General features: G+C 35.5%; 42 protein-coding genes, 2 pseudogenes and 1 riboswitch (1 of these 45 running past the window's edge). Of the genes and pseudogenes, 10 read left to right on the plus strand and 34 right to left on the minus strand.

Annotated features, from left to right (window positions below; all coding sequences use genetic code 11):
- Window positions 1-41: 41 nt before the first annotated feature.
- From CWS01_RS04825 to CWS01_RS04855, 7 genes are all read right to left on the minus strand, one after another.
- On the minus strand, window positions 42-1,292 hold the full coding sequence (locus CWS01_RS04825) for a sugar efflux transporter (protein ID WP_101175921.1): 1,251 nt from the start codon (window positions 1,290-1,292) through the stop codon (window positions 42-44).
- A 104-nt stretch (window positions 1,293-1,396) separates the two neighbouring features.
- Window positions 1,397-2,389 (minus strand): L-glyceraldehyde 3-phosphate reductase, encoded by a 993-nt coding sequence (gene mgrA, locus CWS01_RS04830; RefSeq protein ID WP_101175922.1) that lies wholly within the window; start codon window positions 2,387-2,389, stop codon window positions 1,397-1,399.
- Window positions 2,390-2,413: 24 nt separating this feature from the next.
- On the minus strand, window positions 2,414-3,034 hold the full coding sequence (locus tag CWS01_RS04835) for an SGNH/GDSL hydrolase family protein (RefSeq protein ID WP_101175923.1): 621 nt from the start codon (window positions 3,032-3,034) through the stop codon (window positions 2,414-2,416).
- 211 nt (window positions 3,035-3,245) lie between these two features.
- Window positions 3,246-4,301 carry a Gfo/Idh/MocA family protein gene (locus CWS01_RS04840; RefSeq protein WP_101175924.1) on the minus strand — a complete coding sequence of 352 codons (1,056 nt, stop codon included), beginning with the start codon at window positions 4,299-4,301 and terminating at the stop codon, window positions 3,246-3,248.
- A gap of 49 nt (window positions 4,302-4,350) precedes the next feature.
- A complete protein-coding gene (locus CWS01_RS04845; protein ID WP_101175926.1) occupies window positions 4,351-5,319 on the minus strand; it encodes a sugar phosphate isomerase/epimerase family protein in 969 nt (322 codons plus the stop codon).
- A 129-nt stretch (window positions 5,320-5,448) separates the two neighbouring features.
- A complete protein-coding gene (locus tag CWS01_RS04850) occupies window positions 5,449-6,474 on the minus strand; it encodes a Gfo/Idh/MocA family protein (RefSeq protein WP_101175928.1) in 1,026 nt (341 codons plus the stop codon).
- A 53-nt stretch (window positions 6,475-6,527) separates the two neighbouring features.
- Window positions 6,528-7,256: a ThuA domain-containing protein gene (locus CWS01_RS04855; protein WP_101175930.1), complete on the minus strand. Its 729-nt coding sequence runs from the start codon at window positions 7,254-7,256 to the stop codon at window positions 6,528-6,530.
- Between the two features lie 194 nt (window positions 7,257-7,450).
- Between CWS01_RS04855 and CWS01_RS04860 the strand changes: the two genes are divergently transcribed.
- From CWS01_RS04860 to CWS01_RS04870, 3 genes are all read left to right on the plus strand, one after another.
- Window positions 7,451-8,407, plus strand: a complete 957-nt coding sequence (locus CWS01_RS04860; protein WP_407938537.1) for a helix-turn-helix domain-containing protein — start codon at window positions 7,451-7,453, stop codon at window positions 8,405-8,407.
- Window positions 8,408-8,485: 78 nt separating this feature from the next.
- On the plus strand, window positions 8,486-10,522 hold the full coding sequence (locus tag CWS01_RS04865; protein WP_101175934.1) for a metallophosphoesterase family protein: 2,037 nt from the start codon (window positions 8,486-8,488) through the stop codon (window positions 10,520-10,522).
- A 101-nt stretch (window positions 10,523-10,623) separates the two neighbouring features.
- The gene (locus CWS01_RS04870) at window positions 10,624-11,511 is read left to right on the plus strand and encodes a hypothetical protein (protein WP_101175936.1); all 888 of its coding nucleotides are present in this window, start codon (window positions 10,624-10,626) and stop codon (window positions 11,509-11,511) included.
- Window positions 11,512-11,989: 478 nt separating this feature from the next.
- Here the strand turns inward: CWS01_RS04870 and CWS01_RS04875 are convergent, their stop codons facing one another.
- The gene (locus CWS01_RS04875; RefSeq protein WP_101175938.1) at window positions 11,990-14,050 is read right to left on the minus strand and encodes a methyl-accepting chemotaxis protein; all 2,061 of its coding nucleotides are present in this window, start codon (window positions 14,048-14,050) and stop codon (window positions 11,990-11,992) included.
- A 299-nt stretch (window positions 14,051-14,349) separates the two neighbouring features.
- Window positions 14,350-14,449: riboswitch (purine riboswitch) on the plus strand.
- Between the two features lie 62 nt (window positions 14,450-14,511).
- Between CWS01_RS04875 and CWS01_RS04880 the strand changes: the two genes are divergently transcribed.
- On the plus strand, window positions 14,512-15,864 hold the full coding sequence (locus tag CWS01_RS04880) for an NCS2 family permease (protein WP_101176264.1): 1,353 nt from the start codon (window positions 14,512-14,514) through the stop codon (window positions 15,862-15,864).
- Window positions 15,865-15,984: 120 nt separating this feature from the next.
- Here the strand turns inward: CWS01_RS04880 and CWS01_RS04885 are convergent, their stop codons facing one another.
- The gene (locus CWS01_RS04885) at window positions 15,985-16,179 is read right to left on the minus strand and encodes a hypothetical protein (protein ID WP_101175940.1); all 195 of its coding nucleotides are present in this window, start codon (window positions 16,177-16,179) and stop codon (window positions 15,985-15,987) included.
- 24 nt (window positions 16,180-16,203) lie between these two features.
- Window positions 16,204-16,380 (minus strand): hypothetical protein, encoded by a 177-nt coding sequence (locus tag CWS01_RS22240; protein WP_157827545.1) that lies wholly within the window; start codon window positions 16,378-16,380, stop codon window positions 16,204-16,206.
- Window positions 16,381-16,743: 363 nt separating this feature from the next.
- Between CWS01_RS22240 and CWS01_RS04890 the strand changes: the two genes are divergently transcribed.
- Window positions 16,744-18,726, plus strand: coding sequence for a methyl-accepting chemotaxis protein (locus tag CWS01_RS04890; protein WP_101175942.1), 1,983 nt, complete (start codon window positions 16,744-16,746; stop codon window positions 18,724-18,726).
- A gap of 49 nt (window positions 18,727-18,775) precedes the next feature.
- Here the strand turns inward: CWS01_RS04890 and CWS01_RS04895 are convergent, their stop codons facing one another.
- From CWS01_RS04895 to CWS01_RS04925, 7 genes are all read right to left on the minus strand, one after another.
- Window positions 18,776-20,098: an aminotransferase family protein gene (locus CWS01_RS04895; RefSeq protein ID WP_101175944.1), complete on the minus strand. Its 1,323-nt coding sequence runs from the start codon at window positions 20,096-20,098 to the stop codon at window positions 18,776-18,778.
- Window positions 20,091-21,689, minus strand: a complete 1,599-nt coding sequence (locus CWS01_RS04900) for an amidohydrolase (protein WP_101175945.1) — start codon at window positions 21,687-21,689, stop codon at window positions 20,091-20,093. Before CWS01_RS04900 ends, CWS01_RS04895 begins: the two co-directional genes overlap by 8 nt.
- A 445-nt stretch (window positions 21,690-22,134) precedes the next feature.
- Complete coding sequence (locus CWS01_RS04905) at window positions 22,135-23,778, minus strand: PTS transporter subunit IIBC (RefSeq protein ID WP_101175947.1); 1,644 nt, start codon at window positions 23,776-23,778, stop codon at window positions 22,135-22,137.
- 324 nt (window positions 23,779-24,102) lie between these two features.
- A complete protein-coding gene (locus tag CWS01_RS04910) occupies window positions 24,103-27,255 on the minus strand; it encodes a DEAD/DEAH box helicase (protein ID WP_101175949.1) in 3,153 nt (1,050 codons plus the stop codon).
- 27 nt (window positions 27,256-27,282) lie between these two features.
- Window positions 27,283-28,224, minus strand: coding sequence for a TRM11 family SAM-dependent methyltransferase (locus tag CWS01_RS04915; RefSeq protein ID WP_235851974.1), 942 nt, complete (start codon window positions 28,222-28,224; stop codon window positions 27,283-27,285).
- 133 nt (window positions 28,225-28,357) lie between these two features.
- On the minus strand, window positions 28,358-28,540 hold the full coding sequence (locus CWS01_RS22600) for a hypothetical protein (protein ID WP_101175951.1): 183 nt from the start codon (window positions 28,538-28,540) through the stop codon (window positions 28,358-28,360).
- Complete coding sequence (locus tag CWS01_RS04925) at window positions 28,537-28,782, minus strand: hypothetical protein (RefSeq protein ID WP_235851985.1); 246 nt, start codon at window positions 28,780-28,782, stop codon at window positions 28,537-28,539. Before CWS01_RS04925 ends, CWS01_RS22600 begins: the two co-directional genes overlap by 4 nt.
- A gap of 323 nt (window positions 28,783-29,105) precedes the next feature.
- Between CWS01_RS04925 and CWS01_RS04930 the strand changes: the two genes are divergently transcribed.
- Together CWS01_RS04930 and CWS01_RS04935 are read left to right on the plus strand one after the other, a co-directional pair.
- Window positions 29,106-29,651, plus strand: coding sequence for a biotin transporter BioY (locus CWS01_RS04930; protein WP_101175953.1), 546 nt, complete (start codon window positions 29,106-29,108; stop codon window positions 29,649-29,651).
- Window positions 29,652-29,666: 15 nt separating this feature from the next.
- Window positions 29,667-30,098, plus strand: a complete 432-nt coding sequence (locus tag CWS01_RS04935; RefSeq protein ID WP_101175955.1) for a DUF1284 domain-containing protein — start codon at window positions 29,667-29,669, stop codon at window positions 30,096-30,098.
- A gap of 359 nt (window positions 30,099-30,457) precedes the next feature.
- On the opposite strand, the gene CWS01_RS04940 is transcribed toward CWS01_RS04935, so the two are convergent.
- Window positions 30,458-31,711: an MFS transporter gene (locus CWS01_RS04940; protein WP_101175957.1), complete on the minus strand. Its 1,254-nt coding sequence runs from the start codon at window positions 31,709-31,711 to the stop codon at window positions 30,458-30,460.
- Window positions 31,712-32,030: 319 nt separating this feature from the next.
- Between CWS01_RS04940 and CWS01_RS04945 the strand changes: the two genes are divergently transcribed.
- Window positions 32,031-33,254 carry an MFS transporter gene (locus CWS01_RS04945; RefSeq protein ID WP_101175959.1) on the plus strand — a complete coding sequence of 408 codons (1,224 nt, stop codon included), beginning with the start codon at window positions 32,031-32,033 and terminating at the stop codon, window positions 33,252-33,254.
- 58 nt (window positions 33,255-33,312) lie between these two features.
- Here CWS01_RS04945 and CWS01_RS04950 read toward each other — a convergent pair whose 3' ends face one another.
- The 15 genes and pseudogenes from CWS01_RS04950 to CWS01_RS05020 form a co-directional block, all read right to left on the minus strand.
- The gene (locus CWS01_RS04950) at window positions 33,313-34,326 is read right to left on the minus strand and encodes an LLM class flavin-dependent oxidoreductase (RefSeq protein ID WP_101175960.1); all 1,014 of its coding nucleotides are present in this window, start codon (window positions 34,324-34,326) and stop codon (window positions 33,313-33,315) included.
- Window positions 34,327-34,337: 11 nt separating this feature from the next.
- Window positions 34,338-34,622, minus strand: a complete 285-nt coding sequence (locus CWS01_RS04955; protein WP_101175962.1) for a DUF3219 family protein — start codon at window positions 34,620-34,622, stop codon at window positions 34,338-34,340.
- A 105-nt stretch (window positions 34,623-34,727) separates the two neighbouring features.
- Window positions 34,728-36,035 (minus strand): TolB family protein, encoded by a 1,308-nt coding sequence (locus tag CWS01_RS04960; protein ID WP_101175964.1) that lies wholly within the window; start codon window positions 36,033-36,035, stop codon window positions 34,728-34,730.
- 20 nt (window positions 36,036-36,055) lie between these two features.
- Window positions 36,056-37,063: an asparaginase gene (locus CWS01_RS04965; protein ID WP_101176266.1), complete on the minus strand. Its 1,008-nt coding sequence runs from the start codon at window positions 37,061-37,063 to the stop codon at window positions 36,056-36,058.
- Between the two features lie 184 nt (window positions 37,064-37,247).
- The gene (locus tag CWS01_RS04970; protein WP_235851975.1) at window positions 37,248-37,415 is read right to left on the minus strand and encodes a YozQ family protein; all 168 of its coding nucleotides are present in this window, start codon (window positions 37,413-37,415) and stop codon (window positions 37,248-37,250) included.
- 204 nt (window positions 37,416-37,619) lie between these two features.
- The gene (locus tag CWS01_RS04975; protein ID WP_101175968.1) at window positions 37,620-39,188 is read right to left on the minus strand and encodes a histidine kinase N-terminal 7TM domain-containing diguanylate cyclase; all 1,569 of its coding nucleotides are present in this window, start codon (window positions 39,186-39,188) and stop codon (window positions 37,620-37,622) included.
- Window positions 39,189-39,372: 184 nt separating this feature from the next.
- Window positions 39,373-40,419 carry an aldose epimerase family protein gene (locus CWS01_RS04980; protein WP_101175970.1) on the minus strand — a complete coding sequence of 349 codons (1,047 nt, stop codon included), beginning with the start codon at window positions 40,417-40,419 and terminating at the stop codon, window positions 39,373-39,375.
- Window positions 40,420-40,435: 16 nt separating this feature from the next.
- The gene (locus CWS01_RS04985; protein ID WP_101175972.1) at window positions 40,436-43,450 is read right to left on the minus strand and encodes a glycoside hydrolase family 2 TIM barrel-domain containing protein; all 3,015 of its coding nucleotides are present in this window, start codon (window positions 43,448-43,450) and stop codon (window positions 40,436-40,438) included.
- Between the two features lie 31 nt (window positions 43,451-43,481).
- Window positions 43,482-44,312 carry a carbohydrate ABC transporter permease gene (locus tag CWS01_RS04990; RefSeq protein ID WP_101175974.1) on the minus strand — a complete coding sequence of 277 codons (831 nt, stop codon included), beginning with the start codon at window positions 44,310-44,312 and terminating at the stop codon, window positions 43,482-43,484.
- On the minus strand, window positions 44,309-45,238 hold the full coding sequence (locus tag CWS01_RS04995; RefSeq protein WP_101175976.1) for a carbohydrate ABC transporter permease: 930 nt from the start codon (window positions 45,236-45,238) through the stop codon (window positions 44,309-44,311). The genes CWS01_RS04990 and CWS01_RS04995 overlap by 4 nt, the downstream gene beginning before the upstream one ends.
- Before the next feature lie 192 nt (window positions 45,239-45,430).
- Window positions 45,431-46,714: an ABC transporter substrate-binding protein gene (locus tag CWS01_RS05000; RefSeq protein WP_101175977.1), complete on the minus strand. Its 1,284-nt coding sequence runs from the start codon at window positions 46,712-46,714 to the stop codon at window positions 45,431-45,433.
- Between the two features lie 166 nt (window positions 46,715-46,880).
- On the minus strand, window positions 46,881-48,677 hold the full coding sequence (locus CWS01_RS05005; protein ID WP_101175979.1) for a sensor histidine kinase: 1,797 nt from the start codon (window positions 48,675-48,677) through the stop codon (window positions 46,881-46,883).
- Between the two features lie 12 nt (window positions 48,678-48,689).
- The gene (locus CWS01_RS05010) at window positions 48,690-50,219 is read right to left on the minus strand and encodes a response regulator transcription factor (RefSeq protein ID WP_168714357.1); all 1,530 of its coding nucleotides are present in this window, start codon (window positions 50,217-50,219) and stop codon (window positions 48,690-48,692) included.
- Window positions 50,220-50,619: 400 nt separating this feature from the next.
- Window positions 50,620-51,108 (minus strand): annotated as a pseudogene (locus tag CWS01_RS05015) (GntT/GntP/DsdX family permease); the annotation flags it as partial.
- A gap of 65 nt (window positions 51,109-51,173) precedes the next feature.
- On the minus strand, window positions 51,174-52,550 hold the full coding sequence (locus tag CWS01_RS05020) for an amino acid permease (RefSeq protein WP_101175982.1): 1,377 nt from the start codon (window positions 52,548-52,550) through the stop codon (window positions 51,174-51,176).
- 407 nt (window positions 52,551-52,957) lie between these two features.
- Here CWS01_RS05020 and CWS01_RS05025 point away from each other — a divergent pair, with 407 nt between their 5' ends.
- Both CWS01_RS05025 and CWS01_RS05030 read left to right on the plus strand, forming a co-directional pair.
- Window positions 52,958-53,914 carry a ribose-phosphate diphosphokinase gene (locus CWS01_RS05025; RefSeq protein WP_101175984.1) on the plus strand — a complete coding sequence of 319 codons (957 nt, stop codon included), beginning with the start codon at window positions 52,958-52,960 and terminating at the stop codon, window positions 53,912-53,914.
- 1,222 nt (window positions 53,915-55,136) lie between these two features.
- Window positions 55,137-56,317: pseudogene (locus CWS01_RS05030) on the plus strand (MFS transporter).
- 516 nt (window positions 56,318-56,833) lie between these two features.
- Here the strand turns inward: CWS01_RS05030 and CWS01_RS05035 are convergent.
- On the minus strand, window positions 56,834-57,671 hold the 3' portion of the coding sequence (locus CWS01_RS05035) for a transketolase family protein (RefSeq protein ID WP_101175985.1). The gene runs 119 nt beyond the window's last position; only the last 838 of its 957 coding nucleotides appear in the window; its start codon lies beyond the right edge, outside the window — the gene reads right to left on this strand; it ends in the stop codon at window positions 56,834-56,836.

A 57,671-nucleotide genomic window follows, 5' to 3' on the forward strand; every position in this document is an offset into this window, starting at 1 on the left:
ATCTCATTGCTGAATATCCTTTCTTTTTAAATTGGCATCTACTAAACCTTTTCCCCTCGCACCTCTACTGCTTCTAGCTTCACCCCTTTTTGTCTGCCAAATAAAATCAAACAAAAAAGCGCAACAGCAGCAAATAAAATATAAATAATAATCACATTTCCATAATTCATCGCCTCAGCTAAAAAGCCAAATAATAAAAAGCCTACTGTGTTGCCAATTTGTGTGGAATTCATATAAAGAGTTGTAGCTGTTCCTTGAGCATGTGGAATAAAATTTTGAAAATAAGAAATGGCAATACCAGAAGTAATGGATACTTGTGCAGCACTTAATATTTGTAAAGGGTAAATCTGCCAAGGCTCTGTTACAAAAAAGAACAACGCAAAATAAACAAGGGCAATGGCAAATCCAATGCGAATTAATAACCCATTATCCAATTTTGTTGCCAGAACGCCGACTGCTATCATCATGGGCACTTCAAAAATTGGTGGTACACTAAAAATTAACCCAACATCAAACTCTGTTCCTCCGAGCACTTTTGTTACAAATTGAGGAGCATTTAACGTATGAATAGAAGTTGCTGCGGCAAGTAATAATGCTGCTGCTAAATTGCCGAATATATGAGGTTTTTTCACATATTCTGTAATCCCAACACGATTTTGTTTATTCTCATAGGTAGCCTTAGGAACATCCTTTAAGAAAAATAAAATGACAAACAGCCCTATTGCATAACCTGCTGCTACAAATAAAAACAGTCCCTTAAACCCAATAATCACAACAAACCATGCAGCAAGTGCTGGTCCAACCGTCCAGGAAAGAGCAAAAAACATCCGAAATACATTCATAATAAATGGGGTTTCCTCATTTGGCACATCAGCATTCTGCAAAGCTTCTCTAGCATATGCCCAAAGCTGAGGCACAGTTGCAGCAGCACTTCCTAATAATAAAAAAGCAACTATAGCCAATAGATAATAATCTCTTACATAGGCAAAGCAGCCATATCCAATCATTCCCATTAAACTTGCATAAATAAGAATTTTTTTCCGGCTGATATCGCTATCTGATTTTTTTGCAATAATGGTACTGATTACCACACCGCCTAATGCCATAATGGTCATAAAAATACCAAACCCAATATTGCTCATCCCAACTTCATCGATGCCAAACAACGAAGAAAATGGTGCAAAAAAAGAGGTGGAAAGACCAAATATAAAATTGCACAAAAACAGTACTGGAAAAGAAGGGATTTTCCAAACAAAAATCAACTTCTCTTTCATGCCGATTATTTTAGACATTTTTTAATCCTCCTTTTTTCTTCTATTTAAGAAAAACAATAAACAGTTAACACATGGAAGCGAACATAGCCTTCCCAGCCATGTTCGCATCTTTATTGTATTTTTCAACTCTTTAAAATATCATCAATCAGCGCTAATTCTTCTTCTGTAAAATCAAGATTATTAAGAGCTGCTACATTGTCTTCAATTTGGCTGACTTTGCTTGCACCAATTAATGCAGATGTTACTTTGCCGCCGCGCAACACCCAAGCAAGGGACATTTGAGCCAAACTTTGCCCTCGCTCTTTTGCCAAATCATTTAACTTTTTCACACGCTCTATTACATCCCCCCTTACTTGTGATTCGCCAAGAGCCCCTGTTGGGTTGGCAGCCCGGGAATCATTTGGAACACCTGATAAATATTTATTTGTCAATAGCCCTTGTGCCAATGGACAAAATGCAATTGAACCAACACCATTTTCTGCTAATACATCCTGCAAACCATCTTCAATCCATCTATTTAACATAGAATAATTCGGCTGGTGAATTAATAGCGGTGTTCCTAATTCATTTAAAATTTTTGCTGCTTCTGCTGTTTGTTCCGCACTATAGCTGGAAATTCCTATATATAAAGCCTTTCCTTGACGAACAATTTGATCCAGTGCCAGCATCGTTTCTTCTAAAGGTGTATTCGGATCTGGACGGTGGGAATAAAAAATATCGACATAGTCTAGCCCCATTCTTTTTAAACTTTGATCAAGACTAGCAATCAAGTATTTTTTGGAGCCCCATTCCCCATAAGGTCCTGGCCACATATAATAGCCTGCTTTAGAGGAAATAATCATTTCATCTCGATAGCCGGAAAAATCTGTTTTCAGCACTTTGCCAAACATTTCTTCGGCAGAACCTGGAGGGGGACCATAATTATTCGCTAAGTCAAAATGTGTAATTCCTAAATCAAATGCTCTTCTAAGCATTGCACGACCATTTTCATATGTATCCACACCACCAAAATTATGCCATAATCCAAGAGAAACGGCTGGCAGCAATAAGCCGGAATTTCCAGTACGATTATATTTCATTGTTTCATAGCGACTAGCATTTGCAGAATATCCCATTCAAAGCATCTCCTCTGCTATCTATTATTCAGTTAAAACAGCTTTCAGCCATGTTTTTGCCATCAGCATATTTCCTATAGAATTCATATGTACTCCATCTGTTGTCATAATTTTACGATTTTCATATTGTAAATAATTGCAAAATGCTTCATGTGTTGGAACTAAAACCGCATCAAATTTTTCTGCGAGCATTTTTACTCCCTCTACATAAGGCTTTAATTTTCTATTTCCTTCTGAATATAGGTCTTCCTGCAAAATAGTTGGTTCCATTAAAATAATGCTTGCTCCTGTTTTATCTTTTAACTGCTTTAGAAGGTCAGCATATAAATGAATAAATTCATCTGGCAACACCGCTTTTTTTTCAGGTGAATCCAACTGCCGCCAGACATCATTAATGCCGATGGAAATCGAAACAACCGTTGGATTATACTGTAAAACGTCTTTCTCCCATCTTGCAGCTAAATCTGTAATTCGATCACCGCCAACCCCTTTATTAAGGATGTTTAGAAAAATTTCCGGATCACGATGCGCTAAATAATCATGAATGACACGAACATATCCATTCCCTATTCCTTCAGCATCCTCCCATCTGCCTGATTCTGTAATACTGTCCCCAATAAAAAGCAATGTACCTTTCAGCTTCATATATCTGCATCTCCTTTCGTAACATCCCCAAACAAACGCTTACAAAAATAGGAATCTTTCTATCTCGGATATATACTATCATGCAGATATTTGAAATGACAAGAATAATAATTATTATGTTCATTTTATATAATAAGCCTAGTCAAAAAAAGAACTCCACCATATATGGCTTATAATTGAGCGATATACGTAGAGTTTCTTCTTAAAATAATTATTTTGCTGTTTCTTTTGCTTCTTGATTTTGAAAAACAACTCGTTCTTTTTTCTTTCCGGATTCATATACAGCACAAATCATTTTTTGTGTTTTTAACGCTTCTTCCCCAGTCACATCTGGAGCTCCAGTTTGTAAAGTATCATAAAAATTATTGATTTGCTTCACATGGCTGACACCCCAGTAGCCTTTTACACCATTTTCATAATGAAAAGTTTCTTGTGGATTATTATCCGCAATAAATTCTCTGCCATCTGCTAATCTAACGCTTGCACGGTCTGCTACCATTTTGGCAAGCCCATTTTCACAATGAAGTTCAATTTCAACAGGGGCATCATACGTATAATAATTGATAGCATGGAATGCTGTTACAATCCCGTTTTGATAAGCAATAACCCCTTCTGCCGCATCTTCTACTTCAATGATTTCATGGGCGCGGTTGCTGATTGTCGCATCCACATATTTAATGTCGCTGTCGACAAACCAGCGCATTAAATCCATTGTATGAATCGCTTGGTCAATAATGACACCGCCGCCTTCTTTTTCCCATGTCCCTTTCCAATCGCTCTTTTGATAGTATTCATCAGAGCGGTCCCATGTTACAGAAAGTTTTCCTGATTTAATGGCACCAAGGTCGCCGTTATCCAACATCTTTTTAATTAATTGAGAACCTGGATTATAACGATTTTGGAAGATAACGCCAAGTGTTACATTGTTTTCTTTTGCTGTTTCTACCATTTCAACCGCATCATCGTAATGAATAGACATTGGCTTTTCTGTTAAAATATGAATTTTTCTTTTTGCTGCCGAAATGGCAACAGGTGCATGCAAATGATGTGGCAAGCAAATATGAATAACATCCAATTGCTCACGCTCAAACATGTCTAGATAATCTGTATAGTAGGCACATTGGTAAATAGCTGCTTTTTGCTCTGCTCGATCTTTTTTTACATCACAGACTGCTACAAGCTCACAATCTTCTCTTGAAATAATTGATTGAGCATGCATTGGAAAAATATTTCCGCAGCCAATTACTGCTACTTTATATTTAGTCATTGGCGATTCCCCCAAACTTCTATTCATTATTTATTGATGATTTTTTCCTTTACACCCACCACATTTGCGATGGAGATTCTTCAATTAACACAGATTTTAAATTAGTGACAGCTCTTGTTAAGCCTTCGCGAATAGACATAATTGGATCTTCATGCTCAATACTTACTACATAATCATAACCATATGTGCGCAGTGCACTCATCATATCAGACCATTCTTTTAAATCATGGCCGCAGCCAACAGACCGGAATGTCCATGCTCTAGTTTGGACCTCACCATATGGCTGCATATCAGTCAACCCATACATATTAGCATTGTCTTGATCTATAAATGTATCTTTTGCATGAAAATGATGGATTGCTTTTTCCTTTGCCAAAATCTTAATGGCACCAACAGGATCAATGCCTTGCCACCATAAATGACTTGGATCTAGATTTGCGCCGATTGCATCACATGTTTCTTCACGAAGCTTTAATAATGTATATGGTGTATGCACTAAAAATCCACCGTGAAGCTCTAAACCGATTTTTACATTATTTTCTTTCGCCAAATGGCCAACTTCTTTCCAGTAAGGGATCAGTTTTTGCTCCCATTGCCATTTTTTTATATCACTATATTCATTCGGCCATGGCGTAACAGGCCAATTAGGAAATTTAGCCCCTTCATGATCGCCAGCTGTTCCTGAAAAACAGTTCACAACAGGCACATTCATTAAGGATGCCAGTTTAATCGTTTTTACTAACGTTTCATGGGACTCTTTTGCAAAAGCTTCCTCTGGAGAAATCGGATTGCCATGGCAGCTGAATGCACTAATCATTAAATCTCGCTCTTCGATTTTTTGAAGATACTCTTTGCGGAGCTCTTCGCTCTCAAGTAGAGCATCAAGGTCACAATGGCTGTTTCCTGGATAACCTCCTGTACCGATTTCCACTGCTTGAATGCCTGCAGCTTTTACCGCATCAAGCATTTCTTCAAAAGATTTATCTGCAAACAGGACAGTAAATACACCTAGTTTCATTATTAACGCTTCCTTTCTTTGGCTGTTTGCAACTGCCATTCTGCTCTGTCAGCCCAGTCATTCCTTGCTATCAGATTGACTGTCAGCCCAGCCTTTCATAATGGAGATGCTTTTTCTAGAATAAACCACTTAAATTTTTGTTATTGTTTTTGTTTCTTTTGATTTAAGTGCTGCTAAGATAACACCAAGAGACTTCTTGCCTTCTTCCCCTGTAATTAAAGGCTCTTTATCATGTAATACACAATCTACAAAGTTTTCGACTACATAGGAATTATTTTGGCCGCCATCATCATTTGACTGGATTTTGCCTAATTCATAATTCACCACTTCACCTGTTGCATACTGTACAACAAGAGAATAAGTTGGATGATCTTCTAAACGCAATACTGCTTTTTCTCCATAAATAATGGTTGAATTATCTTCTTTTCCTACATATGCCCAAGAAGCTGCAAGTGTCCCAATAATGCCACTTTCTGTTTTTAATACACAAACTGCATTATCATCTACATCGGCAAAATCTTTTGCACTTGTTTCAACAAATGCGCCTACTTCCACGAATTCTTCTCCTAAAATATAGCGAAGCAAATCTGTTTTATGGACGCCAAGGTCGCCCATTGCGCCAATAAATGCTTGTTCTTTCTTAAAAAACCAGCCTTCTTTTCCTTCTACACTCCAGCCTTCAGGACCGCCATGGCCAAATGCAGAACGGAAGCTGTAGATTTTTCCGATTTCCCCATTTTCAATTAACTGGCGTGCTTTTTGATGCGACTTTACAAAACGTTGATTATGAGCAATCATCAGCTTTTTGCCGCTTTTTTCTGCCGCTGCAATCATCGCTTCTGCTTCTTCATGTGATGTTGCCATCGGCTTCTCACATAAAACATGAACGCCTGCTTCTAATGCTGCAATTGAAATTGGTGCATGAAGATAATTTGGTGTACAAACACTTACTGCATCTACTTCGCCGCTTTGCACTAGCTCTTTATAATCTGTGTACGCTTTTGCTTCATATTTTTCTGCTATTTTGTTAGCACGTTCTTCATTAATGTCACAAACCGCAACTATTTCTACATTTTTATTAAAATGGTATTCTGGCAAATGACGATGTTGAGCAATGCTCCCACAACCAATAACTGCAATTTTTAATTTTTTCATTCTCATTTTCCTCCTTATTTACAAAACAAATTTTCTCTTTTTTTAATAAAAACTTAATTATTCACTGTTTTTGCTGCTATTTTTTCTAAAGGTTTTGCATTTCCATAAACAGGACGCTTTCGTTTAACTGGCATTGCCCATTTCACTGCATTTGCAATTACTTTTTGAATGAATTCATTATGATAAGTTGGATACGTTTCATGCCCTGGGCGGAAATAGAATATTTTCCCATTCCCTCTTGCGTATGTGCATCCGCTGCGGAAAACTTCTCCACCTTCAAACCAGCTTGTGAAAATCAACTCATCTGGTGCTGGAATATCAAAATGTTCCCCGTACATTTCTTCTTTTTCCAATTCAATGTATTCTCCAATTCCTTCTACAATAGGATGGTTTGGAGCAACGACCCATAGGCGTTCTTTCTCGTCTGCTTCTCTCCATTTAAGATCACAGCTTGTGCCCATTAATGTTTTAAAAATTTTTGAAAAATGAGCAGAATGAAGAACAATTAATCCCATGCCATCTAATACACGCTGTTTTACTTTCTCTACAATTTTGTCATCCACTTCATTGTGGGCAAGATGCCCCCACCATACTAGCACCTCTGTATTGTTTAACACTTCATCTGTTAAACCATGCTCTGTTTCATCTAATGTTGCCGTTTGTGTGTCATAGCCTGCTTTATTTAAAAAACCAGCAATAGCACCGTGTATACCTTCAGGGTAAATATCAGCAACTACTGGATTCTTTTTTTCATGACGGTTTTCATTCCAAATAGTGATCATTAATGAGTCACTCCTCTTTGTTTTCTATAACCTCATTATAAATAATGTAAGCGCATAATAATATGCTTTATTCTGCCCTCTTTTTATTCAATTGTGTCATTATTTGTTCTTAAACAAAATAATCCCTATAAAAAGCAGCTCGAGGTATAAATAAAAAAATGGTAAACTTTAATGGAAGGGGGGAATCGCTTATGATAAGAGAGAGAAGCAAGAATTCAGTTGACAAACCTGTGATTGAAGAGGTCATTTACCAAAATCCTTTATTATTTTTGAAAATTTGGGAAATCAATGAAGAAGACAAGGCCTACTCCACTTTAGAGCAGCATCCTTGGCACTATCATAAAGAAGTAGAGTTTCTTGCCATTATAGAGGGCAATTTAGCGATACAAAATAAATATAATACAACAATTTTAGGTCCTGGCGATGTCTATATAATGGGGACTTCCCAACCGCATCGCTCCTGCAAACCTGCATTTGGCGTTTTAAAATATATTGTCTTTCAAGTAGACTTAACCAAACATTTTGACCAAAGCATCTTGCCTTATTTATATTGTTTTTCAGAACTGACACATCCACTTGAGCAGCTAAATTATATATTTGAAACAAATCCTTTAATCAAACAAGAAGCTCATCATTTAATCATCGATAGTTTTAAAGAAGCTCAAGAGCAGCAAAAAGGATACGAAATTGCCATCAATTATCATATAAAAAAATTGATGCTTTTATTGGTGCGCCATGATACAAAAAATATATTAAATTATACAGAGGAAAATGATTTAACCCGCCTTAAGCCCGTGCTTGACTATATTGATCATCACCTGCAGCATAAAATTTCTGTAGAAGAGGCAGCCAATCTGTTGAATTTAAGCTATCATTATTTCATTAAATATTTTAAAAAGATAATGGGATTGTCTTTTGTCGATTATATTAACTTCAAAAGAATTAAAAAAGCAGAATTGCTGCTGTTGACAAGTGATTTGAGTATTACGGAAATCAGCTATGAAATCGGCATCAGCAATATAGCTCAGTTTTATAAGCTGTTTAAACGCTTAAATAACTGCTCCCCAAAGGAATTTAAGCAAAAAATGCAAAGTGAAACAAAAATTTCTTTGCCTAAGAAAAATAATTCAAAACCTCTTTATCTCTTTTAAAAAAACAGCAGTCTGGGCATCATATTATCCACTTTTAATGAATAGGCTAAAAGATATTAAATATGGATGGTGGTAATCATGAATCTGCCAACAATTTTATCTGGGCCTATTCTGCGCAGAGTGGAAAAAAAAGCAATCTATATTTGGATTGCTCTAAGCAAAAAACGTCAATTAGGGGCAAAAATTTATTCTATTCAGGCAAATCAAATAATAGAAGACTATACTTATGAACTAATCAGCGACCAATCAGAAACCCAAACATTTCGTTTAGGAAAAAATTTATATATATACTTAATTAAACTCCTTCCACACACAGAAACCTTTCCTTCTCAAACTTTATTAGGATACAATATTGAATTTAAAAAAGGCAATACTATCTATGATTTAGGAGATTTCCAATTACTATCCTCTAACAGTCCAACCTCTATCTGTTATGGAGACCTACAATATCCATCCTTTTTTATTCCAGAATCTAACAAACAAAACTTACTGTATGGTTCATGCCGCAAACTGCATGGAATTGGAGGGGACGCTTTAGGTTTAGGAGATGAAAAACTGCAGGAATACCACTTTGACCTAGAAAAAAGGCCAAGCGTTCTTTTTATGACAGGCGACCAAATTTATGCAGATGATGTTCCAGCACCTATTGCCCCCTTTTTTTCTAAACTGGGAAATCAATTGATTGGCCTCAAAGAGGAGTTGACAACATTATGTGAAGAACTTAAAAACGCACCATTTCAAATCGCCATAAACCAAATAAATGGAAGAAAAGATATAATAAAAAAATATTGTCAGTTTACTTCAAGAAAAGGGGATAATCATCTTCTAACACTTGGTGAATATGCATCCATGTATATTCTTAGCTGGAATCCCGAAATCTGGAAATTAGCAATAAATGAGCAGCAACTAAAAAAATTCGAAGACCATTTATCCAATGAGAAGGTTTATATAGAACTAGAAACCTATCAACAAAAAGAGTATGAAAAAAAAATTCGCAAGCTAGAAAAAGAATTCAACCAGCAATGGCAAGAAGTAACAGCATTTTATCAGTCCATACCGAAAGTGCGCCGTTTATTAGCAAATATTCCTACCTATATGATATTTGATGATCATGATATAACAGATGATTGGAATATTACAGAAGAATGGCAGCAAAAAGTGGCTAGTTCTCCCCTCGGAAATCATGTTATTGCAAATGCCTTAACCGCCTACTGGGCATTTCAAGGATGGGGAAATGACCCTTCTGCTTTTCCTTCCGCTTTTCTAAATAAAATATGGAATTATGTAAAACGGCTAAAAGTAGACACACCAGATTACAAGAAATGGATCGACCTATTATTAAACTTTAATTCTTGGAATTACGTCGCCCCATCTACTCCCCAAAGCCTTGTATTAGACACAAGAACTCAAAGAGCTTACCCAGCAGAAAGAACTTTTGTTGTCGGAAATTTGCTGAAGCAGCGAACAAATGGGCCGAATTTAATCCACAAAAAAGAATGGGATAATATATCAGAGCTATTGTATGCTAGTGGCTGGCAATCCAATACTCCTTTACTAGTCATTTCAGCAACTCCTCTATATGGAGTACATTTAATCGAATCTTTTTTAAAAAACTACATTATGCCTATCACAAATGTAGTTCCTTCTCTGCAAGAGAAATTAGATTTAGAATGGTGGAAATTTAATGGAAGAGGATTTTCCTTTTTTCATCAACAAATTGCAAAGTGGAATCCAAGTGATTGTATTATCCTATCAGGAGATGCCCATATGGCTTTTTCCATTCAAACAAAGATAAGCTATAAAAAAGAAAAAAAACGAACTATTCACCAATTTACAAGCAGTCCAATAAAAAATCAGTCTTTTGATGGTTTGGCAGGAATTGCTTTAAAAGGCATTTTGCAGATTAAGAATTATCGCGCCAAACAACATTTGTTGTCTCGCTATTGCGGGAATGATTATATGATTCACACAAGAAAAACACCTGATGCTTATTTATGGAAAGAAACCATCTCCCATCAAGTTCTGCAAAATGGTTCTATTATTGATACAAAAAATAATCTAGGCTGGCTTTATTTCGATAAAAAAGGTTTTCGGAATACCTTTTTGCGGAAATAAAAAAATTAAGCATTTCTTAAGCTGCTTTCATTATGATTGCACAGGGATTGTTTTGCCCTTTTCAGTGATGCAGTCTCTCTCATAATGAAAGGAGTTTTTTTATGTCAGTATCTATCAACAGCAATTATACCAATCTTTATGGCAGCTGGAATACAGCAAACATGACAACCACATCCACTAGCAATAGCCAACAAACAGCCAGCAACAGTCAACCAGCCTTTGGAGACTACTTGCAGCTTGCCACAAACAACCAAGAAAACAGCAGCGGCAATTATGATAGCAACTCAACAGACAAAACATCATTAACAACAGAACAGAAAACAGCCTATTTAGAAACCATGTTAAAACGAATTCAGTCAACAGATACAAGTGATAGTTCTAATCTTCCTGAAGGATTGCAGACAGCATTAAGCACTGTAACTGATCTTCTTAGCAATTTTGATGCAAGCAGCAGTTCAGAAGAGGAAATTTCCAATTTATTCACATCTGTAACAGAAACACTGGAAAAAGCTAAACCATCTCAAGCGGAAATACAGGCAAATGGAATGACGCCACCTCCACCACCGCCAATAAATAGTAGTACAGCACAATCGAAGGAGACTACAACCGAAACAAACACAGAACTTTCTATCGACCAGATGAAAGAATTTATTTCTAATCTTATCAACACACTGAATTCGGATAGTGATTCTACTGAAAGCATCATTGATTCTTTAGGCACTAATTTAACAGACCAGCTTTCCGAATATGATGAAACTACTGCAACAAATACTGAAGTACAAGCACTATTTGAAAATTTAATAAAGCAGCTAGAAGAATCACAGCAAAACACGCAAACCGCTACTAGTTCTGAAAGCAACTCAACAGCAGCATTCCCAAACAGCATCCAAATGACAGGCGCATCTTTGCCTCCATTTAATTGGAAACCAAATAATTCTACTGCAAGCACAACTCAAAGCAATACCTACTCATCAAGTGTACAGCTATAACTATAAACACTGCATTTTTTTGACCGATATATTATATAAAAAAAGGCTGTTTTCTAAAGCTTTGTTGCTTTTTGAATAAGATGAAAAACCTTTTCGAATTACGGAGCAGGCTGAATATACGTAGACTCCTGCGGGATTAGCGAGACAGGCGAGAAGTAAGCAGGAGTGAAACGACGAAGCGGCTCAGGCGGCGCCCCGCGGAAAGCGAAGTGTATTCAGCCTGCTGGTCAAATAGCAACAATCTATACGAAAATAGCAAAAAAACAAGGAACGCTCTTTAATCGTTCCTTGCTTTTATCCATATTGTTTTACTCCACCTCGACTATAATGAGCTGATTACCTCCCCCTGCCCCATTTTCACTTCTCTTTTTTTAATAGATGTTTCTTAGTGTTTTTAAGTTTTATTGGATAATTAAGTAAATAAAAAACTAAGAAAAAAGCTACATTATCGCCTTTTTCTTAGTTTTTCTCTTGCAGCTTATACTTTAAATCTGCCAATCAACATCATTAAATCTTCTGCCATTTTTGTAAGTGAAGCTGCTGATGCAAAGATTTCCTGCATGGATGCCAGCTGTTCTTCTGTTGCTGCCGAAACATTCTGAGTGCCAAAATCTGTTTGTTCTGCTACCTTCTTTACAAGATTCATCACTGCTGCCATCTGCTCCATTCCTTGCGTTAATTGCTCAACAGATATTGAAACTTCCGTAATTTGTCCACTTACCTCATCAATAGAGCCTTTAATATCTTCAAAAGTACTACCTGTTTGATGAACTAATTTAATGCCATTTTCCACATCAACTGTTGCTGTTTTCATAGAGTTGACAGCATTGCCTGTTTCTGACTGGATTTTTTGGATTAAATTTGTAATTTGATTAGCAGACTGTGAAGATTGTTCTGCCAATTTGCGCACTTCATCTGCTACGACAGCAAAACCTTTGCCTTGTTCCCCTGCTCTTGCTGCCTCAATTGCTGCATTTAGTGCAAGTAAATTGGTTTGATCTGCAATATCATTAATAACTTTAGAAATTGCCCCAATCTCATTAGAATGCTTCCCTAGTTCTCCAATTAATTTGGATGTTTCTAAGAAGGTATGGTTGATTGTATTCATTTGATTAACAACTGTCTTCATTGCTTCATTGCCCATTTTTGCTTTGCCAGAAGTTTCATTCGCTTTTTCAGAAACAATATTAGAGTTAACAAAAATTTGTTTTACATACTGCTGCATTCCTTGAACGGTACGATTTGTCTCCTCTACTTCCTTTACTTGGCTATCTGTCCCTGCAGCCACTTCTTGCATCGTATTGGAAATATGCTCTGATGCACTATTTAAAGAATCAGCACTTGCTGTCAATTCTTCTGCGGATGCAACTACTTGCTGAGAATCCAAAGATACTCGATTGATTACATCTTTTAAGTTAGCAGCCATTGTGTTAAAGGATATAGCAATGGCACTAATTTCATCTTTTTTATGAGAACTGACTTCAATATCTTTTACACGCAAATCTCCATTAGTAATTTTTTGCGCTTCTTGATTAATTGCCTCTAAAGGTTTAAACCTACTGCGGATAAAAATGATGAATAAAACAATCCCAACAACTGCAAGAAGAATTGATATCGTAAAAATAGTTACATTGGAACTTACTAAATCTTTTTGTGTATTATCTAATGCATTATTTGCTAAAGCAGCATTTTCAAAATATGGTTTTGTGTTAATTTTCGCCATTAATACATAACGAACTTCTCCATCAAATATAACTGGATAATAAATTTCCGCATTATCCTCTGCCATCTGTAAGCTTAACTTTTTGGTTTGCATTGCTTTTTCTACTTTTGCATTTTCTACCTTTTCCCCTTGTTTCCATAAAGAATCTTGTCCATCCTGCAAATTTTCTGTCAATACTAAATTCGTACTGTCAATTAGATACAATGCTTCAATACCATTGCCTTTTTGAATAAAATGAGCAAGAGAGTCTTCAAAAACTTCGGCATTTAAAGCAGACTCCGCAATACCCTTTCCATCTAATCTCGGGACAGATAGAAATTTAAAAATTTCTCCCGTTTCTTGTTTTAATTTTAACGGACCCTTTTGTATTTCTTTTGTGCCATTGAGCAGCCCTTTAGACGCTGGATCAAGCTCAACAAGATTAAAACCTAAAGAAGCACTGTCTGTGGAATATGTAAATACACCCTTGCTGTCTGTCAGCAATAAATCAGTCATTCCTGTTTGTTTCGCAATTTTTTCCAAATCCTTATTCGATAGTTTTTGTTTAGAATCAATTTGCTGCAAGGTGTATGCTGCGTTTAGCATATTCTTATCTATTTGCTGTTCTAATATAATAAGGTGATTAGAAATTTCACTCGCTTGCTCTGTTAAAGTACTTTTCACACTTTTTTCTGAATTACTATCAAGCTCTTTCCTTACACTTTCTGTCTGCTCCTTTAGTCTAGTTGTTTGCCCCCATTGCAAGATACTGGTTAATCCTATGATCAGGGCAATAAAGATGCTTGTTAGTAAAATCATTCTTGTTTTTAACGTCATAATGCTCCCCTTCTTTCTAAATCTTCTAACTTTTAATAGTATTTATGAAAGAGCTCCCCTTTTTTAGTATCGGATTTTCCACTAATTTTTAGATAACAAACCATAAAAGAAACTCTTCAGCACGGAAAAGTACTATTTTTATATAACACTACCACTAACTTTTAAATACATTATCAGAGTAAATAATCAAAGTAAATAGACAATGTGCACAATTCTAAAGATTCAAAATCATTGTCAGACTATCTAACAACTTTGTTGCAGCATCTTTTTTTATCTTTTATGATTTCATTTGTAAATAGCAGCGTAAAAAATAATTTTTTCGTATATCCTTAATAATTGGTTTAAGGGTCTCTACAAAGAAACCGTAAATTTCTTGCTACGAAAAAAGTATGCCTTTTTGCATATTTTTTTGTAGCTATTTTTATGCCCAAAATAAAAAAGGAGTGGTTTTTTTGGAAGAAATGCAAGTAAAGCAGAAAAAATTGAACACTTTGGAGCCAACGATTTTGGATAAATTATTTAAGCTTTCCGAAAGAAATACAAGTGCTAAAACAGAAATATTAGCAGGAATAACAACCTTTATGACGGTAAGTTATATTATTTTTGTGAATCCTCTTATTTTAAGCGAAGCAGGCATTCCGAAAGAAGCTGCACTTGCTGCCACCATTTACAGCACCGTCTTCTGTACCTTGCTTATGGCTTTATGGGCGAACTTTCCTGTTGTCGTTGGACCAGGCATGGGATTAAATGCATTTTTCACGTATACAGTTGTAATTGGACAAGGACTAAGCTGGCAAACCGGGTTAGGGGCAGTCTTTATTTCAGGTGTTTGTTTTTTTATTCTTTCCGTTACAGGTATTCGGGAGAAATTAGTAAATGGTGTTCCCAATACCCTGAAATCAGCGATGGGTGTTGGAATTGGAATTTTTATCGCCTTTATTGGCTTTAAAAACGCAGGCATTATTGTAGCTAATGAATCCAACTTTGTCGGATTAGGCAATATTACCTCAGGGGGACCATTGCTTGCAGTGGTCGGACTTATAATTGCAGCGGTATTAATGGCTTTACGGGTTAGAGGGGCTTTAATTATCAGCATCTTTGCTATCGCTATTATTTCAATGGCTACAGGATTTTCCGCTGTTCCCACTTCCATACATAATGTAGCATCCCTTTCTATTCCTAGCATTAGTGATACCTTTATGCAAATGGATTTAAAAGGCGCGATTGCATATGGGATATTCTCCGTCATTTTTTCTTTTACAATTGTTGAGCTATTCGATAGTCTTGCAACATTAATCAGTCTTTCAAAAAAAGCAAATTTGGTTGATAAAAATGGAAAAATCCCTAACTTAAATCGTGCTCTAACTGCAGATGCAATTGGCACAATGGTAAGTGCCATCTTTGGAAGCACTGCATTAAATACATATGTGGAAAATGCCACAGGAATTGCAGAAGGGGGACGCACTGGCTTAAAAGCATTGGTAGTTGCCGTTCTTTTTGCACTCGGCCTTTTCTTTGCACCATTAGTTAATATCATCCCTTCTGTTGCTACAGCACCTATTTTAATATTAATCGGTTCTTTAATGTTAAGCGAAATTAAAAATATCGATTTTGAAGATTTCACCAATGTAGTCCCTGCCTTTTTGACAATCATTATGATGCCACTAACCTACAGCATTGCAGAAGGAATGGCGTTTGGATTTATTTCTTATACGCTATTAAAACTTGTAACAGGCAAATATAAAGAAGTACATTGGATTATGTATTTTGTCAGCATTGCCTTTATTATCAATTTTATTATGCTAAATAATTAAAACAAGCAAAGCAAATATCCTTTTCTGCAAAGAAGAAAAGGATATTTGCTCTACTTCATTTTATTTCAAGAGTATATTCCGAAGCAGACTTGCAAATATTCAGAAATCGTTTTAATGCTCTTACCCTATGCTTGTCTTCCCAAGGATACAGAGATTTTTTAAAATCGAAAAAACCGCATGAGATCCGGCCTGCCCAACATTTGCATAATCTCTTACAATTGTACTCTTATCCTTTTCAATGATTTCTTGCAGTTTAGGCAATAAAATTGTAATCTTTTTCAGCAAATAAATGGATGCAATAGAAATGGCATGCATCGCCTCCCAGCGTATGCATGTTGTTTAATTATTTATTAAAGACATTAATTGTTCCATATATGGCAATAGGAGTTTCGGTTCCTTTTCCCCTACTTTTACAAAAACTTTCGCGCAATCTCCAACAAGTGCCTTCTCCTCTGAAGCAAGTTCCCGAGCTATCTCTGCCAACAAACTAGGTAATTGCAGACACTCTTTTGCCACAAGGTGATTTCCTTCTTCTGTTTTATCGTCAATTTGTGAAGAAAACTTCTTTTATTATGGTCATTTAACTCCTCCTATATCCTGCCTATTTTTATTCTACTATTTATTTTTTCTTCTGAAGGATGCAAGCATTTACACTATTTTACTTTTTAAAAATTATTTTACAATTATTCCAATTGAAGCGTATTAAAAATGGAAAAATATACTATAAATAAATTTATTATTCATTCTAATTGTTTTATTTTTAAAATTCACTTCATTTCCGCCTAGATTAGACGAAAATAATACTAGACTAAATAGATATTGTAGAATAATCTATAAGAATTCAAATGAAATGAATACTGTCAACAAGGAGGAAAACAATTGGGAATTTTCAAAAAGAAAACTACAGTCCGTTTAAGCACAAAACTATATATTGCATTTGCTCTTATTCTCATCTTACCGACAATAACTGCAGGATTGATATCTTATAATAGTGCTAAAGAACAGTTGAAAAATAACCTAATATCTAATGCAAAGGAAAATGTGAAGCTGTTAAATTCTAATATTAACAATACCATTTCTCCAAAAATTCATGATGCTAATTTTTTCTCAGAAAAAATCACGGAAAAACTTTATAATAATAACAAAAATTCCTCCGATGTGCTCACAAAATTTAAACAATACATGGAGCTTCATCCAGAAGCTCAAACTATCTATGTGGGAACAAAAGACGGAAGTATGATTACATATCCATCAGTCGATCTTCCTAAGGATTTTGATCCAAGAGAACGTCCTTGGTATCAAGAAGCACAGGCAAGCAACGGTGAAGTTGTCATCACAAGCCCATATGTGGATGCAAGTAATGGTGACATGGTTGTAACTATTACTAAACAAACAAAAGACGGATCTGGTGTCATTGGAATAGACATCAATATTAAAAATTTAGAAACAACCGCAAAAGAAGTTTCAATTGGAAAAAAGGGGTATGCAATCTTACTTGATCAAAAACAAAATTATATTGTCAGCCCGGTGGAAAAAACAGGAAACAAGGCGAAAGAGAGTTTCTTTAATAAACTTTATCAACAAAATGCAGGCAACTTTACCTATACATTCAAAGGCGATCAAAAACTAATGTATTTTTCCACAAATAAATTAACAGGCTGGAAAATAGCAGGTACAGTATTTATTTCGGAAGTGAATGATTCTGCAAAACCAATTCTAAATACTACGATCCTAGTAATTGCTGCCGCAATTATTATAGGTGCTTTTATTATCTTCTTTATTGTTCGCTCTATTATAAAAAGATTAAAAGACTTACAGCAAAAAGCGAAAACAATAAGCGAAGGGGACCTGACCGAGACCATTGATCTTACGAAAAAAGATGAAATCGGCGATCTTTCACAGTCTTTCCATGATATGCAAACATCATTGCGCAGCTTATTAGGTACAGTGGGTCATCATGCTGTCCAAGTTGGAGCTGCCGCAGAAGAGCTCAATGCAAGTGCCGAACAAACAAGTGAAGCGACAGAACAGGTAGCAGCAGCCATTCAACATGTTGCTGCAAGTGCAGAAAAACAAACATATGGAATGGAAGTAAATAATAATTCTTTACAAAAAGTTTTAAATGGAGCTAATATAATTGCAGAAAATTCTATTGAGGTTTCCGAACTGACAAAGGCAACAACAGAAAAAGCAGCAGAAGGGGAAAAATCGGTTAAGCAGACAGTTAATCAAATGACCTTAATTCATGAATCTGTAACAGAATCCAACACCATTATTCGTTCACTTTCTGACCGTTCAAAAGAGATAAATTCCATTTTAAATGTCATTACAGGAATTTCTGAGCAAACAAATCTATTGGCACTTAATGCAGCAATTGAAGCTGCAAGAGCGGGAGAAGCAGGCAAAGGTTTTGCCATTGTTGCAGATGAAGTAAGAAAATTGGCAGAGCAGTCGCAAATTTCTGCCAAACAAATCGCTGAATTAATTAATGCTATTCAAACAGATACAGGAAATACCGTCACAAAAATGGCAACTGTCGTAGAAAATGTACAAAATGGATTAACTGTGTCAGAAGAAACTATTCAAAAATTCACAGAAATTTTTACTGGCATGCAAGAGATTACTCCTAAAATAGAAAACGTTTCTGATACTATTCAAGACATGGCAGGAAATATACAAGAATTAGAAACAAATACTAATGATATTTCCGATCTTGCAAAAAATAATGCGGCATCTTCTGAGGAAGTAGCTGCGTCTACAGAAGAACAGTTAGCAGCAATGGAAGAAATTTCAGCTTCAGCCAATATTCTCTCCACAATGGCAGAAGAATTAACTGATATTATTAAAAAATTTAAATTCTAGCACTTAAAAGCAAAACGAAGAAATTATCTCTTTCTTCGTTTTGCTTTTTCTATTTTTTATCTTCTATTACTATTTCAATTGCGTTTTTTAAGATATTAATAACTTTTTCTATCTCCTCTTTAGTAATAATAAGCGGTGGAGCCAGCACAATCGTATCACTGTCATCATACGTGACACTACGGCATATCAAGCCAAGTTTTGCACATTCTGCAACAATTTTTGGTGCTACTTTTTCTGAAAATCTTGTTTTAGTTTGGGCATTTTCGTATAGTTCAAATCCGGCAAGCAAACCAATCACCCGAATCTCACCAATGCAATGAAACTGATTTTCCATTTTCTTTAATCCATTTAATAATTCCGATCCCATCAAGGAGCTATTCGCTACAAGATGTTCTCTTTCGATAATTTCTAGATTTTTTAAAGCAATACTGCATCCAACTGGATGACCACTGTATGTAAAACCATGGAAAAGAGTGCCTTGTGACTTTTCTTTCAGCAAATCATGTATCTCTTCTGATATAATTACTCCACCAAGAGGAAAATAGCCTGATGTAACTCCCTTTGCAAATACAAGTAAATCTGGCTTCACATCCCAATGTTCCACTGCAAACATTTTTCCTGTCCGTCCAAATCCGGTAATCACTTCATCTGCAATAAAAAGAATTCCATATTCATCACAAACTTTACGTACTCCTTTTAAATAATCGCTATCTGGAATAAACATTCCCCCTGCCCCAATAACTGGTTCTGCAATAAAAGCAGCAATTGTTTTTGGACCTTCTTTTTCTATTTCTTTTTTTAATGCAGCAACTGAGTCTGAATCAACATGGAGGAAATCTGGAGCCAGTGAATTCGTCATTTGATGGAATTCTACTATTCCAGTCGCACTAGTCGTGCCTGCAGCTACACCATGATAGGCTTTTTTGCGGGAAATAATTTTTTTTCGCTCTGGTTCTCCTTTTAATAGCCAATAATGGCGAACTAACTTAAAGGCACTTTCGTTTGCTTCTGAACCTCCAGAAGTAAAAAAGACAGTATTAAGATTACCAGGAGCGAGCCTCGCAATCTTTTCTGCAAGAAGGATGGCAGATTCGTGGCTAAAAGTGGAAAAAGCAGAACTAAAACTTAGCTTTTTCATTTGTTTCTTCGCTGCTTTTGCAAGCTCTTTTCTTCCATAACCAACTGCAACATTCCAAAGAGATGACATTCCTTCAATATATTCTTTCCCATTTATATCCTTTAAATAAATACCCTTTCCTTCTTCAAAAATAATTGCTGGTCCATCTTCCTGCTGCTGCTTAATAGAAGAAGTTGGATGGAGAAAATGTTTTTTGTCCAGATTCTCCAAGTTTATTTCTTTTTCCTTATTCATTTTCCTGCCCCCTTCTATACATTATTTCTCCGCCTATAATGGTCATCACAACTTTTGTATCCTTTATCTCATTTTCCTCAAATTGCATAAAACCTGGAGGCACAATCGTCATATCCCCAAGTTTTCCAACTTCTAATGTTCCTTTGTTTGCTTCATCAAAAGATGCTCTAGCGGCGTTTATTGTGTACATTTTAAGTGCTTCGTCTAAAGTGATTTTATTTTCTGGTGCAAGAACTTTTCCTCGTTGTGTTCTCCTGGACATCGCAGCATACATAGCAAAAAATGGGGAGAATGGGGTAATAGGTGCATCGGAGCTGCCTGCTGGGGATAGTTGATGATCCATCATTTTTTTTGCTGCAAAAACTTGCGAAACAAGTGTTGAATCCAAATTTTCTTGATAAACATCACCTGCTTGATACACCAATGTCGGCTGCAGTATAGGAATAATTTCTAAAACTTTCATCTTCCTTAATAATGCTTTATTTGTTATCATACTGTGCTCGATGCGATGGCGATGATTGCTTCTCGGATATGTTTGTAAAGCTTTGTCATATGCCTTGATTACTTGTTCAACAGCTCTGTCTCCAATGGCATGGATAGCAATTTGGCATCCTAATTTATGTGCGACCATTACTTTTTCTGTTAATTCTGCTTCTGTGTAGAGTAACATTCCACTATGATCCGTTTCATTATAGTCAATCGAAACGGCGGCTGTTTTTCCGCTGATTGTACCATCAGCGAATAATTTCATTGCACCTATTCTGAAATAACTATGTTCTTCCTGCTGTTTTTTTATAGCTTTTTGAAAAAACTTTTCTAATACCATTCCATAAATGCGAATAGATAGCTCCTTGTTTTCAGCCATTTCTTTTAATACAGTGTATTCTTGTTCAAAAGAATCAGAAAAAAATCCAAGACCAGCATCATGCACACTTGTTATGCCATTTGAAAGATTTTTATTGATTGCGAGTTTTATGGCTTTTTTCATTTGCTCCTTCGTATAAGCTGGCATTACCTTTTTAGCAAGATTCATTGCTTCTTCTTTAAGGATCCCGATTGCTTCTCCACTGCTGTTTCTAACTATTTCGCCATTTTTTGCTTTTGTTTCTTTTGTCAGCTTCATCAAATGAAGAACTGTCTGATTTACAACGGCTGTATGTTCACAATATCTTGAAATATAGATAGGATTTGTTATATCTTTAAAATCTGTTGTTTCAGGATGTCTTCCCTCCTGAAGCTTTGCTTCATCATAGCCCCAGCCAATAATCCATTCATCTGGCTGCAATTCTTTGGCTTTTATATTCATTGCTTCCACCATTTCCTTAATAGAAGGATGGCTGCAATGAATATAAAACAAATTAAACCCACTATGAAAAAGATGCTGATGGGCGTCTATTAATCCAGGCAGCACTGTTTTCCCCTCTAAATCAACAAATATTGTATTTGAATCACTCCACTTTTTCAGCTCTGCAAACTTTCCTAAAGCGACGATTTTTTCTTCTTTAATTGCAATAGCTTCATAAATAGCGTTCTTTTCATCCATGGAGATAATTTCCCCGTTATAATAGATCCATTCTGCCCCTTCAGACATAATTCACCTACTTTCTTTTCGCTAGGCTCTGTCAAACTTGTCTCTTGATTTCCAATACAGGCGTTTCCTTCAATCAACAAAATGTCAAAATCAACAATAAATTTTAATACAGCCTTTCGCTAAGTAACACGAAATGATTTCCCTTCCTCTCTCAAAATAACGTTATTTTACAAAAGTTCATCTATATAATATATGAACCATCTAAACAAATATCATTATTTTCCGCCGGAAATAAAGTGAAACTTCAATCAGTGGGGGTTTTCTCCATCCCCCACTGATTGTTAGTTGAACCAATCGGGTCTTTACGGGCTAGTTTCTACTCACCTAGATTTCTCGTTTCTTCTCATCCTCCCTTAGGTGGGGTTTTACTGCCCGTTAATGCCAGAAATAAAAAAGGCGCTAAAAGAAAGTTTCCTTTAACGCCTCGCACTGCTTATTCTGTAAATTAAGCTCCCATTCGGTCGATAATATCTGATTTAATGATATCAGCCTTTGGTCCATAAATTGCTTGAACACCTTTTCCTTTTACAATTAAACCTAAGGCACCATTTTTCTTCCACTCTTGTTCCTCTGCCACTACATTTAAATCTTTAATCGTAACACGAAGGCGGGTCATGCATGCATCCACTTCTTCTATATTGCTTTGCCCTCCCAATAATCTGATAATGGTGTCAGCAAGTGAACCATTATTTTCCAAAACAGCTGATTGATTTTTTGTATCTTCATTGCTTTCTTCAATATAATTGCCTAAACGTCCTGGTGTAGCATACTTGAATTTTTTAATCATAAAGTTTGCAACAAAGTAGTTTAGACAAAAGAACACAGTACATGCGATAATAAACAATACTAAATCCAACCATAAGCCAGCTTTTAAAATCATTGGTGTTCTTGTCAACAGTTCCAGTATACCCATTCCATGTATACGAATATCTACTAAATCCACAACTGCAAATGCTAGACCTGTCATGATTGCATAAGCAAAATAAAGCAATGGTGCAACAAACATAAACATAAATTCAATCGGTTCTGTAACCCCTGTTAAAAATACAGCTAAACCAGCTGAAAAAAACATAGATTTATATTTTGTGCGTTTTTCTGGATCAACATTGCGGTACATGGCAACCGCCATCCCAATTAATGCACTTGTAGAAAGAATCATTTGCCCCACTTTAAAACGGGCTGGTGTTACCTCATTTAATAATTGGTTATATCCTGCCATATCTCCAGCAGCTTTTAAATTATTTAAATCAGAAATCCATGCAAACCATAATGGATCTTGTCCTGCAACAATTTGCCCAATATTGGATCCCGTTAAAATCGTATACGTTCCCCCAAGTCCAGTATAGTTCATTGGAATCGTTAACATATGATGCAAACCAAATGGAAGCAATAATCTTTCTACTGCACCAAAAATAAATGGAGCAAAAAATGGGGCAGTATCTTTAGATGTTGCCACCCAACGTCCAAAGTCATTTAAGTAGCCTTGAATAACCGGCCATACAATCGATAAAATAAGCGCTGTCACAACAGACCATAAAATCACTACAAAAGGCACAAAACGCTTTCCATTAAAAAAAGATAAGCTTTGCGGCAATTTATCAAAATTATAGTATTTGTTAAAAAGGGTAGCACCTAAGAAACCAGAAATAATTCCAACAAATACTCCCATATTTAAAGCAGGTGCTGCTAGAATATCTGTAAAGAAATCTTGCACGATTAGATCGCTTCCAAAAAGACTGGAAACAGTTGCTTTTGGGTCAGCCAGCATGCTGCTGTCTACACCAAACAAAGCACCTGTTACCCGATTGATTAGTATAAAGGACAACAATGCTGCAAATGCCCCGCCGGCACGTTCTTTCGCCCAAGATCCTCCAATGGCCACTGCAAACAGCACATGCATATTGCCAATAATAGCCCAGCCTAAACTTTCCACTACAGTAGCAGTGGTCTGTATAATTCTCCAATCCAATTCTACCATCCCAATTAGCTTTCCTAATGAAATCATTATTCCTGCTGCCGGCATGACTGCCACAACTACCATTAAAGCCTTCCCAAATTTTTGCCAAAAATCAAACGACATTATCTTCATTTTCTAACTCTCCCTTAAAATCATTCAAAGCAAACGTTTGCACAAAATTCTAAAAAAATTCCTTTATGTAGTAATCGCTATCATTTTATCGCATATAAACTATTTTTTCTTCACCTGCCTACAATTCTTTTTGTTTTTCCCTCTTATGCCATCATTTTATTAGTAACTAAATAGTTAAGTTTCTTTCTTGTAACTTAAAATAACACAATTTCCCCTGTGGTGCAATCGTTTGCACAATATTTCGCAAAATTTTCTTTTTGTTATCTGAATAAATCCGTAGACTGGCTGAAAATTAAGTTTTCAGCCAGTCATTTCTCCTGCAGATTATATCTTCAATATCTCTCTTATATCTTCTTCTGTAAAGGAAGCAAAACTCTCTTCCTCTGAATCAAGAATTTCATCTGCCAAGTTTTTCTTTTTCTCCTGCAGATCATTTATTTTTTCTTCAATGGTTCCTCGAGCAATCAATTTAATGACATGCACATCATTTTTTTGCCCCATTCTATGAGCACGGTCTGCTGCTTGTTCCTCTACAGCAGGATTCCACCAAGCATCATATAAAATAACCGTATCTGCTGTCATTAAATTTAGTCCTGTCCCTCCAGCTTTTAATGAAATCAAGAAAAAATCCCGTTCACCGATATTAAAACGATTCATAAGCTCCACTCGTTCTTCAGATGGCGTTTGTCCATCTAAATAAAAAAATGGCAAATCTAAAAACGCAAGTTCTGTTCCTATAATTTCAAGCATTTTTGTGAATTGAGAAAAAATCAATACTCTTCTTCCAGCTTGACTAGCCTCTTCCACCAATTGCAGCAAAATCTTTAATTTAGCCGATTCCCCTTTGTAATCATGGATAAAAAGTTTAGGGTGGCAGCAAATTTGCCGCAGTCTTGTCAGCCCTGCCAATATTCGAATTTTATTCTTTCTAAATGTATCTTTATCCAGATGCTTTAATGTATCATGACGGAGTTTTGCTAAATAGGCAGCATAAATTTTTTTCTGTTCTGGATACAGTTCTGTTGATTCCTGCCATTCCTTTTTCTTAGGCAACTCTAATAATACATCTTCTTTTAAACGACGCAGCATAAATGGTCGGATTCTTTTGGCTATCGTTTTTTTCGGTAAATTGCTGTATTCCTTTAACCCAGCAAACAATTGTGGAAAAACAACATAAAAAATGGACCATAGCTCTTCTAAAGAGTTTTCTACAGGTGTGCCGGTAAGTGCAAAACGGTTGGCTGCTTGGATCTTTTTCACTGCTTTGGCCGTTTGTGTTATTGGATTTTTGAAATATTGGGCTTCATCCAAGATAACAGTTGAAAAAAATTGTTTTTCATACCAGCTGATATCTTTTAATAATAATGGGTATGAAGTGATGATTGCGTCTATATGGCTTATTCCCTTTTGAAGTTTAGAGCGTTCTTGTACTGTCCCATCCAAAACGATTGCTTGTACTTCTGGGGCAAATTTCATTAGTTCTGAAAGCCAATTATAGGTCAAAGAAGAGGGACAAATAATGAGCGCAGGGTGTCTGCTAGTGCGAATCTCTTCCAATTCTGATTGAATAAAGGCTATTGACTGCACCGTTTTTCCAAGTCCCATATCATCAGCCAATATGCCCCCCACCCCATATTTCGCAAGTGTTTTCATCCAGAAAAATCCTGTTGTCTGATACTCTTTCAAAATTGGCTTTAAACTCTTTGGCACCTCAAAGGAAGAACTTCCTGGATTAATAAGTTTCTCTATTAATTGTTTAAAAGAATGCTCTGCTTGTAGCAGGCTGCTTTCCTCTAATTGATGAACAAGGGACAACCCTTGGTGGACTGGCATCTCCAATCCACTCAATAGATCTTTATCCTCTACTATTGGCGAATGAAGAAACCGGTGTATTTCTTCCATTTCCCTTGTCTCTAGTGAAAATAAAGATCCATTTCGCAATCGATAGTATTTTCTCTTTTCTTCCAATGCTTCTAATATTTCCTTTATTTCCAACTCCGAAATGCCTTTCATATCAAACTTAAATTCAAGCCAATTCGTTCGTTCCTTTTTTACCCTTACTTTTATCATTGGACGAGCAGTTTCCCGAAAAATTCTATTTCTAACAGCAGTTGTTGCATATACTTGCACTAATTTTTGTAATTTAGGCAAGATATGATATAAAAATTCATACTCCAATGCTTCATTTTGCATGATATAGCCGCTGTCTGTTTTTGTAAAACAGCTTTTTTCCATCAGATCAATGATCTCTGTTTCCTTTTCTAAATCTCTTACTAAAAATATCCCTTTCTCAAGCTCTTTGTCTTCTAATGGATTGATGTTTATATGATCATAATCAAACTCAAGCCCCGCAAGAAGCAGATTATTTATCCGATCCAAATAAAGCTTTGCAGCAAGAGTTGGCCCCTGATTTTCCTTTCTTACCCCTCCCTCTATTGTAACACCACCTAATTTTTGTAAGGAGGGCGCCACTTTCTCCAAAAATAAATCAATTTGATCTTTGGCAATGGGGATGCTATTTGTGCCTGATTGATTCATCATTTTGTTCAATTCATGGAGTCTTTGGCAATCTTGATATTCTAGTTCGATCAATTGTCCATTAACTAAAACAGACTGATAATTGGATAAAATAGTGATGTTATCCAGTCCTTTAATAGTTAATTGATACCTATTGTTTGTTTGCATAAAATCAAATTGCAATGGAGGAAGTTTGGTGGAAACCTTTAAACCATTGTACGTGTCCTTTCCATATTGCAAAATAACATTTGGGGCAGCTGCAAGCAATGGGACTATTTTGTTCCAAGACGCAGGTGGAATCAGCAGCCATTCCTTTTGGTTCCCCTCTTTTATTAAAGAAAGCTCGTGTATAATCTTATCTGCTTTTGTGGAAAAACAATGTTGCCCTTGATCAAATGTAAAAAAGGGGGAAATTGCATATGCTTTTCCGCTTTTTATATGCTGCAAAAACGCCTGTATATCCTTTATAGTTGTTTTATTTATGATCATTTTAATAAAACAAGACGATTCCTTTTGCGTTGTTTGCATGAACCGGCAAATAAACTCTGTTTCCATTACTTGTCTCTTTTCAAAATGGCGCAAATGGCCGCTTTTGCGAATGCGTGAATCAGTAAAAAGCTGTATAAATCCTTCTGAAAGTTCTTTTTGGCCTCTCTCTTTGCCTGGAATCGTCTCGACTCGCTGATAGTCCATTATTTTTAAAAGCACTGCGGCAATATGCTGGCAATCACGGTCAAACGATGCTAGTTTCGGGCAGCTGCATTCTGTCTCCATTGCTCCGTGCTTTTCCTTTGTGATAGTGACATAAAAATCTTCCGCGCCTTTAACAATTGCCAAACAATGATGCTCGTCATATTCCTCTACCAATACTTTATTATTTCGATAAAAAGAGTCTCCTCTTTTAAAGGAGATGTCTCCACAAAGTTCTTTAATTATTTTTTGTGTTAGCTTTATATTCAAAAAAAAACTCCTTTCTGAGGAGCTATTCTATTCACAAATAAGTACTTGCCTAGAAAAACTCCCCTTCTTTGCCGTACAGCGATCTTTTATGATAAAACCCGCTTCTTCTATATAAGAATCAATTGTTTCAATGGTAATAATAATCACTTTCTTCGCAAATCTGTGGGCGCTTGCTAACATTTCCATTTGTGTTTCACGAGGAAGCACAGAACATAAATTATACGGCATATCGATGACTGCTGTATCATAATACTCTTGTATATCCCGCATATCTTTTAACAATACTTCTCCTTTATAGCCAAAATGCGCAATATTTTCTCTGGCATTGCCAGTAACTAGCGGATTATTGTCACTGCCAACAATGTCAATTCCCATAGATAAGGCCTCAATCAAAACAGTCCCAATCCCACAGCACGGATCTATTGCCTTCACGCCATTTATATCAGGAACGGCAATATTGATAATCGCTCGCGCCACCTTCGTGCTGAGTGCTGTGGAATATTGATGGGGCTTTTGTTGCGTTTTTAGCCAAACCGATTCACTTTTTTCATATTGTCCAAATATCCAGCCCTTTCCTACCGGCATAATGGCAAAAAACATTTGCGGCTCCACTAAATCTACTTTCCCCTTTAATTGCAAGCCAATTTCCCTAGCAATCTTTTTCCTTTCTGCAAAAGGAATTTCGCCTCTTTTATCAGGATTTTCTATAAAAAGAACTTTGAAGGTAGACTCATTTATTGGTAACTGGTTCGCCTGTTGAATAAGGTCCTCCACATATTCTCCTCTGTACATAATATCTATTCTTTCCTTTATAAAAGGGCTCCGACCTAGGTTAATTTGCTTTGTGCTTTCCAATACAAAGGAAGATGTATCAAACCCAAATAACGAACGCATTTCCATATGGCATAATGCCTCTTCATCCTCATGGTAGCTATATGTATATAAATATTGTTTACTTTGATTAGTCAAACTTTTCCCGCCTTACTAGATTCAGTCTATTTCATTATTATATAGGAAAGTAGAAGGGATTAACATGCATGGAGATTACGTGGAAGTATGTTCCTTTTTTTGTTGAACAACTTTTTTAGAAGAGGCATTCTTGCTATTTGCTGGATACAGGCAGATTTTCTGCTGCCACTTTCGGTTTATTCGCTGTGACCCTCGTTTTATCCGAATAAGCACTCCCAAATAAACGCAAAAAACCTGATGCTTTGCAAAATAAGACATCAGGTTTGAATATATTTGATACTAAGTCTCCGAATATTAATTTTTTATAATCTATCAAACTGCCCCAACCGTTCCCCCTAGTTCTTTTAACCAGCGGCGGTAGACAACGGATAAAACGTCTGCTTTGTGATTAAGCTCTGCCTGTAAATCCAGTGACAGCAATTCAGGTTTCTGTGTTTCAATAATCCATGCCTCTTGGGCAAATACTGTATCTTGGAATTCTTTAAATTGTTGATTTGATGCATCAAAGCCATAGTTTCTTGATACGACCATAAATACGCGGCACCCTTTTTCTGTCATTGGCAAAAAATTAGCTCTTCCATTTAACGATAAAGTCAAACTTCAATCAGTGGAGGGGATTCTCCATCCCTACTGATTATAGCCTGAGGCAAGATAGGAGATAGTCACACAGACGTTGCCACAGAACGTGGACGTATAAGTCTGTGTTATGTGTATATCGGACTTTTATGGGCTAGTTTCTACCCACCTAATCTTTTAGGGGGTCTTACTGCCCATTAAATAAGGATGTAATTTCTTATTATTTAAAAAACAGTTAATTTTTCCGTTATTATATGTTAACCTTTTATAATAAACAGTTAACATATAAAAAGTGAGGTATCTAAATGAAATTAAAAAATCTAATCTTATGCTCCCTTTTTGCAGCAATCACAGCGATTTTAGCTCAACTAGAAATACCATTGCCATATGTACCAATAAGCGGACAAACATTGGCGGTTGGATTAACAGCGACAATACTTGGAAGTAAATTAGGTGCCATTAGCATGATTTGCTATACATGCCTTGGAGCGGTTGGCCTGCCTGTATTTGCTGGAGCAAGTGGAGGAATTGGCGTATTAGTGGGACCTACAGGCGGCTATATTTTTGGATTTATTGCTGCTGCATATATTACAGGATACATATTAGAAAAAACGACTTATTCGATCCCAATAGCACTTGCTGCAAATATAGTTGGCATGGTTATTACATTAATAATTGGTACTATTCAATTAAAATTTGCCATGGATATAAGCTGGAGCAAGTCACTGGCTGCTGGAACTTATCCATTTATTGCTGTTGGTCTTATTAAAGCATTTTTAGCAAGCTGGATCGGCATTATTGTACGCAATCGATTAGTGCATGCCAATCTATTGCAAAAAGCATCTTACTAGAAGAAGAGAAGAAAAATGAAAAGAAAAGTAGTGCTTCGGGGACATCATTTATTATGTGTACACGGTTTCCAAGGAATGGGCTATAGTCCGATATTTGTAAATAAAATGGAAGAAACAGTAGCTTCCATACGTGATGAACAGGTGAATTTTCCGATAAAAGTAGTAGATGAATTAGATGAGACTTGTCTTTTTTGCCCACATAGCAGAGAAGGTATTTGCAATGCACCTAAGGCAAATGAGTTTGTACAGGAATTAGATAGAAAAGTTTTGACCCATTTGCAAATTGAAAAAAATCAGCTTTATCTTAAAGAAGAACTCGTTTCACTTGTTGCCGAAAAAGTAAACCCTGATGATTTAGATTTTTTATGCGAGGGTTGTTCTTGGCTTTCCTACGGCGTTTGCAAGGAAGGCATTAAAACATTGCAAGAAAAACGAAAACTATCATAATAGAAAGAGAGCATCTATCCTGTTGAAAACATAGATGCTTTTTTTGCCTAGTAAATAAAAGGAATGAAAGTATAATTGTTCATAACCTAGTGAAATTATGGACTGCTATCAGGATCATTGTCCTATTATCTTTTACCAATATCGCTAAAAGTAAAAAGGAACATATTATTTTCCTGTATATACACCGATGGATATGTCTAGTATTCCATTATTCATAGAAAATAGATGAAAACAATGCCTGTACTAATCTTAAACTCTGCCTTATTCCCACCTTCACTCTCCATCCCTAAAGAAAAGCAACAAAAAACCAGCTGCACGCACTTATGCGAGCAACCGGCATTATAAATCATTTCCCTATTTCAACTAACTGTTTTAACGCTTACATTTTTTCGAAATGCTAATTTTTCATTGCCAGAAAGTGTGAAAATAGAAATAATCGTGAATACAAGAGCGATAGAGCCTAATAATAGGTAAGCGCTTTGAAAACCTACTGTATCATACATATTCCCTGCAATAGTCGAAAGGAAAATTGATCCTACTTGTTTTGAAAACTGGAAACCTATTAAATAAATCGTTGCAGATAATCTCATATCAAAATTTGCTGAGATATATTTAAATACAGCTACTAGTAAAATAGGCACCTCTAGGGCATGCATTAATTTTAATAGACTAATAGCAACTGGCCCATCTGCAAATCCTGATCCTAAAATTCGGAAAGACATAATAAAGCCCGCGTACAATAAAGCGTTTTTTGCACCGATTTTGTTAATGATAAATGGTGCTAAAATCATAATAATGCCTTCAAGGAAAATTTGGAATGTAACCAAGTTTCCAAATACTTCTGTTCCTTTTTCTGCTGTAGAAAAGAATTGTGTAAAATAAACCGCAAATTGTTGATCATATACATCATAAATGCAGCCTACTCCAAGAACATATACAACAAATAACCAGAATTTTTTATTTTTGAAAAGACTTATAGTTGATTCTTTTGTTGATACCGTTTTCTTTTCAACATGTGCGTTAGCTAAAGAACGCGTATCCATATCTCCTGTTTTTGCAAAGATAAACACTACTGCCAATAAAATGGCTATAATTGAACTAATCCAAAAAATTAAATCAGGATTTGTATTAAATAAATGTCCTGTAACAAAGGTACTAACCGCAGCACCAATATTCCCAAATACGCGTACTCTGCCGTATTCAAACCCATTAAGATGACTTACTCTCTCAATATATGCTTCAATAGCGCCTACTCCACCATTAAAAATCGCTCCCAGGTAAGCGCCTCCAATAATAGCTGCTAAAATAATATTAGTCTTTAGCAATGCAGGGAATATGTAAATAAAGAATGGAGCAATAAAAACTAGCAATATAATAAAGACCCACAGCAAATTCTTTTTTAATCCTAACTTATCGGAAATGATTCCAAAAAACGGCTGATAGCATATAGCTGCAATCGAAATAGCGGAAAATATAATACCTGTTTTTGTAGCGCTTAAACCAGCTTCTTTTGTAAGCCATAATGATAAAAACATTGTACATGCTGCCCAAATAAAGAAGTAGAACATAAAGAATACACCAAAAACCCAATAATTCTTATTCAATTTTCTCATTTTAACCTTTCCCTTCAGATTGGAGTTTTAGTAAAAAGTTTCCTAAAATTAACTAGTTAAATACGTTTATTTTTACTAAAATAAGTATAGCAAAGATAACGTTTTCATTCAATATAATATTATAAAAATTATTAAAATTCCTATTTCTATTTATTTATTGATTTTTTTAGTAAAAAACCACTAAAAGATCCTTATTTTTTACTTTATTTTTACTATTTATTCCGTTAATTTCATCCATAACAACTTATTTTTATCATAACAAAATAAAACTTTTCTTTTACAACTAATTAGATTATCATCTAATTAGAGAGGTTTCATAATGATTGCTACATTTAAACTAGAAAAATCGTATCAAAAGCTTTTTTATGCTGGGATTATTAATGGCATTGGCGATCGTTTTAGCCAAGTCGCTTTATTGACTTTAATTCTCCAAATTACGGAATCTGGATTGGCAGTTGGCATTACACTTGCGCTGCGTATGCTTCCTTTTTTATTATTTGGACCTATTAGCAGCATACTTGCCCGTAAATTGTCTAGAAAAAAGCTATTAATCTATACAGATGTTTTTCGGGCTTTTATTGCCATTTCCTTTTTGTTTATTGATTCACCGGATGATGTATGGATTATTTATGTTGGTTCTTTTTTATTAGCTGGCGGTGAGGCACTTTATTCCCCCACAAGAAGGGCAAGCATTCCTGCAATTGTCCAAAGAAAACATATAAAAACGATAAATTCTTGGGAGCAAGTATCATTAGGATTTGTATTAGTAATCGGAGCATTGGCAGGAGGATTTGTTTCCTATCTGTTTGGTCCTTCTCAAAGTTTTCTTGTGAATATTTTTTCCTTTTTTCTTGCAAGTATATTTATCAGTAAGATTCCTAGTTTAGAAGCAGTACAACACAAAGAGGAGCAACACCGTATGGAAGAGTATCAAAGGGCGCCATTTTTTTTCATCATCTTTTCTTCTTCTTTTTTGATGCTGCTTTTATCCACTGATTTGCTTATTCCTTTAGCAAATGGCATGGAAAATGTTTTAATTAGTGTATATGCAGTACAAACCTTTCAAGCTGCCGATCTTGGAGTAGGGATTTTATACAGTGTTCTTGGTATCGGGTTTCTGATAAGCCCACTTCTTACGAAACGAATAACAAAACATTATTTGATAAGTGCTTTCCTATGCATCTTTATAGAAGGAATATTATTAATAACCGTGAGCCGTTCTCCTTCCTTTATTGTAGTTGTATTGTTGTTTGGGGTTTTGACTATCTTTGGAGGCATATCCAATGCATTGCTTGATACAGTTGTGATGCAGTCTGTTCCAGAAAACCAGCAAGGAATGTATTTTGGATTATCTGAAACGATATCTAATACGATACTTGGCATTTCCATGTTTTTTACAGGAATATTATTAGAAAGTTTTCCCCCCCGAACCATAGGAGCGATAAATGGAGGGTTATATGTTTTATTTGCCATAATGTATATAATATGTACGCTAACATTAACCAATAAAAAACACCATTTACAAAAAGCAGCAAGCAAATAATAAAGTGAAACTTCAATCAGTGGGGGTTTTACTGCCCGTTAATGCCGGATAAAAAATATTATTTGCTTGCTGCTTCATTAATTATTTCCTGAGCAATCAACTCATAGGAGCGTATTCTATCTTCTGGTCGATGGGTAATCGTGACAATCATGATTTCATCAGCCTGAAATTTCATTTGCAGTTCGTGCAGCTTATTTTTTACTTCCTTTGGACTTCCTATGATCATTTTTTCTTTTAAGCTTTCCACTTTTGCCTTTTCTTCGGCATTTAGTGGATACTGTTTCGCTTCAGCAATAGAAGGCACACCACCATTTCCTTTGCCCAGTTCTTTTTGCAAAGACCAAATAAGTGAGCTTAACGCTATCTCTTCTGCCATTTCCGCGGTTTCCCCACAAACAGCAGAAACAGTCAAAATGACTTGGGGAACATCTCCTTTTTGTTGTGGCTGAAAAGCGTCTTTATACATTTGAACAATCTCTTCTCCATCCTTATCGCTCATAAATGCTCCAAATGTATAAGCTATTCCAAGTTCAGCTGCAAGCAAGGCGCTTTTTTTGCTTGTCCCTAACAGCCATGGTTTAGGTGGTGTTTCTGGTCTTGGCGATGCAGTCAATTTTGCATAGGCATGATCTAGAGGGAAATCTAGATAAATAAAATGTAACAGCTCTTTGATTAAGTCAGGCATTGCCCACACCTGCTTCAAAAACTGGTCTGATAATGCATTAGTAGCTTCAGCAGATCCTCCTGGTGCACGGCCTATGCCAATATCAATACGTTCTGGGTAAAGGGTTGCAAGCATATTATATGTTTCTGCCACTTTATATGGTCGATAATATGGCAGCAGCACCGCACCAGGTCCAATCCGAATTCTTTTTGTTTTCGCACCAATCAAAGGGAGCATTACTTCTGGTACAGAGCTTGCAAGACCAGACAAATCATGATGTTCAGCAATCCAATAGCGCGTATAGCCAAATTCCTCTCCTTTTTGGGCAAGTTTGACTGATTCATCTAACGCATCTTTTGCTGATTGATTGGAGGCAATTGGCGATTGATCTAGAATGCTTAATTTCATAAAATCTCACCTTACCCTTTTAATTCTATTAAGCTTAAGGTAAATTCTCCTACATTTCCTTGTTTATATAAATCTGTAATAGAGGTAAAATATTGCTGAATTGTCCCTCTAAATGATAAATCTAATTCTGGAACAAAAACAGCAAATGTACCTTTATAAAGCAATGTACTAATACGATGATATTCCTCGCTCGTTACAGGAAAAACAACGGAAATTTTATGGAAACCTTCTATCTTTTCATGTTTAAAGCTCCCAACAGTAATCGACTCTCCATCTAACACTATTTCATCTGGCATATAATCCACTCCTTTTCTTTTTTCCTATTTTCTTATTAAAGCGAATGTTCTTCCTATAAGCAAACAAAAGGCACTATCCCATCTATCGGATAGCGCCTGTTTCTATTATGATTTTCTTTTTTTTATTAAATTTAATACAAATGTAAAGATAAATAATAGGACGGTACATCCTAATAATCCAGCGGCAGGCATTGCAATGGCTATTCCGTACCATGGATTAATGGTCATCGCTACAATAATGCTTGCTATAAAGGCTGCAACTGTCACGATTAGACTTATAACCGAAGGCAAATAGCCTTTTTTTGAACGAAAATACACTTGATGCATCGTAATTAAGCCAACAAATACTATATACAGAATCGAAATCGTCGTCCCATTTACTGCCACATCCACTTGTTTCATAAACCAGTGATTGCTTTCCGTTGATTTTGGCATAGCAAAGGAAATTCCCTCTAATTTCTTTGTATCCAAATCGATTGTTGTAAAAATAAATTCAGCTGGATCAGTCGACCAATTGCGATGCTCTAAAAAGGCCATTTTATTTTCTGTGTGGAAAAACCTAGGCACCGTTACAGCTGTTTTCAAGTTTGTCAGTTTAGTTGTTTTTTCACTATTTAAATCCCGCAAAAATAATTCATATTCATAAAGACTTGAGTCTTCCGACTCTTTTGATACCGCTGTATAAGCCATTTGGGATCCATCTGGCGATAAAGTTTTAGAATAGCTGTCAGCTACATCAAGTTGGGAAAGAAAAGACTCTTTTTCTTCACTTTTCCCCAACACAAGCTTATAAACAGAACCACTATCTTCCCCATAATATAATTCCTTTCCATTTGGAGATGGGAGAAATGTATCTATACTAAAATAATCGGCATCGGTCCATTGCTTTTCCTTTTTGCCGCTTAAATTAATAGAATAAATATCCTGCCCTTCTTTCGTTTCTCCTTCTGCTTTCTGAAAATCAGAAGCACCCATACCAACATAATAAATAGTCTCATTTTCAGTAGAAAACAAGGCTTTAAAAACATGTATTTTGGAAGAGGTAAGTTTTTTCGACTCTGATCCATCGCTATTTGCCAGATATAAGGAACTGTTTCCATCCTTATTTTCAGCTAAATAGAGGAGATGCTTCCCATCAGAAGAAAGCTGTGGCTGATGATGCTTTAAAGAACCAAAGCCTGTTAATTGTTTTACATTTTTCCCATTTCTATCTGCAGAAAAAATCGCTTCTTTTCCGTCTTTATAATAGGAAAACACAATTTTTTGATCATCGGAAGAAAGATCAAAATTATCCCCCAAACCAGTATAATACTGATAAGGATCATCATTTTCGAAAAGGCTATATAATACTGCTCCGATAAGCAAAATTCCAAAAATGATAATACTTGAAAACATTCGTTTGTTATTTTTCATCTATTCCACTCCATCTCTACTTAAGCTTTCTGTAAAATAAAATCTGCCTTTATAACGCCAATCGCTTCTCTTCTTGCATTGTATACAGGCGCCTGTACATACTTGCTTAAATCATCAAAAATCTGATCGTCTTTCATCCCTAATTGATTCAGCACTTCCATAGAAGCAACATGGACAGCTCGTGTGCTCCCGTCTTCCACTTTAATTGCAATGCCAATTCCTTTCTCTATTAAGCCAAGGCATTGAACAGCTTCTGCTCCTACTTTTGCCACAACTTTCTTATCATATGCTTTCATAATATCCGTATCAAATCGATTGGTGCCAGCAACCATTTCAGGATACTCCATCATAGCCTTTCGAATTTCCACTAAAGTTTTTGCATGGTTTTTCCCTGCTGTTTGTTCCGGTTGAGCTAGTTTTGCATACCCTAAGGCTGCTTTATCTAACGGCAATTGATGGACAGGCACACCACAGCCATCCACACTTAAACCAATAGATTCTTTTGGAACTTCACATATATCAGCAATGGCAGCAAGAATTCTCTGCTGAGCAGGATGATTTACTTCACGGTATGTATGGATATCTTCTTTCATATGTACAGCAGTAGCTAGCATACTGGAATGTTTGCCAGAACAATTATGATAAACAGAGGTAATATCTTTTCCTGCTTGAAGAAGCTTTTTATAACTTTTTATATTCCATGGCGTATGTGTTCCGCATTGCAAAGCTTCTTCATTTAAGCCAATCCGCTTTAAAACAGCCAGCACATGCTCTCTGTGAAAATCTTCCCCCGCATGAGAAGCACAGCTTAATGCTAAATCTTGAACAGAATAATTAAACGCTTCTTTTGTACCTGTCTCTACTAAAGGCACCGCCTGAAATGGCTTCATTGCAGAACGAGGAAATGTTAAACGATGGGGATCGCCGCAAAAATACAGCAACTCTCCTTCTTTATTTACTATTGCAATATGAACATTATGTGTACTTTCCACATATTCGCCCCGATACACAAGAATTCTATTTGTCAATGTCATCACTCTCCAATTTGATAGTATCCATAAAACATTCTCCTTATCTAACCATTATAGCTGAGATAAATCTTTATTTGGCTAATTTTCCAAACAAAAAAAGAGCAGAGAATAGAAAATCTCCCTGCTCTTTAATATCATTTTTTGGATGAAGCAAATTGCTTTTCATTTCCCTGAAAAGGAATTATTCCTTGTCCTTCTTTTGGTCAATGGTACCTTCTGTTAACGTATCTGTTGCTTGCTCATGTGTTTCGCTAAGCCCTTTTAATACTTCATCTCCATGTTCTTGTTCATGCTTATCCTTTGCAGAATACGTTTTTCCTGCTGGAGAATCTGTTGTGTTTTTTGTCAATGTCATTACCCCCATTTTATTAAAATGGAATAAGGCCTTGGCCAAATCCCTTTTGTTTAGCAGTACTTATTATTTACCACTTCTTCTAAAAAAATAAACATCATGACAAATTACAAACAATCATCTTCCAGTTCGCAGGCTGTTAATTAAAGCATGATGGATCATTTTCCAATCTACACACACGCTGACTTCATCTATCCTTCATTACGTCTTTTGCAGCCTATCAGCAAATAAACAAACACAATTTCTTCCAGTTCTTTTTGCTGTATATAATGCTTGATCTGCTTGATTCATTAATTCTTTAAAAGATGGCCTCTCTATGCGAAAATCAATAAAAGCATTAGAAATTCCAAAACTGGAAGTAACAAAAACCTCTTTGCCACGGACCAATTTGCTTGTTGCAAATATCTTCTTTCGAATGATTTCAGCAAGTTTAAACGCATCTTGCTGAGAAGCATTTGGCATAAAAATAACAAATTCTTCTCCTCCAAAGCGGCCAATCAAATCTTTTTCACCAAGACTACTTTGAGCCATCTCCACAACATGCTTTAAAATGATATCCCCAATTTCATGTCCATACGTATCATTAATATGTTTAAAATGGTCAATATCAAACATAATACATGCTATCTCAGCACCATTTGTTGAAAGTGTCTCGATTATCGTTTCTGCTTTACTTAAGAAAAAGGTTCTATTGTATACTTGTGTTAATCCATCAATACTTGCTAATCGCTGCAGTTTTTCCTGCATTTCTACTCTTTCCGTCACGTCGCTGAAGGTAATAATCCGGCCAATCAATTTATTCTTTCTATTCCATACAGGGGAATAGCTAGTATGATAATGCAAAATATCTTGATTATTGCTCCATTTATAATCCCATTCTTTTTGATAGTGAATTATTTCTAACAACATTTGGTCATCCTTTAGAATCTCTTCTAATGGATGGCCAATCATCTGATTTCTGAGTGTTGGAATAATCTTTTTTGCAACATGATTATAGTCAACAACTGCATTTTCATCATTTAAGACAATAACTCCTTCTTTCATGCTTTCAAACACAACATCCCTTAAAATAGGAGCAACATTAAACATTTGGAAGGAAAATAGGGCGGCACCATGAAATAAAAAGGACAAACTCATGGAAATTGGCCCTGTATCAATTCCATACGGACTAGTATTGCTTAAATAAAAAATACTTCCAAAGATAGGGATAGACAGCCCTATAGCCATTAGTATTATTTGCATTTTAAATTTAAAGGGAACCATCTTCACTTGCATTAATAAAACGACAATACTGCTAAAAACACATGTATACAAAAAAATAGAATGAACATAAAACCATGGTCCACCGGTTAAATCTGCTACCGGAAATGGACTGTTTTCCTTTAATTTCATCGACGTATAATAAATATGATGGAAATCATTTGTAAATTGCAGAAAAATGGTCAACAAAGGTGTGGCAAAAAGAATAGAATAAAATACTTTTTTTATTTTTGCTCCAACAAATTCACAACACATCAAAAGAATAAAGACTGGAAGAAAGGATAATGGCAAATACTCCATTCTAATCCACAATTTTATTTCTTCCAACGAAGAACTGGTCAACTCAAACACATAAAATAAAGTAAATAAAGAGGAAAGAAAGGTTGCGATAATGTAATATTTTCCACCAGGTGTATTTCTTATCTTAAAAAATGCATATGCACTTAAAAATAAACTTAATAAAGCTCCAAATATATCAACAACTATGTAAAACACTAGTTCTTTAGTCATGTATTTTCTCCGTTACGCTATTATGTACAAGATATTACTAATTATATAGCAGTTATTATAGAGAAAACAGAGTCCTTTAGATTACAAAAATGTAAAATAAAGGTATTTGTTCAATAAATAACTCCTTCCTTTTCCATCTTTCCATACCAAAGAGCCGCAAAATATGCGGCTCTTTTAGGATCATTTAATAAACGGTAAAACGAAACGTTGTTTGTGCCATATATTTCTCTTCTGGCTTTAATACAATAGAAGGAAATGTAGAGTGATGAACAGCATCAGGATATCCTTGTGTTTCTAGGCAAACTCCTAAATATGGTCTTCCTTTCACTCCTTCATTAAAAATAATGTCCTCGTCTAACTGATTCGCTGTATATAAAATCATTGCAGGCTGGTCTGTTGTTACATGCATCACTCTGCCGCTTTCTTCCTCCCATAATTCAGCCGTATGTTTTCCTGATTCAGAGAATATAAGAGGATGATCATAGCCATTTCCAACGATGGCATTTTGCTGAAAATCAGATTCGATTCCTTCTTTTAATTTTTTTCCTTCTTGGAAATCGAAAGAAGTATCTTTAGCTTGAATCAGAATGCCTGTTGGAAGCAATTGCTCATTTAGTTCAAGAAAACGATCACTTTCAACAGTTAATACATGTTCTAAACAGTCTCTTTTACTATTACCGCTTAAATTAAAATAAGAATGATTGGTAATGTTAACAATAGTTTCTTTATCTGTTTTACCATGATAAGTCATTTCCAGCTCATTTTCATTATTCCAAAAGTAAGAAATAGAAAGCTGTAAGTTTCCTGGATATCCTTCTTCTCCATCAGGACTTTCATACATAAATTTTATTCCTACAGCATTTTCTTTTTCGATTTTTTCCACCGCAAATATTTTGCTGCTGAATCCAGTTTCTCCCCCATGAAGATGGTTTGGAGGTGTATTAGCAGAAAGACGGTATTCTGTTCCCCCTACAGCAAATTGTGCTCCCCTAATCCTTCCTGCGACACGCCCTACTATGGAACCGAAATAGGGTGATTCTATATAATCTTCTAAACTATCAAATCCAAGCACAATATTTTCTATTTTTCCATCTTTATCGGGAGCCATGATTTTCGTAATAATACAGCCGTAATTTAAACAAGAAACCGATAGCCCATTCTCATTCAAAAGAGTATATTCTATGACAGGCCGATTCTTTATCGTTCCAAATACTCTTTCCTCTATCTTCATCTGCTGACACCTCTTCTTACACTCTTTTTAACAAAAATTCAAATTCAAGATGCTGATTACTGTCTATAACATGCTCTTGATGAACAGGTGCTCCCCAGCTGTCATCTCCGCCAACTCCCATTTGTTTTCCGGCGATAGTCAATACCGTATTATGGACAGGCGGAAGTTCATAAAGATGATTGGCACTCTCCAGCTCAAAAGCTGTATATGGGGAGGCATTACATTCTAATGGTTCTTTAATAGATAGTATTTCTATACCCACACCCTCAGCATTTGTAACCGTCAATCTTCTAACACCTGTTCGATTTCCTGATTCTTGCGGCATTAAATAGCCTGAAATATTTTCTTCAACTGTATTTTTAAAGATTCCTAGTTTCGTTCCTTTAGCCCGATCACTATAATTCTCTTCTGGTCCATTTGCATACCATTCTAATTGCTGGTATTCTGCTGGTATTTTAAAAGAAACAGCAAATATCGGCAGCTGTGGCAAATCGTCTACCCCGTTATATACCGTTTTTACGGAAATACTTCCATCAGCGAAAACGATATATGCTATCTTTACCTCTAACTCAGGGTGAATCGAGAACTGATAGGCAAACTCCACTTTCACAAACGCTTCTTCTTGATGGAGTTCGATATTGGTACATTTACGGGCAAGACTTGCAGCAAGCCACATTCCAGAAGTAAAATGCTGCTGGAAACCTCTATCATTATCTGTTGTGGCTCTCCAAAACAATGGTGCTGGAGGAAGATTGATTATTTCACGGCCTCCAAGTTTAAGAGAGATTAAACTGCCCACTTGTTTGGAGAACATGATTGAAAAATCATTGCCGTGCACACCGATATTGACATCGCCTTCTACTACTCTCATTTTTCCGGTTGCTGATTGAGCTTTTGCTTCTTTTTCCCCAACCGTAAATACAGTCTGGCCAAATGCTATTTCATATCCTTTCTCTGCCCATTCCTTACTTTCTTTTAAATGAAGGGATGCTATAATGCTGTATTCCTCATGTTCTTTAAACATGCTTTCTGGCCAATTAAATGCTAATTTTCCTTCTTGCCCAGGGAGTACGACAATTATTGCTGTGTTTAAAAAAACTTCCTTCCCTTCCAAATAGAGGCGATATTCTAATAAGTATTCTTCTGTATTTGTAAAAAGGCTTTCATTCTTCAAAACGACACTATTTTGATCTACTGTCAATTTAAAATCTTGATACAGGTATTTTACTTCTTGCATCTTCGGTGACAACTCTCTATTTGCATAAACAATTCCATTTGTACAAAACCCATAATCTGTTGGCCTGTCATCAAAGTCTCCGCCATATGCTAAAAATTCCTGTCCGTAACGATTTTTTTTCACAACAGCTTGATCCATATAATCCCAAATAAATCCACCTTGATAGAGTTCATACTTTTGTTCTAACTCCGTATACTTATACATGCCGCCAAGGGAATTTCCCATTGCATGCATATATTCGCAGCTTATATAAGGTTTTTCCGGATTTTCAACTAGATACTTTTCAATATCTGCAGGTTTGGCATACATCCGGCTTTCCATATCACTTATTTCATCATAATCACGGTTATGAAAAACTCCTTCATAGTGGACAAGCCTGCTTGAATCCATATGCTTAAAATACTTGGATACTTCTAATATGACTTCCCCTGCATATGATTCATTTCCACAAGACCATATCAAAATGGAAGGATGATTCTTATCTCGTTCATACATAGACACGGCTCGATCCATTACAATTGGAAGCCATTCTGCATTATTTCCCGGGATATTCCAAGACGGCTCAACAGCCCCCATCTTCTGCCATGAACCATGTGTTTCTAAATTCATCTCATCAATTACATAGACACCGTATTCATCACATAATTCATACCAATAGCTTTGATTTGGGTAATGGGAGGTACGGACAGCATTGATGTTATTTCTTTTTAATGTTTGAATATCCCAAAGCATCTCTTCCTTGCTGATTGCCCGCCCTTTGCGATGGTGAAACTCATGACGGTTTACACCTTTAAAGACAATTCGTTTTCCATTTAGACACATCACTTTATTTATAAGTTCAAACCTTCTAAAGCCAACCTTTTGGGGAATGACTTCTATCAATTCATCTTTTTCATTAAATAATTGAAGATATAAAGTATACAAATAAGGGTCTTCAGCACTCCAAAGCAATGGATGGTCAACTTCTAGTTTCCCAGATTGCGAGAGTACTTCTTCTGAAATTTTTTTGCCATTTTTATCTTCTAGCATTGCTTTCACATACCCACTTGTAGAGGAAAGCTTTAAATCAATTGCTATTGTTCCATTCATATATGTGTCATCTAAAGTCGCATCCACCTTTACATCAATGGCATGAAACTCTGGTGTCGCGTACAAATAAACATCACGAAAAATACCAGAAAAACGCCAAAAGTCTTGATCCTCCAGCCAAGCACCAGTGCTTCTTTGATATACTTCCACTGCTAATTTATTCTCCCCTTCTTTAAGAAACGGGGTGATTTCAAATTCAGAAGGGGTAAAGGAATCTTCACTATAACCAGCGAATTCTCCATTCACCCACACATAAAATGCTGTCTCCACCCCTTGGAAAGATAAAAAAACAGGTTTATTATTCATAGATTCTGGACAAGCAAAATAAGTCACATAACTGCCAGTTGGATTATCCTCTTTTGGAATTTCCGGTGGACGAATATCATGATGACCATCCCAAGGATACATCGTATTGACATATTGCATTTGCCCATGCCCTTGCATTTGCATATGCCCTGGAACTGTAATAGTCCCCCAACTAGAGCAGTCAAAATCCATTTCATAAAACTTTTCAGGGCGCATTTTCGGATTTATACTATAATGAAATTTCCAACTTCCATTTAATAAGTGCCTTAACATCATGGAATCTAACCGTTTCGCTTCTTCTATTGTTTCATAATAATAATGATCAGAATGGGCTGGAATACGATTGACTGCAAATACAGTTGGATCTTCTAGCCATTTTAACGTTGGGTTTTTTGTCATGATTAAACACTCCTATTCTTTGTTTTATATTTTATTTAACAGATCCCATCATTCCTGCCACAAAATGTTTTTGCATAATAAAGAATATTAATGCAACCGGAAGTGTAGCAATGACAATTGCTGTCATAATAACACCATAATCTGGAGAATAACTAGATCCAAGATTAGATATCAATAAAGGGATTGTTTGATTTTCAGGTGATTGCAGAATAACCAATGGCCATAAATAGCTATTCCAGCTAGACATAAACGTAATGATTGCCGCCGCCGCATAAGTTGTTTTCATAGTGGGCACATAAATTTTAAAGAAAACACCCAATTCAGATAAACCGTCGATTCTTCCTGCTTCCAAAATATCTACAGGAAACATCTTTGTGCTTTGCCTAAAGAAAAAAATAAGAAAAGCAGTAATAACGGTAGGAAGAATAACCGCTGCCATTGTATCAATTCCGATCATTGGAAATGTTTGAGAAATGAAACCAAACATTTTAAATAATGGCACCATTAATGCCGCAAAAGGAATCATCATGGAAAGCAATAATATATTAAAAACAATGTCCTTTGCTTTGCTGCGATAAATTTCAAAGCCATAACCAGCTAACGATGCAATGATCAATGACAATATAGTAGTTAATATGGATATCTTGGCTGAATTAAGCAATGCAGGAACAAGTTCTACTGAATTTAGTAAATTTTTCATATTATCAATAAAATGGGCTCCAGGCAATAATCTGCCTTGTGTGACATCAACCGATTTATTAGTGGAACTTACAATCATCCATAAAAAAGGAAAAATGGATACAATCGTTGCAACACTTAAGACCGTATAATTAAATATCAACTTTGCTTTATTTGTTTTCATTGCTTATCACCTGCCACTTTAAATTGAAGAATGGAGAATAGAACAATTAGAATAACAATTACATAAGAGACAGTCGCAGCATAGCCAAAATCTGGCGTGTATTTAAATGAAAGATTATAGATATACTGTGAAATCGTCATTGTTGCATTTCCCGGTCCACCTTGTGTGATATTCATTACTTCATCAAATAATTGCAGTGTTCCAATTGTGGAAGTAATGGATGTAAAGAGAATAATTGGCTTTAAATTAGGGATTGTAATCTTAAAAAACTGTTGGACTGGTGAAGCGCCATCTATTCTTGCAGCTTCATAAATAGATTCATCAATATTCTGAAGCGCTGATAAATAGAAAATCATATTATAGCCAATCCACCTCCAAGTAATAGCGAGGATGATTGTCATCTTTGCCCAGAAAGGATCTGTCAACCATTCGATTGGCTGTGCAATGATGGATAATTTCATTAGCATTTGATTGATAAGTCCATCCTGACTGAATAGATATTTAAAAATGACAGAATAAGCTACCAAAGAGGTTACACATGGCAAAAAGATAGCTGTTCGAAAAAAAGCTTTAAATTTTAATGTTTTATTATTTAATAATACAGATAGAAATAATGCTAAAAGTATCATGATAGGTACTTGAACTATTAAGTAGATGACAGTATTTTTTACTGTCGTTAAAAAAGTTGGATCTTTAAATAATCGCGTATAGTTGTCAAATCCAACAAATTCAAGGTTCGTTCCTGTTCCTGACTGAAAAGATAATGTTAATGCCTTTAACATTGGATAAAAGTAAAATAAGCAAATAAAAATGGTAGCAACGGCTATAAAAGACCATCCGATTAAGGTACTTTTTAATTTATGATTTACGCTGTTTTTTTTCGGAACACGTGTTATGCCGTGTATCGCTTTTTCCGGTGTAGCCATATCTATCAACTCCTATCAACCCGTTGATGCGGGATAAATTAAAACTTCTATCAGCAGAATTCGCTGTCCTTAGCTGAGTAAATAAAAAACCTCGAGTTTCTCTCCTAATTCCATAGGAGAATTCTTCACTCACTTGGAACTAGGAGATCCCCGAAGTCCTTTGTTTAGCTATTATTTTGGTAAATCCTTGAATTATTTGATTTGTTCTTCTGCTTGTTTCTGAACATCTTTTAATACTTTATCCAAGTCTTTTCCTTTTAAATAATCTTGCATTCCCGTTGCAAGTAAATCTTCAATTGCATATGTGTGCAGTCCATAGTTTACTTGTGGAATTTGTTCTGTCCAGCTAGAGAAATCTGCAATGATTTTTTGTCCCCCAAAATACTCATCACTAGCTTTATATGCTTCACTTTCAGCTGCAGGTTGATACGTACCGATTGCACCAATTTCTTTCACTAAATCTTGATAAAAGTCAACATTCGATCCAAATGTTTTTGCTAAGAAATCTGCTGACTCTTCTTTTCCATCCGTATTTAACACATACCAAGAACTTCCGCCAAGATTAGTTGCGTTTATAGAGTTAGATACGTTTGCAAGTTTTGGAAAAGGCAGTACTGCCCATTTACCAGATTGAGAAGCTTCTGATTTAATAGAAGGAGTAATCCAGTTTCCTGTTGGAACAGATGCAATCTCTCCGCTGTTAAATCCTGCTACAAATTGGCTCCAATCGGATACTGGTTTGACGATGTCAGCATCCAGAAGTTCTTTATATGTTTTAAATGCTTCTTTTAATGCATCGTTATTTGCAATTGCGGGTGTAGCACCGTCTGATTCTAAGTACCATGCACCGCTAGATTGAATCATCATTCGAATTAGACCTAAATCTTTAGGATCTTGTGTTAACATTTGTTTTCCGGTCGCTTCTTTCACTTTTTTGCCAACTTCGATGTATTTTTCCCAACTCATATTGTGTAAATCTTCTATGCTGTATCCTGCTTTTTCCAAATAATCTGTTCTTACATAAAGTCCTGCTACACCAGTATCAAATGGTATTCCATAATTTTTTCCATCTATACTAGTTGGTGCAATTTTATATTTCGCAAAATCATTTGCATGAAAGGAATCTGTCAGCTCATAAAACATATCCGGATATGCTTTTAAAAAACTTTGAGCCCGATAATCTTCAATTAGCACCATATTTGGCAATCCTTTAGTAGTTCCAGAGCTTAAACTAGTATTCAACTTTTGGATAATATCCGCCTGTGCATATTCTACTACCTTTACATTTAGTTCTTTATTTTCTTTTTTATAGGCTTCTTTTGCCATTTCTAATGCTTTAATATTAAAGTTAGGATCCCAAGCCCAAACTGTGATATCGTTTATTTTCTTCTCAGATGAGCTTGAAGTGCTGCTTCCCGATGAGCAAGCACTTAAAAGCAATATGCTGACTAATACTAGTGCAAAAAACTTTTTCATATTAAATCCCCCTTTTTATCTTGAAAACGCTACCACGACTACAATATCTATCCTACCATTTTCATTTTTTTAAAGTTAGGAATTTTTTTTTGCACATTTGTAATTATTTTTGTTTTTTTTGCTGACTATTTAAAAATTTGTATTTTTTTTAGAATTTGATACTTTTCTATTCTGTTTTTGAGTTATCAGCCATTTTAGCCGATATAATCGGCAGCATGATTTTCACTTTTGTTCCATCTCCTAATGTACTAGATATATCTATACCAAATGGTTCTCCATATAATAATTGAATTCTTTCATTTACATTGCGGATGCCTATTCCTTTAAACAGCTGCTGATTCCGTTTTGTATCAGGCAAATGACTATCAGAAATGAACTCAATTCCATCACCATTATCTACAACCTCACAAATCAGATGGTTTTTGTCTGACCAAACAAGGATATGGATATACCCATGATTTTTTAAAGTGAATGCATGAAAAAAAGCATTCTCCACAAATGGCTGTAAAAGCAGCTTAGGAATTTGATATTGTCCGCATTCTGGATCAATAAAGTACTGGACATTAATACGACTGCCATATCGTTTTTGATTGATAGAAACATAATTTTGCAAACTTTCTATTTCTTTATCTATTGTCACCGTCTCACTTACATTGCCGATTGTATTTTGCAATAAAGAAATAAGGGAATTAATAATAGCATCTGCTTCCTTTTTTTCTCCTTGCTGTACTATAAATTTAATGGAAGTAAGTGTGTTGTATAAAAAATGGGGATTAATCTGCTGCTGAAGCGCCTCAAGTTCTGCATTTCTTTGCTGCTTTTGAGCAAGGAGCAATTGATCTACATATTCATGAAGCTCATCTAACATCGAATTAAAAGCCCTCCCTATTTGCCTAGTTTCATAAATCCCATCAACTGTTACATATTGATGAAACTTATTTTGAGAAGCATTAGATATTTGTTTTACTAGACGAGACAAAGAATTTGTTAACATTCTGGATAAGAAAAAACTGACAATCAAGGCGATTAGAACGATGGTCATACAAATCATAAAAATAGCTTTTTTATCAATTAAACCTCCTATCGCCTGTTTTTTATCAATAGTGTTAAATAAATACATATCAAATGAAGGCATATATTTCATTAAAATGATTTGTTCTTTCCCCATAAACTCTTCGATAATATACTGATCCTTGCTTGAGCTAACCTTCTCTACATGCTGAATTAATTCTGGCTCCATACGCCCAATTAATTCCGATTGGTTACTTGAAAGGATTACACCAGATTTATTCATAAGATAAACATCGTTTCCTGATCCAGTATAATTAGCATAAAAATTTCTAAACTCACTTTCTGCAATAACAAAAAACATAGATCCATAGATAGACGTTGAGAATGGATCTTTTAATGCTCGTGATGCAACAATGAAATCATCTTTATTATTAGGTGAATCACTTTTCAATTGATAATATTGGTATACTATTTTTTGAGGTGTCGCTCTCGTTTGCTTTATTAATTCACTTTCTTTTAATTCTTCATCTGTAATTGGCCAGTAGGAACGATTTGTTGTATAATTCACACCATTTATTCCGCTGATGAATATTTCTGCCTCAAAAGGGTCAAGGTTGGATTTAATATATTTCATTTGCTGATCCAGATTATAAAATGAACGCATTTTTTCGATATTTGTTTCTTTTTCGGTCAACACACTTTTCACCGTACTGCTTTGCAGAATATTAGTTGAAGCGATTACAATGGAATCATGATAAGATTCCAGCTTATCACTTATTTGATTCATTACTTTAGAATTAGTAATGCTAAATTTTTCAATAAAAAAATTCTCGGACATCCTTAAAGTTGCCCAAGAAATACTGATGCTGACAATTATAACGATGGTAACAGTCAATAAAAACATAATGATAAACAACCCATTATGTTTAAAACGGTTTGGTATAAGCTTCATTGATTATTCCTCTTATCTTATTTGATATTTTCTTCTATATTGGCTAGGTGACAATCCCTTTAGTTTCTTAAAAACTTTGCAGAAATAGCTGTGATCTGAATATCCTACCATACCGCTAATCTCTGATATAGAATTTTCCCCATCTTTTAATAGCTTAGTCGCCTTTTCTATTCTGATCCTATTTAGAAATTCAATAAAACTTTCATTATTATGTGCGGAAAAATAACTCGAAAGATAGGAAGGATTAAAATGAAAATGATTGGCCAAATCTGTTAATGTTAAAGACTCTGCATAATGTTCTGTAACATAACCAATGATTCTTTTCATATTAATCGGAACTATCGGTTGATCTTCCTTATGGAGTACATATTTCCTTGCCTCTTCAAGAAATAAATCTAATTGATTGGTGGCATCTTTTGCGGTATGAGATTGATCAATCATATTAAAATAATGATATTTTGTATTATCCAACTCTTTCACTTCATATCCCATATTGTTAAGAAGAATAGTTAAATTGAAAATAATATTACTAAAAAAAGCTTTATACTCAGAAACTTCCATCGTATAACAGCAAGCCATCTTTTCCACATGTTTTTTTAAATATTCTAATGCAGAATCAAAATTTTTCTGTTTCCATTCATCAATAAACCAATCTAAATTAAAATTCTCCTTTTTGGGACGATAATTCATCCATTCTTCCTCTGTTATATACCATTCATCGGGAAAATAAAAAGAATAATCTATGATCTTTAAAAAACTATTTTTATATATTATCCCAGTTTGCGAAAAATCATTATATCCCTTTGACAGGAAAAAGTAATGACTTGTTGCAAGCTGCATCGCTGCTTTTTTCAGTTGCTTTTCCAACAAATTGCTTTTATCTGTATTAATAAGAAATATGTCATAAGAATCTTTTAGATAACATGGATAATAACGATAATCTTGTACATCTAAATCCAACAGCTTCTCTAACTTGCTTTTTCTGCTAGCTGTTCCCTTTAGCTTAATTCCCAACAAATAAAAAGCAGAATGGGGAAGTTCCTGTTTGATTTCATTCTTATTTATTTGTACTTCATAGCCTGATAGCAATCTTTCCAACAGTTTTGGGACAGATTTCTTTGCATAATCCTTGTTTCTTTGCTTTTCAAACGCAGGAATTCTTCGTCTTGCGACATTCAATACATCCAATAAACTTTGAGTATCCAGTTTTGGCTTTAATATGTAATCTACAACACCATTTTGAAAGGTAGACCTGACGTAATCGTACTCACTGAAACTGCTCAGTATAATTATTTCAACCGAAGAAAATTTTTCTTTTACTATTCGAGTTAATTCTTCCCCATCCATCAACGGCATGACCATATCCGTTAATATAATATGCGGATTGATGGTTTCCATCAATTCCAACGCTTCCTTGCCATTTGATGCCTCGCCAACAATTTCGAATCCCTCATTCTCCCAATCTATATAATGCTTAATCCCCTGTCTTATTAGATCTTCATCATCCACAATAAGGACTTTGCAATAGTTCTCCTCTTTCATCATGTATTCTCCTTACTATATTTCTATTTTTAGTCTACTCATTAGAGAACATTTCAATGAAATGAACAATTTAATATTTTGGATGCGTTTTCATTTTTTGATAAAAAAAACTTTCTCTTTTAAATTATAGTCGATATGTAACAAGTAATGAAGGAAAAATCGTTCATTTTGCACAGATAAAAGAATTGGTGAAAGGCTTTTGAATCTTCTCATTTTTTGTTTCCTTTGCCTCATTGAAAAACAGACGAAAAACAATAAAAAAAGGCACCCATGGGAGATAACCAATTAGAATAGCCGGCCCCATATTGGTAATTCATCGTCAGTTAAACTACTTACACAGCTTTTGATTTTGTTTATATTTATTGTTTTCACAAGCTTTATAATAACGCTTATATTTTTTTCAAATAAACATCTCTAATAATAATACAAAACCAAGACCAGTTATAGAAATAACAGTTGTCTGCAAACTCCATGTTTGGAATGTTTCCTTCATACTTAAGCCAAAATACTCTTTAACCGTCCAAAAACCTGCATCATTTACATGACAGAAAATAACGTTGCCTGCCCCTGTTGCTAATACGGCCAATGCTGGGTTAACTGTACTTACTGCCAAAAGCGGAGTAACTAAACCTGCCGTAGTAAGTGCGGCTACCGTGGCAGATCCTAAACATAATCTTAAAAGTGCTGCAATCATCCACGCAACTAATAATGGAGACATATTGGTTTGACTAAACAATGTTGCCACATAATCTCCCACTCCTCCGTTTACTAATACTCGTTTAAATGCTCCGCCACCGCCGATAATTAATAGTATCATAGCTATTTAGGCGATAGATTGAGATAATGTATTTCCGATCTCTTTCATAGGAATCCTTCTTGCATAGGAAACCATGCATCTATTCTTCAATAAAAAAACCTGCAGCAAAATCGCTACAGGCTTTCTATCAATTATTTTTAGAGATTATCTATTGTTTGATTTTTAGGTATTGCATTTTTGCGTTTTAGCTTATAGATTACCACAAGCACAATAAACCATACTGGTGTAACAAACAAAGCGACACGTGTATCTTCTGCAAGTGCCAGCACAACAAGCACAAAAGCAAGAAAAGCTAAAATCAAATAATTAGCGAATGGATATAACGGCAACTTGAATTTACTCTTACTTGCTAATTCTGGTCTTGTTTTGCGATATTTCAAATGACAAATAACAGTAATCCCCCAAATAAAGATAAAACATACAGTAGAAATACTCGTTATTAAGGTAAATACACCTTCTGGCATAACGTAGTTTAAAATAACTGCTGCCAAAATAACCATCATGGAAAAGAATAATGCATTTGATGGTACCTGGCTTTTAGTCAATTTTGCTAAAGGTACAGGTGCATTATTATCTTTTGCCAATGAATAGATCATTCTGCTTGTACTAAAAATGGCGCTGTTGCAAGCTGATGCTGCAGATGTCAAAACAACAAAATTGACAATTCCTGCTGCTGCTGCAATTCCAACTGCCAAGAATACTTGAACAAAAGGACTTTCGCCTGGATTAATGGCATTCCATGGATAAATGCTCATAATTACAACCAGTGCCCCAACATAGAAAAGCAATACTCTAATAGGAATATTATTAATCGCTTTTGGAATTACTTTCTCTGGATTTTCTGTTTCTCCTGCTGTTAATCCGACAAGTTCAATCCCAACAAAAGCAAAAACAACCATTTGGAATGAAAGAATAAATCCATGCATTCCATGTGGAAACATGCCATCATGACTCCATAAATTAGTAAAGCTTGATGGTCCTGCATCAGTCGCAAAACCTTTAATAATCATAAATATTCCAATAACAATTAAAGCTAATATTGCGATAACTTTTACTAAAGCAAACCAAAATTCCATTTCCCCAAATAACTTTACAGTGGCAAGATTCATGACAAGTAAAATCACTAATGCTATTAAACCTGGCATCCATTGTGGTACATGAGGAAACCAAAATTGTGTGTATAATCCAACAGCTGTTAAGTCTGCCATTGCAATAGAAATCCAGCAAAACCAGTACGTCCAGCCCGTTACGAACGCAGCCCCATTCCCTAAATAATCTTGGACAAAATCAACAAAGGAATGATATTTTAAGTTGCTTAAAAGCAGCTCTCCAAGTGCACGCATAATTAAAAAACATATAACTCCTGTAATCATATAAGCAAATAGAATCGACGGTCCTGCTAGATGAATAGATTTTCCTGCACCAAGAAACAAACCTGTCCCAATAGCACCGCCGATCGCAATCAATTGGACATGTCTATTTTTTAGTCCTCTTGCTAATTTCTCTTCTGGCATAATATTTCCCCACTCTCTTTCCTTCTTGTTACCATACTTATACGCCAGCAAAAATTCCATATGCAGCGCACATTTGTAATAGAGACTATGACAGATAGTTTAGCATATTTTGATAACAATCAAAACATACTGCAAAAGTTTTTAAAAAAATATTGAAAAATAATAAAAAAACATACTCTTTTATACGAAAAACAACAAAAAACAACAAAAAACAAACTTTTTCTTTAGTAGAAAATTTTTAAAATCTCTCCTACCCTTCTGGTTATTTGCAAAAAATATGATGGAATAGGTTGCATTGACACATAGACTACCCTAAAATACAAAATAGATATAGTTTACTTTGGAAAAAACAAGATAAATGAACAAGACTTCTTTTGAAACATGTTCATCTCTAGGAGGAAGCATTCGTGCCAAACACATATAACGGAACAAAACTTAAAGTTTTCTCATTAAATTCGAATCCTGAATTAGCTCAAGAAATTGTGGAAGCGCTTGGAACAGAGCTTGGAAAATGTACTGTTAAACAATTTAGTGATGGTGAAATTCAAATTAATATTGAAGAAAGCGTTCGTGGTTGTGACGTGTTTATTATCCAATCCACATCAGAACCAGTTAATCAAAGCATTATGGAATTGCTGATCATGATTGACGCTCTGAAACGTGCTTCCGTAAAAGAAATCAATGTTGTTATTCCATATTACGGATATGCCCGCCAAGACAGAAAAGCTCAGCCTAGGGAGCCAATCACTGCAAAATTAATAGCTAATTTAATTCAAAAAGCTGGTGCAAATCGTGTGATTTCATTAGACCTTCATGCACCGCAAACACAAGGCTTCTTTAATATTCCAGTTGACCCATTGCTTGCAATGCCAATTCTTGCTGAATATTTCTGTGCAAAAGAATACGAAAATGACGTAGTTGTAGTAGCACCAGACCATGCAAGTGTAACACGTGCTAGAGAACTGGCAGACCGCTTAAAAGCGCCAATTGCCATTATTGATAAACGTGGACCACGTGATATCGGTTCTAGAGAAGTAAATATTGTAGGAAATGTTGAAGGCAAAACGGCAATCTTAGTTGATGATATTATTGATACAGCATACCGAATTGCAACAGCAACTAAAGCAGTAGTAGAAAACGGTGCAAAAGAAGTATATGCTTGCTGTACACATCCCGTATTATCAGAACGTGCTATTGAAGTAATTCAAGATTCTGCATTAAAAGAATTAGTTGTAACAAACAGCATCCCACTTACAGAAGAAAAAAGGATCGATAAAATCACTCAGCTTTCTATTGCCCAATTAATGGGTGATGCCATCAGCCGCGTGTATGAACAAAAATCGGTTAGTGTGTTATTTAAATAAATTTCCCTCTAATTCCAATTGCCCCCTAAAATATATTACAGGGGGCTTTTTATTATATTAAAATATCGTGAACCATATAAGAATAGGGAGTTAAACTGTTTAGCATATTCATATAAACAACAGAAATACAGGCCCCTATTTCCTTGTTGTTGTCCATCTCCATGCAGATAATTAAGACTTAATTGATCTCTGCTACTGTGTTTTTTACTTCTTCTGTCATTACTCCATACTATTTTTAACTGGTTTCCTCTTTGCCAATCTCCATTTTTTATTATATGACAAAAGAATCATCGACATAATAATCGATATACAACCGTATATTATTCATCGATTGTTTGCTCAGTTATTTTCACACTCCCTTTCAAAAATCTCTAAATGATTTATAGGCCACTAAAAAAGTTAAATTAGTAGATAGAACTAGTTTGAAATTGGCTTTTAATCGATGAATGAATCAGTTTTTCGAGGCTTACCATTCGCTTTCCGGGGGGCGAATGGTAAGCCTCTTCAAACAATAGATGGTTTCCTTTAATTGCCCCTTCCATCACATATAATTATAAAAAATAGTAAGTTTTTCAGCAGCCTCATGATTCATGCATGATCTTTTTAGCAGCCTATTTTTATTCATAATTTATACACTTTTTATTCATTTTATCCCCATGCTACTTTCCATAATTTCGAAGAAAACCACCTTTTATTTCCCTCTCAAAACTTGAAATAAAATAAAGAATTAATCTCAAAAAGAGATGATTTGAAAAAAAATAATTTTTTTTATCCTAGGCCCAGCATAGGATACAGCCACTTCTCCTCTGAATTTTTTTTGCATAAAAAATCATTTAATGTTTAAATGTTTGTTACAAGGGAATATACTCCTTGTCCAACAAGATTGATCAACATCATAATGATTCACAATAGGTTTTCTATTTTTTTAAGAAATATTGTTTAATTGATTTATATTAAACAATTGGTTGGTTCACCCAAACCAAAAACCATTTTTCTGGCTTGCGTGAACTAACCCGATTGCCCCTTTCTGCTGGCAAATTTCTTGCACTATCTTCCGTTATGTTCAAAAAGTGGTTGTTTCCCCCAGTTCCCCCACTGTCTAAAACTCACTTTTGCTTATGTTTAACGAGGTAATTGAATCATTATTTTGGATGATTTTTCTTGTTGAATCTATTAAATAAAGGTGGATTTGATGAATTTAGCAAACAAACAAGAAATAACAATGGATGAATCACCCATTACCAAGTTCCATGTGAAAATTGCAGCATTAACATTTGGTGCTCATTTTACAGATGGTTATGTCATTGGAATTATCAGCTTTGCATTATTATCTTTAGCAGCACAATGGAATTTAAGTGCTTTTGATTTAGGTTTGCTCGGCAGTTCCGTATTAATTGGTTTATTTTTTGGAAGTTTTTTATTAGGTTGTGCCTCTGACTATATAGGCCGCCAGAAAATCTTTTTGTTTAGTTTTATTTTGATTACTTTAGCTTCTTTTTTGCAATTTTTTGCTCCAAATGTTTGGACACTTTTCTTTTTTCGTTTTGCCATTGGCTTTGGATTGGGGGGAGATTATACGGTTGGACAAGCAATGTTAGCAGAATTTTCTCCAAAACGACATAGAGGAACATTGCTCGGAACCTTTAATGTTTTCTTTACCATCGGTTATGTTACATCTAGCATTATTGGCATGATGTTATTAGATGCAGATGTTTCATGGCGCTGGATGCTTGCATCTTCTGGGATTCCTGCCTTGCTGGTTCTTATCTTGCGGATCGGAACACCAGAATCTCCAAAATATCTTGTCAGTAAAGGGCAAGTTGAAAAAGCACAAGCAATTGTAAACAAACATCTTGGCGAAGAAGTAGTATTGACAACAGAAAAGGAAACAAAACAATTAAGTCTTGGCCACTTATTCAGCAAAAAATATCTTAAGTTGACCTTGTTTAATGGAATATTCTATGCCTGTATTGTACTTCCTTACTTTTCTGTATTTACATTTTTGCCGACAATTCTTGATTATTTTGATATGAAGGAAGGTAACTCTGCTGACATTCTGCTAAATATTTTCCTATTAATTGGTGCATTTGTCGGCATGTATTTAACCGTTAAACTTTCGAGAAGAGGCTTCTTAATCAGTTCTTTTATTATTTGTTTTGTATCCCTTGCCTTACTTGGCATTATTCCGCAGAAAGTTTTCCAACGGAATTACGTGCATCTGGTGTAGGAGTTGCTACTGCATGCAGTCGAATAGGATCAGCACTTGGTACTTTCCTGCTGCCTACATTGATTTCTAAATTGGGATTATCTCCTACTATGCTGATACTTGCTGCTGTTTTATTAATAGGAACCGTAGTATCTATTGCATGGGCCCCTGAGACAAAAGGAAAAGAACTTGCTTGAAGTGGGGGATTCCTACGAACACCAGTGTATCCACCAGTTATGGAGTAGGCTCTACCCGTAGTCCCTACGTTGAAAACTTTTAGCATCTGGTACGCTGATATCCTACTTTAGCTTGGTTTTCGCAGTTTCGGTATGCGTGGGCGAGTCGAACGTGGAAGATTTTTCCTAGCAGATGCTTTTCCTGCTAGAACCCATATATCCGTTTTCAAAGAACAACTTACAGAAGTATTACAGTACACTTGTTCGCATCGTTCAACCATTTAGGCCTAAGCCTACAGACATTCATCTCCCGCTTACTCATCGGGCTACGCCATTCGCATTCCTTGAAGTGGGAGTCTTCTGTCGGGAAATGATAAATAAATTAGTTGTTATATGGAAGAATGGGAGAAATTCGCTTAGATAGCATGATTTCTCCCATTCTATTTGTTTTTTGGAAATTGTTATCAAATTTATTGGCTGTCCTCTTTCCCCATGTAAAAAACGAGCACTCTTTCATAGCGGCACTCGTATGATATGTCACATCAATTCCAACACGGCTTTTTCTATATCTTTTGCTGTCAGCTTATAATGCTCTTTCAAATAATCCACTTTGCCGACTTGCCCAAACTGTTCTTTTACTCCTATTCTTCTCATTTTAGTTGGGCAGTGTTCACTAAGAACTTCGGCAACAGCGCTTCCTAGTCCCCCAATTACATTATGATTTTCTGCCGTAACAATCCTCTGCGTACTTTCGGCATATTTTACAAGCAAATCTTTATCAATTGGCTTAATCGTGAACATATCAATGACAGTTGCTTCAATGCCCTGTTTTTGGAGAAGCTCTGCTGCTTGTAAAGATTCTGCAACCATAATGCCACTTGCAACTAAGGTTACATCTTTTCCTTCACGGAGCACTTTCCCTTTGCCTGTTTCAAATATTTCCTTTTCATCATATAATTTGACTGCCTTTTTTCGAATCGTACGAATATAATGAATGCCATGCTCTTTTGCCACTTTTCTCAGCAAAAATCCAAGTTGATTGGCATCACTTGCTTCATACACATAGGCATTGGGAATAAGGCGTACTAATCCTAAATCTTCAAAAGCCATATGAGTCCCGCCATTATGTTCAGCTGTTACACCTGAATCTGATCCTAATATCTTCATATTTAATTGTGCATAAGCTCCTGAAACAAAAAGCTGGTCAAACGCACGGCGGGTCGCAAACTGAGCAAATGTATGGATATAAGGAATTTTGCCAGTCAACGCTAACCCTGAGGCCATTCCAATCATATTTGCTTCCATTATGCCACAGTTAATTATTTGCTTAGGAATTTTTGTCATTAAATGACTTGTTGCAATCGCACTCATTAAA

The sequence above is a fragment of the Niallia nealsonii genome, assembly GCF_002835805.1.
Taxonomy (GTDB): Bacteria; Bacillota; Bacilli; order Bacillales; family Cytobacillaceae; genus Niallia; species Niallia nealsonii.

Coding starts and splice junctions, on each gene's coding strand:
- CWS01_RS04835 (WP_101175923.1), bottom strand. CDS start 3,034: ATGAAGCTGAAAGGTACATTGCTTTTTATTGGGGACAGTATTACAGAA.
- CWS01_RS04990 (WP_101175974.1), bottom strand. CDS start 44,312: ATGAAAACAAATAAAGCAAAGTTGATATTTAATTATACGGTCTTAAGT.
- CWS01_RS04960 (WP_101175964.1), bottom strand. CDS start 36,035: ATGAAAAATAACAAACGAATGTTTTCAAGTATTATCATTTTTGGAATT.
- CWS01_RS04865 (WP_101175934.1), top strand. CDS start 8,486: ATGAATCTGCCAACAATTTTATCTGGGCCTATTCTGCGCAGAGTGGAA.
- CWS01_RS04900 (WP_101175945.1), bottom strand. CDS start 21,689: ATGTCTGAAGGGGCAGAATGGATCTATTATAACGGGGAAATTATCTCC.
- CWS01_RS04880 (WP_101176264.1), top strand. CDS start 14,512: ATGCAAGTAAAGCAGAAAAAATTGAACACTTTGGAGCCAACGATTTTG.
- CWS01_RS05005 (WP_101175979.1), bottom strand. CDS start 48,677: ATGAAGCTTATACCAAACCGTTTTAAACATAATGGGTTGTTTATCATT.
- CWS01_RS04870 (WP_101175936.1), top strand. CDS start 10,624: ATGTCAGTATCTATCAACAGCAATTATACCAATCTTTATGGCAGCTGG.
- CWS01_RS05020 (WP_101175982.1), bottom strand. CDS start 52,550: ATGCCAGAAGAGAAATTAGCAAGAGGACTAAAAAATAGACATGTCCAA.
- CWS01_RS04905 (WP_101175947.1), bottom strand. CDS start 23,778: ATGAAGATAATGTCGTTTGATTTTTGGCAAAAATTTGGGAAGGCTTTA.
- CWS01_RS04950 (WP_101175960.1), bottom strand. CDS start 34,326: ATGAAATTAAGCATTCTAGATCAATCGCCAATTGCCTCCAATCAATCA.
- CWS01_RS04825 (WP_101175921.1), bottom strand. CDS start 1,292: ATGTCTAAAATAATCGGCATGAAAGAGAAGTTGATTTTTGTTTGGAAA.
- CWS01_RS04855 (WP_101175930.1), bottom strand. CDS start 7,256: ATGATCACTATTTGGAATGAAAACCGTCATGAAAAAAAGAATCCAGTA.
- CWS01_RS04895 (WP_101175944.1), bottom strand. CDS start 20,098: ATGAATAAGGAAAAAGAAATAAACTTGGAGAATCTGGACAAAAAACAT.
- CWS01_RS04985 (WP_101175972.1), bottom strand. CDS start 43,450: ATGACAAAAAACCCAACGTTAAAATGGCTAGAAGATCCAACTGTATTT.
- CWS01_RS04930 (WP_101175953.1), top strand. CDS start 29,106: ATGAAATTAAAAAATCTAATCTTATGCTCCCTTTTTGCAGCAATCACA.
- mgrA (WP_101175922.1), bottom strand. CDS start 2,389: ATGGGATATTCTGCAAATGCTAGTCGCTATGAAACAATGAAATATAAT.
- CWS01_RS04925 (WP_235851985.1), bottom strand. CDS start 28,782: ATGACAGAAAAAGGGTGCCGCGTATTTATGGTCGTATCAAGAAACTAT.
- CWS01_RS05010 (WP_168714357.1), bottom strand. CDS start 50,219: ATGAAAGAGGAGAACTATTGCAAAGTCCTTATTGTGGATGATGAAGAT.
- CWS01_RS04885 (WP_101175940.1), bottom strand. CDS start 16,179: ATGCATGCCATTTCTATTGCATCCATTTATTTGCTGAAAAAGATTACA.
- CWS01_RS04995 (WP_101175976.1), bottom strand. CDS start 45,238: ATGGCTACACCGGAAAAAGCGATACACGGCATAACACGTGTTCCGAAA.
- CWS01_RS04980 (WP_101175970.1), bottom strand. CDS start 40,419: ATGAAGATAGAGGAAAGAGTATTTGGAACGATAAAGAATCGGCCTGTC.
- CWS01_RS04935 (WP_101175955.1), top strand. CDS start 29,667: ATGAAAAGAAAAGTAGTGCTTCGGGGACATCATTTATTATGTGTACAC.
- CWS01_RS04940 (WP_101175957.1), bottom strand. CDS start 31,711: ATGAGAAAATTGAATAAGAATTATTGGGTTTTTGGTGTATTCTTTATG.
- CWS01_RS04845 (WP_101175926.1), bottom strand. CDS start 5,319: ATGAAACTAGGTGTATTTACTGTCCTGTTTGCAGATAAATCTTTTGAA.
- CWS01_RS04975 (WP_101175968.1), bottom strand. CDS start 39,188: ATGACTAAAGAACTAGTGTTTTACATAGTTGTTGATATATTTGGAGCT.
- CWS01_RS04875 (WP_101175938.1), bottom strand. CDS start 14,050: ATGACGTTAAAAACAAGAATGATTTTACTAACAAGCATCTTTATTGCC.
- CWS01_RS05000 (WP_101175977.1), bottom strand. CDS start 46,714: ATGAAAAAGTTTTTTGCACTAGTATTAGTCAGCATATTGCTTTTAAGT.
- CWS01_RS04945 (WP_101175959.1), top strand. CDS start 32,031: ATGATTGCTACATTTAAACTAGAAAAATCGTATCAAAAGCTTTTTTAT.
- CWS01_RS04840 (WP_101175924.1), bottom strand. CDS start 4,301: ATGACTAAATATAAAGTAGCAGTAATTGGCTGCGGAAATATTTTTCCA.
- CWS01_RS04955 (WP_101175962.1), bottom strand. CDS start 34,622: ATGCCAGATGAAATAGTGTTAGATGGAGAGTCGATTACTGTTGGGAGC.
- CWS01_RS04850 (WP_101175928.1), bottom strand. CDS start 6,474: ATGAAAAAATTAAAAATTGCAGTTATTGGTTGTGGGAGCATTGCTCAA.